The 56883-nt window shown below is 59.5% G+C and carries 57 protein-coding genes (1 of these 57 only partly in view); 10 read left to right on the forward strand and 47 right to left on the reverse strand.

All coding sequences use genetic code 11. The features are described 5' to 3' along the window. Window positions 1-123 precede the first annotated feature (123 nt). Genes I2E13_RS02265 through I2E13_RS02275 form a run of 3 tightly spaced genes read right to left on the reverse strand, consistent with a single transcriptional unit; the run spans window position 124 to window position 2434 of the window. The gene (locus tag I2E13_RS02265; RefSeq protein WP_195404073.1) at window positions 124-939 is read right to left on the reverse strand and encodes an ABC-2 family transporter permease; all 816 of its coding nucleotides are present in this window, start codon (window positions 937-939) and stop codon (window positions 124-126) included. Continuing rightward, window positions 939-1709 (reverse strand): ABC-2 family transporter permease, encoded by a 771-nt coding sequence (locus tag I2E13_RS02270; RefSeq protein WP_195404074.1) that lies wholly within the window; start codon window positions 1707-1709, stop codon window positions 939-941. Before I2E13_RS02270 ends, I2E13_RS02265 begins: the two co-directional genes overlap by 1 nt. Continuing rightward, window positions 1706-2434 (reverse strand): lantibiotic protection ABC transporter ATP-binding protein, encoded by a 729-nt coding sequence (locus I2E13_RS02275; protein WP_195404075.1) that lies wholly within the window; start codon window positions 2432-2434, stop codon window positions 1706-1708. The genes I2E13_RS02270 and I2E13_RS02275 overlap by 4 nt, the downstream gene beginning before the upstream one ends. 396 nt (window positions 2435-2830) lie before the next feature. Between I2E13_RS02275 and I2E13_RS02280 the strand changes: the two genes are divergently transcribed. From I2E13_RS02280 to I2E13_RS02305, 6 genes are all read left to right on the forward strand, one after another. Then, on the forward strand, window positions 2831-3535 hold the full coding sequence (locus I2E13_RS02280; RefSeq protein WP_195404076.1) for a CDP-alcohol phosphatidyltransferase family protein: 705 nt from the start codon (window positions 2831-2833) through the stop codon (window positions 3533-3535). 66 nt (window positions 3536-3601) lie between these two features. Continuing rightward, window positions 3602-4036, forward strand: coding sequence for an FHA domain-containing protein (locus tag I2E13_RS02285; RefSeq protein ID WP_006236002.1), 435 nt, complete (start codon window positions 3602-3604; stop codon window positions 4034-4036). Between the two features lie 3 nt (window positions 4037-4039). Then, window positions 4040-4918 carry a transcriptional regulator FtsR gene (ftsR, locus tag I2E13_RS02290; RefSeq protein ID WP_117736838.1) on the forward strand — a complete coding sequence of 293 codons (879 nt, stop codon included), beginning with the start codon at window positions 4040-4042 and terminating at the stop codon, window positions 4916-4918. Between the two features lie 40 nt (window positions 4919-4958). Beyond that, window positions 4959-5489 (forward strand): adenine phosphoribosyltransferase, encoded by a 531-nt coding sequence (locus tag I2E13_RS02295; protein ID WP_117790395.1) that lies wholly within the window; start codon window positions 4959-4961, stop codon window positions 5487-5489. A 32-nt stretch (window positions 5490-5521) separates the two neighbouring features. After that, a complete protein-coding gene (locus I2E13_RS11060; RefSeq protein ID WP_195404077.1) occupies window positions 5522-6646 on the forward strand; it encodes a coiled-coil domain-containing protein in 1125 nt (374 codons plus the stop codon). Between the two features lie 165 nt (window positions 6647-6811). Then, window positions 6812-7678, forward strand: coding sequence for a DegV family protein (locus I2E13_RS02305; protein WP_195404078.1), 867 nt, complete (start codon window positions 6812-6814; stop codon window positions 7676-7678). Window positions 7679-7751: 73 nt separating this feature from the next. Here the strand turns inward: I2E13_RS02305 and I2E13_RS02310 are convergent, their stop codons facing one another. Continuing rightward, window positions 7752-8363, reverse strand: coding sequence for a DUF1836 domain-containing protein (locus tag I2E13_RS02310; protein ID WP_195404079.1), 612 nt, complete (start codon window positions 8361-8363; stop codon window positions 7752-7754). Window positions 8364-8517: 154 nt separating this feature from the next. Next, window positions 8518-9498, reverse strand: a complete 981-nt coding sequence (locus tag I2E13_RS02315) for an NAD(P)/FAD-dependent oxidoreductase (RefSeq protein ID WP_229057789.1) — start codon at window positions 9496-9498, stop codon at window positions 8518-8520. A gap of 27 nt (window positions 9499-9525) precedes the next feature. Here I2E13_RS02315 and I2E13_RS02320 point away from each other — a divergent pair, with 27 nt between their 5' ends. Further along, window positions 9526-10875 carry an MGDG synthase family glycosyltransferase gene (locus I2E13_RS02320; protein ID WP_229057790.1) on the forward strand — a complete coding sequence of 450 codons (1350 nt, stop codon included), beginning with the start codon at window positions 9526-9528 and terminating at the stop codon, window positions 10873-10875. 394 nt (window positions 10876-11269) lie between these two features. On the opposite strand, the gene dut is transcribed toward I2E13_RS02320, so the two are convergent. The 3 genes from dut to I2E13_RS02335 are packed head-to-tail and all read right to left on the reverse strand — an operon-like array spanning window position 11270 to window position 12662. Next, window positions 11270-11713 (reverse strand): dUTP diphosphatase, encoded by a 444-nt coding sequence (gene dut / locus I2E13_RS02325; RefSeq protein ID WP_195404081.1) that lies wholly within the window; start codon window positions 11711-11713, stop codon window positions 11270-11272. A 4-nt stretch (window positions 11714-11717) separates the two neighbouring features. Beyond that, a complete protein-coding gene (gene nrdR / locus I2E13_RS02330) occupies window positions 11718-12161 on the reverse strand; it encodes a transcriptional regulator NrdR (protein ID WP_022093781.1) in 444 nt (147 codons plus the stop codon). A 51-nt stretch (window positions 12162-12212) separates the two neighbouring features. Then, window positions 12213-12662: a LysM peptidoglycan-binding domain-containing protein gene (locus I2E13_RS02335; RefSeq protein ID WP_195404082.1), complete on the reverse strand. Its 450-nt coding sequence runs from the start codon at window positions 12660-12662 to the stop codon at window positions 12213-12215. A gap of 163 nt (window positions 12663-12825) precedes the next feature. On the opposite strand from I2E13_RS02335, the gene lexA reads away from it, so the two are divergent. The 3 genes from lexA to I2E13_RS11070 are packed head-to-tail and all read left to right on the forward strand — an operon-like array spanning window position 12826 to window position 14173. Beyond that, a complete protein-coding gene (lexA, locus tag I2E13_RS02340) occupies window positions 12826-13470 on the forward strand; it encodes a transcriptional repressor LexA (RefSeq protein ID WP_040359862.1) in 645 nt (214 codons plus the stop codon). After that, a complete protein-coding gene (locus I2E13_RS11065; protein WP_267472459.1) occupies window positions 13470-13880 on the forward strand; it encodes a heparan-alpha-glucosaminide N-acetyltransferase domain-containing protein in 411 nt (136 codons plus the stop codon). Before lexA ends, I2E13_RS11065 begins: the two co-directional genes overlap by 1 nt. Then, complete coding sequence (locus tag I2E13_RS11070) at window positions 13799-14173, forward strand: heparan-alpha-glucosaminide N-acetyltransferase domain-containing protein (RefSeq protein ID WP_271817579.1); 375 nt, start codon at window positions 13799-13801, stop codon at window positions 14171-14173. The genes I2E13_RS11065 and I2E13_RS11070 overlap by 82 nt, the downstream gene beginning before the upstream one ends. On the opposite strand, the gene hflX is transcribed toward I2E13_RS11070, so the two are convergent. From hflX to I2E13_RS02540, 39 genes are all read right to left on the reverse strand, one after another. Beyond that, window positions 14158-15447, reverse strand: coding sequence for a GTPase HflX (hflX, locus tag I2E13_RS02350; RefSeq protein WP_195404083.1), 1290 nt, complete (start codon window positions 15445-15447; stop codon window positions 14158-14160). The genes I2E13_RS11070 and hflX overlap by 16 nt on opposite strands. After that, a complete protein-coding gene (gene miaA / locus I2E13_RS02355; RefSeq protein ID WP_195404084.1) occupies window positions 15447-16385 on the reverse strand; it encodes a tRNA (adenosine(37)-N6)-dimethylallyltransferase MiaA in 939 nt (312 codons plus the stop codon). Before miaA ends, hflX begins: the two co-directional genes overlap by 1 nt. After that, window positions 16385-17755: a tRNA (N6-isopentenyl adenosine(37)-C2)-methylthiotransferase MiaB gene (gene miaB, locus I2E13_RS02360; protein ID WP_022094691.1), complete on the reverse strand. Its 1371-nt coding sequence runs from the start codon at window positions 17753-17755 to the stop codon at window positions 16385-16387. Before miaB ends, miaA begins: the two co-directional genes overlap by 1 nt. Before the next feature lie 45 nt (window positions 17756-17800). Further along, window positions 17801-18118, reverse strand: a complete 318-nt coding sequence (locus I2E13_RS02365; RefSeq protein ID WP_006235982.1) for a stage V sporulation protein S — start codon at window positions 18116-18118, stop codon at window positions 17801-17803. 74 nt (window positions 18119-18192) lie between these two features. Beyond that, a complete protein-coding gene (locus I2E13_RS02370; protein WP_195404085.1) occupies window positions 18193-19278 on the reverse strand; it encodes an ATP-binding protein in 1086 nt (361 codons plus the stop codon). 1 nt (window position 19279) lies between these two features. Continuing rightward, a complete protein-coding gene (gene rny / locus I2E13_RS02375; RefSeq protein ID WP_089573375.1) occupies window positions 19280-20830 on the reverse strand; it encodes a ribonuclease Y in 1551 nt (516 codons plus the stop codon). 257 nt (window positions 20831-21087) lie between these two features. Further along, complete coding sequence (locus I2E13_RS02380) at window positions 21088-21780, reverse strand: regulatory protein RecX (protein ID WP_148331452.1); 693 nt, start codon at window positions 21778-21780, stop codon at window positions 21088-21090. An 11-nt stretch (window positions 21781-21791) separates the two neighbouring features. Then, entirely contained in the window at window positions 21792-22940 is a 1149-nt protein-coding gene (gene recA, locus I2E13_RS02385; RefSeq protein ID WP_022094695.1) for a recombinase RecA, read from the reverse strand. Between the two features lie 257 nt (window positions 22941-23197). After that, a complete protein-coding gene (locus I2E13_RS02390; protein WP_117639874.1) occupies window positions 23198-23728 on the reverse strand; it encodes a CinA family protein in 531 nt (176 codons plus the stop codon). Window positions 23729-23740: 12 nt separating this feature from the next. After that, window positions 23741-24289 (reverse strand): CDP-diacylglycerol--glycerol-3-phosphate 3-phosphatidyltransferase, encoded by a 549-nt coding sequence (gene pgsA / locus I2E13_RS02395; protein ID WP_229057795.1) that lies wholly within the window; start codon window positions 24287-24289, stop codon window positions 23741-23743. A gap of 99 nt (window positions 24290-24388) precedes the next feature. Then, on the reverse strand, window positions 24389-25738 hold the full coding sequence (gene rimO, locus I2E13_RS02400; protein ID WP_195404087.1) for a 30S ribosomal protein S12 methylthiotransferase RimO: 1350 nt from the start codon (window positions 25736-25738) through the stop codon (window positions 24389-24391). A gap of 27 nt (window positions 25739-25765) precedes the next feature. Continuing rightward, a complete protein-coding gene (locus tag I2E13_RS02405; protein ID WP_195404088.1) occupies window positions 25766-26263 on the reverse strand; it encodes a YajQ family cyclic di-GMP-binding protein in 498 nt (165 codons plus the stop codon). 26 nt (window positions 26264-26289) lie between these two features. Beyond that, window positions 26290-27801, reverse strand: a complete 1512-nt coding sequence (locus tag I2E13_RS02410) for a helix-turn-helix domain-containing protein (protein WP_195404089.1) — start codon at window positions 27799-27801, stop codon at window positions 26290-26292. After that, window positions 27801-30578 carry an FtsK/SpoIIIE family DNA translocase gene (locus I2E13_RS02415; protein ID WP_229057791.1) on the reverse strand — a complete coding sequence of 926 codons (2778 nt, stop codon included), beginning with the start codon at window positions 30576-30578 and terminating at the stop codon, window positions 27801-27803. The genes I2E13_RS02410 and I2E13_RS02415 overlap by 1 nt, the downstream gene beginning before the upstream one ends. Before the next feature lies 1 nt (window position 30579). Further along, window positions 30580-32250: a ribonuclease J gene (locus I2E13_RS02420; protein WP_195404090.1), complete on the reverse strand. Its 1671-nt coding sequence runs from the start codon at window positions 32248-32250 to the stop codon at window positions 30580-30582. A gap of 640 nt (window positions 32251-32890) precedes the next feature. After that, the gene (locus I2E13_RS02425; RefSeq protein WP_117816884.1) at window positions 32891-35137 is read right to left on the reverse strand and encodes a polyribonucleotide nucleotidyltransferase; all 2247 of its coding nucleotides are present in this window, start codon (window positions 35135-35137) and stop codon (window positions 32891-32893) included. A gap of 149 nt (window positions 35138-35286) precedes the next feature. Next, the gene (gene rpsO, locus I2E13_RS02430; protein WP_099431792.1) at window positions 35287-35565 is read right to left on the reverse strand and encodes a 30S ribosomal protein S15; all 279 of its coding nucleotides are present in this window, start codon (window positions 35563-35565) and stop codon (window positions 35287-35289) included. Between the two features lie 138 nt (window positions 35566-35703). After that, the gene (recO, locus tag I2E13_RS02435) at window positions 35704-36453 is read right to left on the reverse strand and encodes a DNA repair protein RecO (RefSeq protein WP_195404091.1); all 750 of its coding nucleotides are present in this window, start codon (window positions 36451-36453) and stop codon (window positions 35704-35706) included. A 15-nt stretch (window positions 36454-36468) separates the two neighbouring features. Further along, window positions 36469-37536, reverse strand: coding sequence for a GTPase Era (era, locus tag I2E13_RS02440; protein WP_195404092.1), 1068 nt, complete (start codon window positions 37534-37536; stop codon window positions 36469-36471). A 12-nt stretch (window positions 37537-37548) separates the two neighbouring features. Continuing rightward, a complete protein-coding gene (locus tag I2E13_RS02445) occupies window positions 37549-37926 on the reverse strand; it encodes a diacylglycerol kinase family protein (RefSeq protein ID WP_195404093.1) in 378 nt (125 codons plus the stop codon). Between the two features lie 9 nt (window positions 37927-37935). Beyond that, window positions 37936-38445 (reverse strand): rRNA maturation RNase YbeY, encoded by a 510-nt coding sequence (gene ybeY, locus I2E13_RS02450; RefSeq protein WP_117564282.1) that lies wholly within the window; start codon window positions 38443-38445, stop codon window positions 37936-37938. After that, complete coding sequence (locus I2E13_RS02455; RefSeq protein ID WP_099431796.1) at window positions 38442-39428, reverse strand: PhoH family protein; 987 nt, start codon at window positions 39426-39428, stop codon at window positions 38442-38444. Before I2E13_RS02455 ends, ybeY begins: the two co-directional genes overlap by 4 nt. Continuing rightward, the gene (locus tag I2E13_RS02460) at window positions 39409-40701 is read right to left on the reverse strand and encodes a MiaB/RimO family radical SAM methylthiotransferase (RefSeq protein ID WP_195404094.1); all 1293 of its coding nucleotides are present in this window, start codon (window positions 40699-40701) and stop codon (window positions 39409-39411) included. The genes I2E13_RS02455 and I2E13_RS02460 overlap by 20 nt, the downstream gene beginning before the upstream one ends. Window positions 40702-40710: 9 nt before the next feature. Then, window positions 40711-41859 (reverse strand): molecular chaperone DnaJ, encoded by a 1149-nt coding sequence (gene dnaJ / locus I2E13_RS02465; RefSeq protein ID WP_117635252.1) that lies wholly within the window; start codon window positions 41857-41859, stop codon window positions 40711-40713. An 81-nt stretch (window positions 41860-41940) separates the two neighbouring features. Beyond that, window positions 41941-43044 carry a DnaJ domain-containing protein gene (locus I2E13_RS02470; RefSeq protein WP_195404095.1) on the reverse strand — a complete coding sequence of 368 codons (1104 nt, stop codon included), beginning with the start codon at window positions 43042-43044 and terminating at the stop codon, window positions 41941-41943. Window positions 43045-43102: 58 nt separating this feature from the next. Further along, window positions 43103-44335, reverse strand: a complete 1233-nt coding sequence (gene hemW / locus I2E13_RS02475; RefSeq protein ID WP_195404096.1) for a radical SAM family heme chaperone HemW — start codon at window positions 44333-44335, stop codon at window positions 43103-43105. A 2-nt stretch (window positions 44336-44337) separates the two neighbouring features. Then, window positions 44338-45381: a tRNA dihydrouridine synthase DusB gene (gene dusB / locus I2E13_RS02480; protein ID WP_195404097.1), complete on the reverse strand. Its 1044-nt coding sequence runs from the start codon at window positions 45379-45381 to the stop codon at window positions 44338-44340. A gap of 4 nt (window positions 45382-45385) precedes the next feature. Further along, window positions 45386-47197 carry a translation elongation factor 4 gene (lepA, locus tag I2E13_RS02485; RefSeq protein ID WP_118385105.1) on the reverse strand — a complete coding sequence of 604 codons (1812 nt, stop codon included), beginning with the start codon at window positions 47195-47197 and terminating at the stop codon, window positions 45386-45388. Window positions 47198-47293: 96 nt separating this feature from the next. Then, window positions 47294-47560 (reverse strand): 30S ribosomal protein S20, encoded by a 267-nt coding sequence (rpsT, locus tag I2E13_RS02490; RefSeq protein WP_022094714.1) that lies wholly within the window; start codon window positions 47558-47560, stop codon window positions 47294-47296. 133 nt (window positions 47561-47693) lie between these two features. Then, complete coding sequence (gene holA, locus I2E13_RS02495) at window positions 47694-48656, reverse strand: DNA polymerase III subunit delta (RefSeq protein WP_195404098.1); 963 nt, start codon at window positions 48654-48656, stop codon at window positions 47694-47696. Window positions 48657-48734: 78 nt separating this feature from the next. Further along, window positions 48735-50933, reverse strand: coding sequence for a DNA internalization-related competence protein ComEC/Rec2 (locus I2E13_RS02500; protein ID WP_195404099.1), 2199 nt, complete (start codon window positions 50931-50933; stop codon window positions 48735-48737). Window positions 50934-51034: 101 nt separating this feature from the next. Continuing rightward, window positions 51035-51748, reverse strand: coding sequence for a helix-hairpin-helix domain-containing protein (locus I2E13_RS02505; RefSeq protein WP_158550964.1), 714 nt, complete (start codon window positions 51746-51748; stop codon window positions 51035-51037). A 213-nt stretch (window positions 51749-51961) separates the two neighbouring features. Then, a complete protein-coding gene (gene thiI, locus I2E13_RS02510) occupies window positions 51962-53206 on the reverse strand; it encodes a tRNA uracil 4-sulfurtransferase ThiI (protein ID WP_117635259.1) in 1245 nt (414 codons plus the stop codon). Beyond that, window positions 53207-53488, reverse strand: coding sequence for a DNA-directed RNA polymerase subunit omega (locus tag I2E13_RS02515; RefSeq protein ID WP_035138532.1), 282 nt, complete (start codon window positions 53486-53488; stop codon window positions 53207-53209). Window positions 53489-53493: 5 nt separating this feature from the next. Continuing rightward, complete coding sequence (gmk, locus tag I2E13_RS02520) at window positions 53494-54063, reverse strand: guanylate kinase (protein WP_099431806.1); 570 nt, start codon at window positions 54061-54063, stop codon at window positions 53494-53496. Continuing rightward, window positions 54064-54372 (reverse strand): integration host factor, actinobacterial type, encoded by a 309-nt coding sequence (gene mihF, locus I2E13_RS02525; protein ID WP_006236130.1) that lies wholly within the window; start codon window positions 54370-54372, stop codon window positions 54064-54066. A 239-nt stretch (window positions 54373-54611) separates the two neighbouring features. Then, a complete protein-coding gene (gene pyrF / locus I2E13_RS02530; protein ID WP_117564271.1) occupies window positions 54612-55328 on the reverse strand; it encodes an orotidine-5'-phosphate decarboxylase in 717 nt (238 codons plus the stop codon). Then, window positions 55322-56230 carry a dihydroorotate dehydrogenase gene (locus I2E13_RS02535; protein ID WP_195404123.1) on the reverse strand — a complete coding sequence of 303 codons (909 nt, stop codon included), beginning with the start codon at window positions 56228-56230 and terminating at the stop codon, window positions 55322-55324. The genes pyrF and I2E13_RS02535 overlap by 7 nt, the downstream gene beginning before the upstream one ends. A 14-nt stretch (window positions 56231-56244) precedes the next feature. Continuing rightward, window positions 56245-56883, reverse strand: partial view of a dihydroorotate dehydrogenase electron transfer subunit gene (locus I2E13_RS02540; RefSeq protein WP_117564270.1) — the 3' portion only. Its footprint extends 129 nt past the window's final position; the window shows 639 of its 768 coding nt (coding positions 130-768); its start codon lies off the right edge, out of view; it ends in the stop codon at window positions 56245-56247.

A 56883-nucleotide genomic window follows, 5' to 3' on the forward strand; every position in this document is an offset into this window, starting at 1 on the left:
GCAAATGGCGGGATTGCGTTGGCATGATTGGTTATTGAGCGTTGGTCAAAATGGTTGTTTTTACAGTAGCGCTAACAGACGAGCGCTGCGGAGAGGAGGACGAGCATGACGGCGAGCGGCTTCCTACGCATCTACCCTCCTGTCCTCGAAGCGGCAGAACCAGGCGAGAAGGACGGCGTCGGCTGCCAGGGTGAGCACGAGGCTAGCGAGCGCAGTCGCGAGGAGAGGGCCCGCCGCGCGTGCGGCGTCGATGAAGGCCTCCACCCCGAGCGACCCCAGGCGCGCTGGCCAGGCGAGCGGCACCCAGCTCAGGGGCGTCGCCAGGGCACCGGTGAGCTCGCCGGTCATGAGGCCGTGCGCAAGTCCGCCCACCGAGAAGAACGCGAGGAGCACTCCCGCCGCGCCGGCGCCGATGGCGGCGTTGCGGCCGTGGCGCAGGGCCACACCGAGCCACAGCGCGTAGAGGGGCAGGCTGCCCAGCACGATGCCCGCCCAGGCGGCCGCAAGCGGATCGGGCCCGAGCGGCAGGCGCCCGACGACGGCGAGCACGGCCCCGAACACGCCGAGCGCCACGGCCAGCGCGGCGGCACCGAGCGCCGCAAGGGCGAGCAGCTTCGCCGCGACGGCGCGCCCGCGCGAGGGGACCGCCGTGAGGTTGGCGAGGCGCCCGGCAGCGCGCTCGTCGTCCACGGCGAGCCCGCAGACGATGGCGGACATGAGCGGCATGAGGGCGCCGAGGAACTGGACGTAGGCGTCCGCGCCCAGCGCCGGGTCCCATCGGGCTACGGAGAAGTACTCGCCGCAGGCAAGACCGGCTGCCAGGCCGCAGACGAGGTGCACCGCCGTGAGCGGGGAGCGCGCCAGGCGCAGGGCCTCGGAGAGCAGGGCCCGCGAGAGAGTCATGTGCGGCGTCGGGTCGGAGAGTCGTGTCATGGACATCACCTCTCCTCGGAGCGCGCGAACCAGGCCGCGCCCGCCGCCGTGAGCGCGGCGAACGCGAGCGCGCAGACCGCAAGGCCCGCCAGCGTGAGCATGCCATTCGCCGCGAGCGCCCCGCCGAGCGCCATGTCCGCCGCGAGTGGCTCGCCGCTCGGCAGCACGGGGATAAAGCTCGTGGGAATGACCATGCTCGCCGACGGCGGAAAGAGCTGCGGCAGCGGCACCAACGACCAGGCGAACCCACCCACGAGCTGCGCGGCGAGCGGGCAGAAGATGCCCGCGAGCATGCCGAGCCGCGCCGTGAGGAAGAGCCCTGCGGGGATCATCCACGCCGCGGTCACCGTGTTGACGAGCGCGCAGAGGAGCATCGTGAGCGTGCCCGCGGCCGTGAGGCCCTGCGAGGAGAACGCCGATCCCGCGAGGTAGATGCCAAAGACCACGAGGTTCGAGAGCGTGCAGAGCGCGAGGCACCAGAGCGCCTTGGCCCACCAGGCGCGCCCGAGCGGGAAGCCCAGGCCCAGAAGCCCCCGCATCCGCGTGCGAGCGTCCGCCCGCGCGACGCACGCCACCACGAGCGAGAGAGACACGGGCAGGAAGAGCGCGTACCAGTAGTTCCACGCGCTGAAGATCTGCACGCCCCGGTAGGGCATCGCGCCGAGCAGCGGCATCGGCAGCGCCATGAGCACGGCCAGGCGAAGCGGTGCCGCGTGGCGCGACTTCAGGGCCTCAGCGCGCAGGGCCGCGAGCAGGCCGCCTTTCTCGCCCGTCATGCCGCCACCTCCCCGCGCGCTCGTCGCCCTTCCCGGCAGAAGCTCATGAAGAGTTCCTCGAGGTCCTGTCCGGGACGAAGCGCATCCTCGTAGGCGAGGCGCCCCCCGCAGATGATGCCGATGGTGTCCGCCATCTGCTGCACCTCGGAGAGGATGTGGCTCGAGACGATCACCGTCGTACCCGCCGCCGCGAAGCCGCGGATCTGGTCGCGCAGCTCCTCGATGCCGATGGGGTCGAGGCCGTTGGTGGGCTCGTCGAGCACGAGCAGGCGTGGCCGGGCGATCAGCGCCAGCGCGAGCCCCAGGCGCTGCCGCATGCCCATCGAGAAGCGCCCGGCGCGCTTCTTCCCGGTGTCCGCGAGGTCCACGGCGGCGAGCACTTCATCTATGCGGCTCTCGGGAAGGCCCAGCAGCGTGGTGCGCACGCGCAGGTTCTCGCGCGCGGTGAGGTTGGGGTAGAACGGCGCCTCCTCGATGAGGCTGCCGATTGCGTAGAGGTCCTCGCGGCGCCAGGCGCGCCCGGCAAAGAGAATCTCCCCGGCCGTCGGCCGCAGCATCCCGCAGATCATCTTGAGCGTTGTCGACTTACCGGCGCCGTTGGGACCGAGCAGCCCGTACACCTCGCCCTCGCGAATATGAAGGGACACGTCGGCCACGGCGTCCTGCGCCTGGTCGCCGCGGCCGAAGCGCTTGGTGAGCCCGCGCGTCTCGAGCATGTAACCCATGGGTTTATCCTTTCTCTTCCGGGCGCGCGGGCCGAGTCGCCGTGCCCGCGCGCCTTACCTTTCGGGTTCACCATCCATGGTGGGGCGCGTTTCTAACGAAGCCATAACGGCCGTTGGGTTCTTTTGGCGCCAACCCTTCTCGACCCGCACATCATGATTAATTTGCTTAAAGCAACAACTTTCCCGATCGATGTAATCACCGAATCAAAACGTGTACATCAGCCATCAAAGATGCCGAAAAATGTCATATTTGGAGGCTGATGTACACAAATGCAGAATCCCGCACAACCCAGTAGCATCCTCCATATGTCTGGACTCTCTATGCTTACGCTGGATAGACATCGCCGGAACGGGTATAGTAGCGAAAGTTTTGTCGTTAACCAGCGGGGGAGTCCTGTGGGCATCAAAAAGAAGATCAAAAAGGAGCTTATCGGCACTTCCGATTACCCGTCGAATAAGATCTTTACGATCTCCAATTTCATCACCTTTACGCGCCTGATCCTCACCCTGGTATTTCTGTACCTGTTTGTGACGGATAACAACCGCGTCATCGCCATCGTTATCTACGCCGTTGCCGCCTCTACCGACTGGATGGACGGTCAGATCGCCCGCATGACCAAGACGGTCTCGTGGCTCGGCAAGGTCATGGATCCCATCTGCGACCGTGCGCTGCTGTTCACCGGCGTACTTGGGCTGGTGGTCCGCGGAGAGCTGCCCATCTGGGTCTGCGTGCTCATTATTGGCCGCGACATCTATCTGGGCATCGGCACGCTTATCGTGCGTCATTATCACCGTCGCCCCATCGATGTCGTCTTTCCCGGAAAGATTGCCACTGCACTGCTCATGACCGGCTTCTCGCTCATGCTGCTCGGGCTCCCCGTTATTGACGGCCTGCATCTTTTACCTTCAACCCTTACGGCCTTCCCGGGCCTCAACGGAAGCTCGGTGCCCCTCGGCATCTTCTTTGTGTACGGCGGCGTGATCTTCTCCATGCTCACGGCTGTCATCTATTCCATTAAGGGCGGAGTGGCCATTAAACAGGCTCTCGCGCATCCCGAGGACGAGGACATCGACTTTCTGAACCCTGAAATCGAAGACTGATTCGTTGGGGTATGATTACGTACGGTTCATTATTTGCGGCACGTCCGCGATAAGTTAGGGGTTGTCATGGACAACATGGTTAACAATATGCCTCAGAATGATAAGACTGCTGACGCTACCTGCGTATTCCGCGTGCCTTCAAGCGACGTCACCGTTCCCGACCTCATGGCCAACGTGCGCATCACCGCCCCCGTTCTGTCCATCGTCAAGGGTCCGCAGACTGGTGCCGCCTTTGAGCTCGAGGACGACGTGACCACCATCGGCCGCGATCCTGCGAACGGCATCTTCCTCAATGACATGACCGTATCGCGCAGCCACGCGCGCATTATCCGCGAAGGCCTCGGCGCTCGCATCGAGGACTTGGGCTCGCTCAATGGCACCTGGGTCGACGGTGCCATCGTCAATGCAGCCCCGCTGCACGACGGTTCTTCCGTCCAGATCGGTACGTTTACGCTCATCTACCACGAGAGCACGCCGGAGCGCATCGAAACCGGTGAGTAGGGCATGGCCGAACGCAACTATCTGAGTATCGGCCAAGTCGTCAACCTACTTCGAGGCGCATACCCCGATCTTTCGAACTCAAAAATTAGATTTCTAGAAGATGAGGGGCTCATTACCCCTCATCGTACGCCTAAGGGATACCGTCAGTACTCTAAGGAGGACGTTGATCGCCTGGAGGTCATCCTGCATTTGCAGAAGACCCGCTACATGCCTCTCAACGTGATTAAGCAGCGCTTGGAAAACGCCACGGACCTGTCAACGCTCGCTTACGAGGTGGGCTTGCTGTCCGATGTTCCGCTCAAGACGGAGCCCAAGGAGACTAAGCAAAAGCTGCATCCCATTGAGACCATTCCCGATATGCTGGGCGTCGAGATTTCGTTTATCCGCTCGCTCGCCGAGAACGACCTCATTCGCATCATCAAGAGTCCGCAGAATCGTGAGCTCGTCGATGGTCGCGATTTTCCAATCATCCGCTACTGCTCCGAGCTGTCACGCTTCCATATCGAGCCCCGCAACCTGCGTCAGTACGTGTCTTCCGCCAACCGCGAGTCCTCGATGTTTGAGCAGGTGCTCGTGAGCATGCTCGGAATGGATACCTCCGATGACGAGCGCGACGCCAAGCTCGAGCGTGCGTTTAAGAAGCTTCACGACCTGACCGAGGGTGTGCACACTGCGCTGCTCAAGAACCGCGTTTTTGAGTCGCTCAATGCCGTGGTCGAGGACGCCGACATCGATGCACTCGATGAGGAAATCACTCGCTCCGAGTCCACCAAAGCCAAAAACGAAGAGATAGCCACGCCGGCTTCGCACGAGGATTCTCTCGTAAAGCCGCTCAAGGTCGTCGCCCCTTCGCACTCCGGCACCGCCACGGCGGGCAAATAACCGCTGCCGCTTATCCGGCAACCCATTGAAAGGTCATGCAATGTACGACTTCGAATCTCAAATCGTCGACATCCCCGACTATCCCGAGCCCGGAGTCATCTTTAAAGACATCACGCCGCTCTTTGGCAATCCCGAGGCGCTCAAAGCCATGACCGATACCCTCGCCGAGCACTTTGCCGGCATGGGAATCACCAAGGTCGTGGGTCCCGAGGCTCGCGGCTTTATGGTTGGCGTACCGGTGGCTGTAGCCCTTGGCGCCGGCTTTGTTCCCGCACGTAAACCGGGCAAGCTGCCGCGCGAGACCGTAAGCCAGAGCTACGAGCTCGAGTACGGCACCGATTCAATTGAGATCCATGCCGACGCCATCAGCTCTAAAGATACCGTGTTGATTCTGGACGACTTGGTCGCGACGGGCGGAACCGTCGAGGCAACAGGTAAACTGGTGCGAGATATGGGCGCAAAGCTTATCGGTTACGGTTGTATACTTGAGCTTGCGTTTCTCAACCCGCGCGAGAAGCTCACGCCGTCTGATGACGATGTGGAGCTCTTTAGCCTGGTGACGGTAGGCTAGCCGTTACCCTTAGTTACTGGAAAGGAAGCTACATGCGCACAGCAAACACGCACAAAAACATGGCACGCTGCGCTGCTACGGCAACCCTCGCTTGTGTTTTGGGCTTGGGCCTCGCGGCTCCTGCCTACGCCGATACCGCATCCGACCTTGCCGCTGCTCGTACGAAACTCGAGCAGATCGGCACCCAAACCCAGCAGATTTACGATGAGCTTGCCACGCAGACGCAGGCGCTCGATCAAACTGCCGGCGAGATCACGCAAAAGCAGCAGGAGATCGCCGATGGTCAGGCCAAGCTCTCGACCTATGTCGCCGGCGAGTACAAAACCGGCGGTCTGAGCCTGCTTCAGGTTTTGACGGGTGTCGATGATCTGAGCGATATGCTCAACCGTCTGTTCTACTACGGCAAAGTTTCCGATAAGCAAGCTCAGACCATTCAAGAGGTCAAGGAGCTTAAGCAGCAGCTCACCGATAAGCAGGCCGAGCAGGAGAAGAACGTCGCCACCACGCAAAAGAAGGTCGACGAGCTTAACGCCCAGCAGGCTGAAGCCCAGAACGTCGTAAACTCCCTGGATTCGCAGCTGCAGGCCGAGCTTGCCGCCGAGGCTGAGGCGAACGCCGCGCTGCAGGCCGGCATCAACGCCAGTACTGCCGAGAAGGCCACGGTGAGCAACGAGACTGCCGGTACGACCGAGAACACCAACAACGGTGGTCAGACCAGCAATAACAACCAGGGCGGCAACACTCCGGCTCCTACGCCGACACCCGCTCCGACGCCGCAGCCCTCCACGCCTGCTCCGGCTCCGACGCCTTCTGCTCCGAGCCAGTCCGTCGATGGCGGTTCCGTTGTTTCGCGCGCCTACAGCAAGCTTGGTTGCGCTTATTCCTGGGGCGGAATTGGCCCGAACAGCTTCGACTGCTCTGGTTTTGTTAGCTATTGCCTCACTGGTCGCTATTGCCGCCTCGGCACCACGGGTACCTTTATGGGCTGGACGCGTGTGTCCGATCCGCAGCCCGGTGACGTTGTGGTCAACTCGTACCACACCGGCATTTACATCGGTGGTGGTCAGATGATTCATGCTTCCGACTACAACACAGGTGTTATCATCAGCTCCGTTGCCGCCGGCATGAACAACAACTATATCTTCGTGCGCTACTAAGTCATCTTACACAGCGTGTGAATGTGGACCTCGTGGCTTAAAGTCGCGAGGTCTATTCTTTTGTCTCTAATCTTGTACGGCTATCTAGTATTCAAAACTAGATAGCCGTACATTCGGTTTGCAAGATGGCTATAATTGTTGAGGAACAATTAGAAAGGACCCTCTATGAGCTGGGCACTTATCTCCGATTCAAGCTGTAACCTCCGCGATTGGCAACCGACCGCGCCCCATACCACATTTGCATTTGCGCCCCTCAAAATTCGAGTGGGGGAGCGTGAATTCGTCGATGACCTTTCGCTCGATGTACATGAGCTCAACTGCGCTGTTCAGGCGGAGACGAACGCTTCTTCGAGCGCTTGTCCCAGCGTAGGGGAGTGGGCCGAGCTCTTCAAATTGGCAGACAAGACCATCTGCATGCCGATCTCTGAGGGCGTGTCGGGCAGCTACAACGCGGCAGCCACGGCTCGCGATATGGTTCTTGCCGAGGAGCCCGACCGGCAGATTCATCTAGTCAATTCGCGCGCAGCTGGCGGCAAAATGGACCTCATTTTCTTGCTGTTCGACCGCTATCTTGCAAGCAATCCGGATGTCTCATTCGAGGACGCTTGCGCATACTTCGATAGCCTCGAGCAAAACAGCAAGATCCTCTTTAGCCTGTGTAATTACGAGAACCTCGCCAAAGCCGGACGTATCCCTAAGGCAGCCGGCGTCATTGCCAACAAGCTCAATATTCGCATTTTGGGCACGGCGAGCGAGGCCGGTAAAATCGAGCTCGTCGGGCACACGCGTGGCGAAAAGAAGATGCTCAACAAGATCATCGACACCATGGAAGCCGAAGGTTTTACGGGCGGCGAGGTCGTTATCGACCATGTCGAGAATGAGGCAGGCGCCCAAGCACTTGCCAGCCGAATTGTGGAGCGCTGGCCAGGCTCCAAGACTATCATCATGCCCTGTAACGGGCTAGATTCATACTATGCCGAAATGCATGGGCTCATTATCGGCTACGGCATGGGCGTGGCTTCGGGCCAATAACGTCCAACCAAGCAAAAATACGGGCGGGACAAAGTGGCAGATAGCCCTTTGTTCCGCCCGTTTTATACGTCGGCTAGCTATTAAACCCATTAAACTTTAGATAGCTCATCAGGTACGCTTTCGAAACGAAGGATGAAACCGCACTGCGCACAAGCAGCGACTCACGCGTTACCTGATGCGCCGTATCGGGAACCGGCGTCTGCTCGACGGAAAACGCCGAACGAATCGATGCCTCGAGCTGATCGACCACATAATCGAAGGCCGTCGGGGCATCGTAGCTCAAACGCTGAATGTTAAAGAGTGCCTGCACCGCAGCAATAGGTAAGACCTGCTTAAAGAGGCAGATAGCGATCAGGCGGGCAATCTGCTCGCGGCCATATTGCTTTTTGACCGGAGCAGGCACCAGGCCGACCTTCACGTAGTTATTGATCATCGATGGCGTAATGACAGGGTGCTCAACGCAAATGGACAGCGGCTCCATCCACAGCGCAACATACTCAATAACCTGGTCGCGGTAGAGCGTCACATTGGGCAACTGGTCATAGCGCGGCAGACTCAACGTATTGAGTTTGCGCACGATTTCGGACTGAATAAATGCATCGGGCAGCACAGTGGGCTGAATATCCTCAGGCTTAATGCTGACCGACGAATCGGACATCGGAATAACGTGTTTAACGTGGTTCATAAAGGTCCTCCGTTCATTTTCTATATTGTATTCTAGGTTATCTAGTTTTACATACCACATAGCCGGCAAGTAAAAGTGGTTGGACAACACATTGATGCATCGTCCAACCACTTTGTTTAAAGATAGCAACCTTACATAAGATATATTATCGTACTTATCCACGGAGAAACGCGTATGCGCTCGTTGCCGCTATGGCTCCGTCCGAAACAGCGGTCACAACCTGGCGTAAGCGCTTGGAACGGATGTCGCCAGCGGCAAATAGACCTGGCGTGCGGGTCGCCATGGATTCATCAGTCAGAATGCCGCCATCAGGCGCCAGATCGACTAGATGCTCAACAAGCTCGGTATGGGGTTGCGTCCCGGTAAAGACAAAGATACCAAACGAGCCGGGCTCAAATGAATCGGTATGAGTCTCACCGGATGCATTGTCCTTAAAGGTAATCGTCGTTGGCATGGCTTCGCCCGAGAGCTCCACAATACTAGTTTGGTACCTAACTGAAATATTATCTTTTGCAAGAACTTTTTGAACCACACCATCGGGGGCACGGAACTGATCGCGGCGCAAAACGATGGTCACGCTGCTGGCGATTTCTGACAAGAACAGAGCTTCCTCGCATGCCGAATTGCCACCACCGATTACAAAGACCTGTTTGCCACGGAAGAACATGCCGTCACACGTCGCGCAATACGAAACGCCACGACCGCGATACGTATCCTCGCCAGCGAAACCTGCCGGACGCGGCGTGGCACCCATGCAAGCGATAACACTCCTAGCCGTCGTATCACCAACATCGTGATGAACGGTAAACAATTTGGAGCCGGCATCGTAATCGACACCCGTCACCATGCTCCATTCAACCTGAGCCCCTAGGCCTTCTGCATGTTGTTGGAATCGCTCACCGAGTTCAGCGCCGCTCAGTAGCGGAATGCCCGGATAGTTCTCGACCTCATTGGTTGTGGCGATCTGTCCTCCCGACATGCCCTGCTCAATCACGGTCGTCGTTAGGTTGGCGCGCGCCGCGTAAATGGCTGCAGCATAGCCCGCAGGGCCGCCGCCGATAATAGCAACATCGATCGGCTGATGGGTAGTCATGAAGAGACCTCCTGTCGAAAGATTGGCGTTCTTTGCGCTCATACCCAAATTTACGTGAACATGACACTCATGCACTACAATGATAAATCGCGTAACAAAGCTGAAGGGGAGTTATCGATGGATCAAATGCAGACGAGCAATAGCGCTCCCCTGCCCATGCAAGCTACTCCCCAACCGGAGCAAATGACCGTTTCACCTGCACAAAAACCCCTAGTAACCATCGTGCACGCATCGGTTGGATCGGGCCACAAAGCCGCCGCCAACGCGATTGCACAAGCATTTGACCTTATCAGCGGCACCAAGGGAATCCCTGAGGATGTTGAGATCGAAGTCCTGGATATCCTCGATTTTGGACGTATTAGGTTCGATGGTAATAAAACAGCAGCTTCGTTTACCGGCGCCACGCGTCCCATATATGACTTAACCTGGCGATACACGTTTACGGGACATCTGCTCTGGGGCGGAGGCACGGCATGGTCACGTATTATGTTCCCTGCCTTCAACGAATATGTCCGCACCCGCAGGCCCATAGCCGTGGTCGCAACACACATCACGGCGGCCAACGTCGCTGTGGGTGCCCGCGTCATCACGGGTATCGATTATCCCGTCATCTGCGTACCAACAGACTATGAAGTCGAAGGCTTTTGGCCCCACAAGGACACCGATCTGTTCTGCGTAGCCAACGAATTTATGGCCGAGACACTTCGCCCCCGTAAAGTTCCCGAGACCAAAATCCGCATTACAGGCATCCCCATTCGCGCCGGGTTTGATACGGACTACAATCGCGAGGAAGAACTCGAGAAGTTCAATCTCCCCGCTGACAAGACCGTTGTGTTGGTGATGGCCGGTGCCAGTTTGCCTCAACCGTACGTTCGCTTTCGCGCGGAGATGGACCGCACACTCCCCTTCCTGCGCAGCTTCGAGGACATGCACTTTGTCTTTTTGCCGGGCAAGGATGAGGAATACGCCACCCGCCTCAAGACGCTCTTCGACGCCATGAAGCTCGAAAACGTCACGGTTCTGGACTACGTGGACGATATGGCAGCCCTCATGCACGGCTGCGACCTGGCAATCCTCAAATCGGGCGGACTCACCGTCACCGAATGCCTATGCGCGCATCTGCCGATGATCCTGCTGGGCAAATCATATGGTCAAGAAAAGGCCAACACCACCATGCTCACCGGAATGGGCGCCAGCATGCATGTCACCACCGCACGAGAACTCATCGTAACCCTGCGCCATCTGCACGATCATCCCGAATCACTCAAAGCCCTACTCATCAACGGCGAAGTACTACGCCGCCCCCACGCAGCCGAAGATATAGCCATCGCAACCATGGAGCTCGTAGGCAAACGCCAAAAGCGCAAACGAGCCTTCTGCCGCTTCTACTGGGGCGGAAAACCCGCGCATATCCGCTAGCATTGGACTGTCCGCTTACCTGTGGGAGGCCCCTATATATCATCCCATGCTCAAACATTCTCGCTGCGCTGCGAAACTGCGCGTGGGACGATATATAGGGGCCTCCCACAGGTAAGCTGCGTTAACGTACTAGCGGCTATACCAGATTCCCCACCAGTAGAATCTGAAAAGGGGAACCAGAAAATATAAATACAGTAAGTCGATGCGACAAAGGAGGCGTCCCTTTATCGCATCGACTTACTAGAAAAGTAAATATTGTTTCAAGCGAGTAGCCGCCCGCCCGGGGCTTACCTATATCGTTCCACGCGCAGTTTCGCAGCGAGCGAAGCGACGCGAGAATGTTTGAGCATGGAATGATATAGGTAAGCCCCGGGCGGGAGGGATACGAGTACCCCTAGGCGACGCCGCTGGAGCCGAAGCCTCCGTTGCCTCGGTCGGTTTTGTCTAGTTCGTCTACCTCTATGAGGTTGACCGTGGGGACTTCTTGGATGACGAGTTGGGCTATGCGGTCGCCTTTGTTGATTTGGATGTTGTTGGAGGGGTCCAGGTTGATGAGGATAACCTTGAGTTCTCCTCGGTAGTGGGCGTCGATGAGGCCCGGCGTGTTAACTATAGACAGGCCCTGCTTGATGGCCAAGCCGCTGCGGGGCTGGACGAAGCCGGCGTAGCCATCGGGCAAGGCGATGGCCAGCCCAGTAGAGACCAGACGACGTTCGAAGGGCTTCAGGACGCAGTCCTCGTTGGAGCGCAAATCCAAGCCGGCATCGGTGGGATGGGCGTATTTGGGAAGCTCGACGGTGGGGTCGAGACGCTTTATGTTGACGGTAATGTTGGACATGGAATCACCTTAGCTTGTCGAGCTCTTGCAGAAACTCATCGACGTCTTTGAAATCGCGGTAGACCGAGGCAAAGCGGATGTAGGCCACCTTGTCGATCTTGGCCAAGCGCTTGAGCACCATGTCACCCAACTCATGGGACGTGACGGCCGTCAGCGTGCGAGAGCGCAGCTCGACCTCGATGTCGTCGATAATCTCATTGAGCTTCTTAGTATCGATATCACGCTTGATGGTGGCGCGCATCAAGCCGACGAGCAGCTTATTGCGATCGAACCGCTGCTTGGTTCCGTCTGACTTAATGACCTCGATTGGGTCTTCGCATCGCTCAAACGTTGTAAAGCGATAGTTACACGAACAACATTCGCGACGGCGCTTAATGGTGTTATTTGACTCCTGCATACGGGAATCAACGACGCGGGTATGTGCCTTGCCACATTTGGGACAGCGCATGGTACCTCCTCTTAAACGATAACAAGGGTACCATGCGCAGCGCGATAATGATTACGAACGAGCAGGAACCTTAAGATGCGCACCGGCGGCGAGCGAACCATGCTCCAGATGATTGACGTTACGGATCATGTCGGAAGTCTCTTGCGTGGAAAGGCCTTCGATAGGATATTCCTCGGCAAGCGACCAAAGAGAATCACCAGGCTGAACGCGAATAGTCTCGTAGGTAACGTTGGAAACGGACTCGGCATACGCGGCGTGACGAGCGCTAAAGACCGACGTAGCGAGGACAACGAAGAGCGTAAGCGCAACGGCAACGGCGACAATCGTCGGAACCTTCAGGGCAACGCGGGCCGGCGCAACTACAGCCTGCTGATTGCGAGCAGACTTTACGGTCAAAGGCTGAAAGCCGGAGCGGCCACCCTGAACAACCGTAAAAGTGGGTTCTGCAGGCGTCTCGAGTTTAAGGGCAAGGTTTCCCTGGACCATATTCGTTGCGTTCATCATGTTCTCCTCTCGCGTGTTTTGCTGAGAACAGTTTTATCAAGCCGCGCGGACAAAAATGTCTAGCGCGAGAACGAATGTTCGGTTATTATTATCTTCGAACAGTTGTTCCTGTCAAGCAAAATTCGAACATTTGTTTGACATGGGTAGAGAGGATGCCCTGATGGCTCGCAAAATTACCAAGCGTCAGCAGCAAATTTACGACTTCATCAAGGAATATCAGCAGGAGAAGGGTTATCCGCCCAGTGTGCGCGAGATGGCATCTGCCGTGGGCCTTTCCTCCCCCAGCACCGTGCACGCCCACTTATCTGCCTTGGAGGCGCGCGGGCTGCTCAAGCGCGATGCCACCAAACCGCGCGCCCTGGAACTCTTTAACGAGGACGGCTCCTCTGTCTCAATTTCTAAATCTGACGAGCCCACCGCACCTCGCGGAACGGTCTCGCTACCGCTCGTTGGTCGCGTCGCGGCTGGGATTCCCATTCTGGCCGAGCAGAATATCGAAGACACTTTTACTATCCCGACCGAAATCGCCACTGATCAGGGTTCCTTTATCCTTGAGGTGCATGGGAGCTCAATGATCAATGTCGGCATCTTCAATGGCGATTACATCATCGTCCGTGAACAAAAGAGTGCCATGAACGGCGAAATCGTCGTGGCCATGATTGATGGTTCAGCGACCGTCAAGACGTTCTACAAGGAGCAGGGACGCGTACGCCTACAGCCTGAGAATGACACCATGGAGCCTATCTATGCAACAAATCCCGTTATTTTGGGCAAAGTCGTCGGCTTGATGCGCCGGTTCTCGTAATGCAAAAACGCATCACCATCTTTGATACCGTCCGCGGGTTTACGATGATTTCAATGGCAGGTTTTCACGCTTGCTACGATCTCGCCTACCTGTACGGTTGGGATATGCCCTGGTTTACCCAGACTGTCTTTCAAGACATCTGGCGCGCCAGCATCAGCTGGGTATTTTTGTTCATCGCGGGTTGGATGTGCACGCTCTCACGCAACAATGCCAAACGAGCGGCTAAGTACGCTGCCGCAGCTTTGGTCGTCTGGATCGCAACAACTCTCGTATCGGTCGACGATTCAGTGAACTTTGGCATCATTTATTGCATGGGGTGTGCACCGTGGTGGTTGCGTTCACCCGTCCGTTACTCCAAAAATTACCGGGCTCATGGGGCATCGCAGCGTGCCTTGTTCTTTTTGCCCTAACCTGGGGCATTCCAAAGGCGGTCTACCCACTCCCCTACCTGGCATGGCTTGGATTCCCAGGCCCGGGTTTTGTTTCGGGAGATTACTATCCGCTCATACCGTTTGTCTTTATGTACCTTACCGGCTTTTTTGCTGCCCAGGCAGCACAAGCATCAAGTCTCGAAGCGCCAGCATGGGCATACGCCAATCCTATCCCGGCGCTCGCAGTCCTGGGTCGGCATGCCTTACCGTTCTACCTGCTCCATCAGCCAGTCATTCTAGGCGTGCTAGAAATCGTTTATTCCGTACGATAGCGCTCGAGCCGCGGTGCAATACGAGCCGGCAACTTCGCCACAATGCGAACGCCGTCCTCGAGATATTCCTCATGCAGAAGGGTTCCCTGCTCATGCACCAGCGTGATGAGAGCGCCCTCGCGATACGGGATATCAGCGGAGAGCAACACATCGGTGGCAGCTGCCTCGCGAGCAATCCGGTCGACGAGATCGTCGAGCCCCTCGCCCGTTTGGGCCGAGAACAGAACGGCCTCCGGATAGCGACGACGGAAACTCAATCGATCGACGATATCGAGAAGATCGATTTTATTGAATACGGTCAGCGTTAAACGCTCTCCGGCGCCGATCTCATCAAGCACGCGGTCGACAGCCTCCAGCTGCCGCTCATAGTCCTCGTCAGACGCATCTACGACTTTGAGAATTAGATCGGCACCCAAAACCTCGGACAGCGTCGATTTAAAGGCATCGACCAGACCATGGGGCAGCTTTTGAATAAAGCCGACGGTATCGGTAATCGTCATGCCGCGACCGCCGGGCAGACGATACGAACGCGTCGTCGGGTCGAGCGTAGCAAACAGCTTGTCCTGCGAAAGTACCGTAGAGCCGGTCAGACGATTGAGTAACGTCGATTTACCGGCATTGGTATAACCGGCTAACGCGACGCGAAACGCCGGGGACTCAATGCGACTCTTGGATTGAACATCGCGACGCTGTTCAACCTGCTTGAGCTCACGACGAAGCGCAGCGATCTTATTACGAATGAGGCGACGGTCGACCTCGAGCTGACTTTCGCCCTGACCAAAACGTGAGCCGATGCCGCCGCGCGTCTGCTCCTTAGCGAGATGGCTCCACATGCCACGCAGGCGAGGCAACAAATATTGAAGCTGTGCCAGCTGTACCTGCAGGCGTCCCTCACGCGTCTGAGCATGCAGGCCAAAGATATCCAGGATCAGTGCAGTACGATCGATAATCTTTACCGGCTCGCCCACGGCTTTCTCCAAATAGGATTGCTGCGAGGGGGTCAGGTCGTCGTCAAAAATAACGACATCGGCATCCATGCGATGCACCAGGCCGCACAGCTCTTCAACCTTACCGGAACCGATAAACGATTTAGGATACGGCTTTACCAAACGCTGCGACAAGCGTGCCACGCACTGGGCACCAGCTGTGTGGGCAAGACGCTCCAGCTCATCAAGCGAGCGATCGAGCGGCCATGCATTGTCGCGCCACTCAACACCAACTAAAATGGCACGCTCGGGCTCGGGTGCCGTGGGAACAAGGGGGAAACGGGGCATTAGGCAGCCTCAATACGATGCAGGATATCCTCAACGACCTCATCGATCGTACATTCATCCATATCAAACCACACGATACGGTCATCGCGCTTAAACCACGAAAGCTGACGCTTGGCATAACGACGCGAACGCATCTTAATGAGTTCGCGAGCCTCATCCATGCTCATCACGCCATTGAAAGCATCAATGATCTCTTTATAGCCAATTGCCTGCATCGACGTCAGGGCATCTCCCAGCCCCTGGCCCATAAGACCGCGGACCTCATCGACAAGACCCTGCTCAAACATCAGATCGACGCGCTGGTTAATGCGCTCGTAGAGCACCTCGCGATTACGCGTCAGACCAAACCATAGGGCATGATAATGCTCGCGCGGAACACTAAACTGACTTTTTTGCTGTGCATAGGAGATACCATCATCATGCATCTCGAGCGCACGAATCACACGGCGGACGTTATGGGGATGAATAACAGCAGCCGATTCTGGATCGCGCTCGGCAAGCAGGGCATGAAGTTCTTCCTCGCCAATACGCTCGGCAAGCTCCTGATAGCCCACACGGCGATCGTCCTCAAGTTCACCCGAGGGAAAGTCCATCTCATCGAGGGCTGCCTTGAGATATAGCCCCGTACCTCCGCAAAAAACCGGCAGGCAACCCGAACCAAGGAGACGTTCAACATGCGCGCGAGCGTCAGCCTGATAAAGCGCAGCAGAATATGCCACACCCGGCTCTACAATGTCGACGAGACGCAGCGGCGCCGTGCACTCATCGGGCGCCATCTTTGCGGTACCGATGTCCATGCCGCGATAGATTTGCATCGCATCGCACGACAGCACTTCGGACGAAAGACGAGCTGCCAAACGGTCGGCAACATCACTCTTACCAACCGCCGTCGGACCGACGATCGCAACGGCGGAAAGACCTGCCCCGGGAGAAACCATTAGCGCGGCTCGCCCACAACGGAGCCGGACAAATACCAGGTCTTGGCAACGTCAACGTCAACATCAACGATCTTACCAACAAGCTGATCGATGCTGTAACCCTCGGGGATAGGCGCATGCACGGTCTGATTCTTGGGACTCTTGCCCAGCAGGACCGCGTCGTTCTTTTTACTCGTTCCCTCAATGAGCGCCGGAACCACAGTATGAAGCTCACCCTGGTTATACTCGTGTGCCGTGGTCTCGATAACCTTAACCAGACGGTTGAAACGCTCGAGAATAACCTCATGCGGCGTAGGATCGTCAATCTCGGCGGCCGGGGTACCGGCGCGCTTGGAATAGATGAAGGTATAGGCCTGAGCATAGCGGACCGTCTCGGCAAGTGAGAGCGTCTGCTCAAAGTCTTCTTCAGTCTCACCCGGGAAGCCAACGATAATGTCGGTCGAGAGCGCGATATCGGGCATGCGGTTGCGAATGCGATCGACAAGGCCCAGATAGTCCTCGCGTGTATAACGGCGATTCATCTCTTTGAGGATCCGCGTCGAACCTGACTGGACGGCCAAGTGCAGCTGCGGCATAACGGCAGGCGTCTCGGCCATGGCGTCGATGGTCTCGGGCAACAGGTCCTTGGGATGCGAAGACGTAAAGAAGATGCGCTCCACGCCCGTATCGCCCACGGCACGCAGCAGATCGGCAAAACGCGGCTTGCCAAACAGATCGCGACCATATGAGTTAACGTTTTGGCCCAGCAGCGTAATCTCACGCACGCCCTGGCGCACCAAACCGGTCACCTCGTCGACAATCTCCTCGAAGGGGCGGCTCTTTTCGCGACCGCGCACGTACGGCACGATGCAATAGGTGCAGAAATTATTGCAGCCCGTCATGATGGGCACCCAGGCGTGATACTGAGTCTCGCGATGCCACGGCATGCTCATGGCGTCCGTATCCTCATGCTCATTGGTGCGGATATGACGCTTACCATCAAGGAACGCCTCGGCAATGAGCTCGGCCACATGTGCAATGGAATGCGTGCCAAAGATGACATTGACGTTATCGACGTTGGTGAGCAGGCCCTCGCCATCGCGCTGCGCGATGCAACCGCCAACGGCAACCACGCGCTTGCCCGAAGGCGAAGGCGGCAGGCTTTTGCAGGAATTGCACTGACCGTACAGGCGAGTATCGGCGGCCTCGCGCACGCAGCACGTCATGAAGACAACGATATCGGCATGCGCGGGATCGAGCGCCATGAGGCAGCCATACGAATCAAGCAGACCGCTCACACGCTCGGAGTCGTGCTGATTCATCTGGCAGCCAAAGGTGCGGATAAAGTAGGTTTTACCGGCAAGAATATCGCGTACGGAACGCTGGTCCATGTGCATAAGTCCTAACGATGGGGAGCGAAACAAGGCAAGCAGAAGCTATGCCACAGGCTTAACATCATCCATGACGACGTTATCCATAGCAGCTCGATTGATCTGGTGAACGTAGATAGAAAGGCGGATGGCCGTGCGCGACTCCCCGTTAATGAGGATGTCGGAGAACACGGGCGCGCAGGAAATATCAAAACCGGTTGGAATCAAAAAACCGCGCGCGATAGCAACGGCCTTAATGGCCTGGTTGACGGCACCGGCGCCGACACACTGGATGTTGACGGGCACACCATCCTTGACCATGCCGGCGATGGCGCCGGCAACGGACGCGGGCGATGATTTGCTTGATACCTTCAGGCAATCCATGAAGAAACTCCTGCATTTAAAAGTACGTTTTAACTGCAATAACTGTATCGTACCGAGTGGACTCGGTAAAGGCACTATTCCTCTTTGGCAAGATCAAAGGTCACGGTGATTCGATCACGCGAAACACGGATCTTTGGGTCGCCGCAAAGGTTGAGATAGTACCGGGCGGCAAGGTCATTAAAGTCGCGTTCCACAGCGCGCGAAAACTGTGCCATGTCATCCTTGGCAATACGTAGCCCGCGACGATCCTTCGCGAGATCGACAGGAGCCGGCGCATGCGAGGACGAATCACGCTCGCGCAGCAGACGCGCGGTCACACCGCGAACGGGCTTAATCTGCCCTGCCAAAATACGATGGGCCGTGCGCTCGGACATCTCAAGACCCAAATCCGAACAAATACGAATAAAGTCCTCGGCATCAGAAGCAAGGCCTAAACGATCGACAACCGGAAGCTCGCTCTCATCATCAATGAACAGGAGACGAGACGTATCGAGCCGACTTGACGCCTGAGCATAAAGGGTCGCGGCAATCTCAGACGGAGAACCAAGATAGACATCGCAACCACGCAACTCCTCGAGCGCAAACTCACAAGCAGCGCGAATAATATTATGCGGACCGCGAGCACAGACATAACGTCCGTCCTCATCCTTGACGGCCTGGGGCCAGCTGGACTGATCGGCACGCTCACTGAGGCGGTCGGCCGCGACGCTCACCTTAAAGGCTGAACCAAGATCGACACCGGACGTGACCACACGGGCCTCATCGGTGTTCTGCTTGATCGAAAACAATGCCATGCCACGACCGTGAACGCCCCAACGGTCCATCTTCATGCTCTCAAGCTTGGAGGTAACGCGGGCATCGAAGATTCGCTCTTGCATATCCTGCGGAACGCCCGAACCGTTATCCAGAAAGACAAGGGTGCGGACGCCGTCTTCCTTGGTCGTGGCGAGATAGACCTTGTCGGCGCCGGCATCGCGAGCATTACGGAGCATTTCGATGACAATATCCTCGACATGCTGAATGTCGTGCTTTGCCTGGCGCCGCTCGGCCTCCGAAACGCGGAGGCGGACATACCCCTCGCCAAGGTTCTCCTCGACGCGAAGGTTGCCCTCCCCCGACATCGACGCGATAAATGAGATGAGCTCGTTCGCGTCGCTCATGTTATTTAGCGATATCGACAGCGCGGCTCTCGCGAATCACGACGACGCGCACCTGACCGGGATACTCCATCTCTTCCTCGATCTGATGGGCGATATCGTGAGCCAGGACCGTGGACTGGGCATCGGAGATCTTGTCCGGCTGAACCATGACGTGGACCTCGCGACCAGCCTGCATGGCATAGGTACGCTCGACGCCGTCATGGGAGTTGGCGATCTCCTCGAGCTTCTCAAGACGCTTGATGTAGTTCTCGGCAGACTCGCGACGGGCACCGGGGCGAGAGGCAGAGACAGCATCGGCGGCCTGTACCAGGACATCGAGCACCGTGTTGGGGTCGACATCGGCATGGTGAGCCTCGATAGCGTGGACGATAACGGGCTTCTCGCCATAGCGGCGGGCCAGCTCGGCGCCGATGACGGCATGCGGGCCCTCGACGTCGTGGTCGATTGCCTTGCCCAGGTCATGAAGTAGGCCGGCGCGCTTGGCGGTCACAACGTCCAGGCCAAGCTCGGAAGCCATCACGCCGCACAGATCAGAGACCTCGAGGGAATGCTGAAGCACGTTCTGACCAAACGAGGTACGGTAGCGCAGGGCACCAAGGGTCTTGACGATCTCGGGGTGCAGATCGTGGATGCCGGTATCGAAGGCAGCCTGCTCGCCAGCCTCGCGCACGCGCTGCTGAACCAGGTCGGCGGCCTTGTGATACATCTCCTCGATACGGGCAGGGTGAATGCGGCCGTCGGCGATGAGGTTCTCGAGGGCGACACGGGCGGTCTCACGACGGACCGGGTCGAAGCTCGAAAGAACGACGGTCTCGGGCGTGTCGTCGATCACGAGGTTGACGCCGGAAACCTGCTCGAAGGTCCGGATGTTGCGACCCTCGCGACCGATGATACGGCCCTTGAGGTCATCAGAGGGAATGTGCACGGAGGTAACGGTGACCTCGGCAGTGTGGTCGGCAGCGCAGCGCTGAATCGCCAGAGACAGAATCTCCTGGGCGGTCTTGTGGCACTCGGCGCGAACCTGCTGCTCGGACTCGCGAATGATCGTGGCGGCCTCGTGGGTGACCTCGCCGCGAACCTTATCGAGGAGCTCCTTGTGGGCGTCCTCGCGGGTAAGGTCGGCGATACGCTCGAGCTCGGAGGTCTGCTTTGCGCAGAGCTCCTCGAGCTCACGGGAGCGCTTCTCGACCTGACCGGCCTGGCTGGACAGCTGATGCTCGCGCTTGTCGAGAGCGTCGTTGCGGCGATCAAGGGATTCCTCGCGCTGCATCACGCGGTTCTCGAGCGTACGAATCTCGTTCTTACGCTGCTTGTCCTCGGCCTCGGCGGCCTGCTTGTTCTTGATGATCTCCTCTTTAGCCTCGAGCAGAGCCTCTTTTTTGAGGGTCTCGGCCTGACGCTTGGCATCACCGATCAGAGACTCAGCCTGTGCGTGTGCCGACTGGATTTTTTCGTCGGCCTCGTGAAGACTACCCTGCTTGGCGGTGCGCATGTAGGCAATGGCGGCGATGGCACCCAAAACGATGCCAACGAGCGCTGCGATGATAGGCATGCTCACTCCTTTTTATGGATTCGTTACACAACAAAGCGAACCGTCCTTACGAACGGCTCGCGACATTTGAGTAATATGGGCGCAGCTTATGCGGGTCGGATACAGATAAACATATAAACAAACTCATCACAGATGAGCACATATCACAAAGCAAATGACAGTGTTTATCGTACGTTGAACCACAACAACTGTCAAATAAATGGCCCCAGCACGGCGGCTAAAACGCGGTGAACGGCAGGGCCACAAAACGCATACGCCTAAACCGCACATTCCTCACGTTCGGCATCGAGACGTGCCTTAACGGCATCGGCGGCGATGTGATACGAGAAGCCCTTGCCCATCAAAAACCGAACCAGTTTTTCGAATCCGCGCGTCTCTGGAACACGCCGCTTGGCGAGCAGGGCTGACGCACGCGCCAAATCGTCTTCGACGGCAAAATAATCCTCGGGATAACCGGGAATGTCATCGAGCACGACATGACGGCGCTTGAGCTCAGTCTCGATTTTACGCTGTCCCCAACCGCGCCGCTTGCGTTCCTCGATAAAGTACGAGCAAAAGCGGTTCTCGTCTAAAAAGCGATACTCGGTGGCGCGCTCGACGGCGAAATCGATCGCGGACTGGTGAAAGCCGTAGCGAGCCAGCTTGTCACGGACCTCTCCCGTCGCATGGTCGCGGCGCGATAACATCTCGGTCACCATGGTAAGCGCACATTTACGCTCAATGAGCTGCACCGCATCACGAAAGTTATCCCAATCACAGGGAAGATCGGGGCGGTTTTTGACATACAGCCGCGCGACCCGCACGGGGATCCAAATGGACCGCTCAAAACCGCCCTCAAGCTCACAATCGATATGTGCGCAAGGCTTTTTGGACGCATAGCCACTCGAGAACGAGGAGGCCGCCTTCTTATCGGGAAAGACGACCGTGGCCTCGGTCACCGTATACGACATGAGCGTAACCGCTACTCGTCGTCATCATCGAGCATGGCGGAACCATCGATGGCGTAAAGCTCGTCAAACTCCTCAGGCGCAGGCTGATCGGTCAGCTCGACCTCGGACGGAGCATCGTCATCAAACTCAAGCCCGCAAGCAAGGCGGACCTTATGTTCAATCTCGTCGGCGCAATCGGGGTGTTCGCGCAGGAACGCCTTGGCGGCCTCGCGACCGTTACCGAGCTTGTCCTCGCCATAGGCAAACCAGGAGCCCATCTTCTTGCAGATGCCGCACTCGACAGCCATGTCCAAGATCGAGCCCTCCTTAGAGATGCCCGTACCATACATGATGTCAAACTCAGCAGAACGGAACGGAGCTGCCACCTTGTTCTTAACGACCTTGGCGCGCACGCGGTTACCGATAACCTCGTCCTTAAGCTTAATGCTGTCGATGCGGCGAATGTCGATACGCACCGAAGAGAAGAACTTAAGGGCACGGCCGCCCGTCGTAGTCTCGGGGTTGCCGAACATGACGCCGATCTTCTCACGCAGCTGGTTAATAAAGATGCACGTCGTGTTGGACTTGGACAGCGAGCCGGCGAGCTTGCGGAGCGCTTGGCTCATCAGGCGAGCCTGAAGACCGACCGTAGTGTCGCCGATTTCTCCCTCGATCTCGGCACGCGGGGTCAGCGCGGCGACGGAGTCAACAACGATGGCATCGATGGCGCCGGAACGCACGAGCATGTCAACAATCTCGAGCGCCTGCTCGCCCGTATCGGGCTGAGAAATGAGCACCTCGTCGATATCCACGCCGATACGCGCGGCATAAGTGGGATCGAGCGCATGCTCGGCATCGATAAATGCCACAACGCCACCCATTGCCTGGGCCTCGGCCAGGATCTCGAGCGAAAGCGTCGTCTTACCGGAGGACTCAGGACCGTAAATCTCGACGATACGGCCACGCGGCACGCCGCCGATACCCAGCGCGGCATCGAGTGCCAGAGCGCCCGTAGGGATGGCCTCGACCTCGAGCTCGGGGCCACCGTCGCCGTACCTCATGATGGAACCCTGGCCGAATTTCTTCTCGATCTCAGCCTTGGTGGTGGCGATCATCTCATCGCGCTCTTTACCCGTCGTGCGAGCATGAACGGTACGTACGGGACCTGAATTCTTGGCCATGAATAGCCCTCCTCTTAACAACCTGCATCGATAATAAACGAACGGCTGTTCGTGGTCAACCGTTCAGATAAATCATATGCAGCCGACCTTTCCAAAACCCAACCAAAAGCCGACCAAACACTGACCAAATGCTTGACCACAAAGGGCCGAATAAGAACAAGGAAGTCTAGAATACACCTATAACCAGCGCAAACGCTAAATTCGTCAGGGGTCCCTATCTCCACAATTAAGGGGCCCTAAGGCCCCTTAAAACACGTCTATTCCATAGAGTTGAGCACAAGGGCAATGCGTCCCAATGCCTCCGCGACCGCATGGGCGCGAACACACGAACGGTCGCCCTCATAGTGGCAGCGCACAGAGTCCACGACCGGCACTTCCCCATCAGCCGCGCGATACGCCCAGCCAATATAGAAAGTGCCAGCCGGATCGTCCTCAGTGCCGCCGCCGGGGCCGGCATAACCCGTTGCGCTCACTGCAATATCGCTCTGGTACAGCTCCAGCGAACCCGCCGCCATCTCGCGCGCGGTCTGATGCGACACCGCGGTATAGCGGTCGAGCGTCTCCTGATCAACGCCCAAAACGCGATGCTTGATCTCATCGCAGTAGGTCACCGCACCGCCACGCAGCACCGCCGAGGCGCCCGGGATATCGGCAATCGTCGAGGCGATCATACCTGCCGTCAGCGACTCAGCCGTCGAAACCGTCACGCCCCGAGCGCTCGCGCGCTCGACAATATGACGCGCCAGCTCCTCGTTATGTGCGGAAATCTGCTCAAAAGAGTCCGTCATACCCACCAGGACCTAGACCGAAAAGACGATCTTACGGCAGTTCCAGAAGTACTGAGCGCCCGAGATAACGGTCAGGACAACGGCAACGGCGTACAGGAAGCGCGACACCGAGTAGATGCCGAGCGTCAGCGCCAGTGGGCCAAGGTGCAAGCCGGCCATCGCAAAGACGCACAGGTAACCGCAGATGGAGACCATCGTGGTCGCCGTCTTGTACTTGCCAAGCTTATCGGCGGCAACGACCACGCCGGCGGCACTCGCGACCATGCGAAGGGCGCTCACCAGAAGCTCACGGAACAGGATAATGAACACGGACCACACGGTCACAGCGCCAAAATCCAAGAACAGCAACAGAGCCGAGAACACCAGCAGCTTATCGGCAATGGGGTCCAAGAATTTACCGAAGTCGGTAATCTCATTGCGCGAACGCGCCAGATAACCGTCGACCTTATCGGTGCACGACAGGATGACGTACAGAATGAAGGCGGCGCCGGCGAGCGGACCGTCGAAGGTGCTCCAATCCGTACCGGCAACACTCGTGTGAGACAGGGCCGAGACGATCATGAACACCGGAATAAAGACGATGCGCACACACGTCACGATGTTGGCGGGCGTCCAAACACTCGTCAGTTCCTTATTGCTCTCGTTAGCCACGACGCTCTCCTACTCCACAACATGACCGATAAGCTCGTAGCAAAAGCTATCGGTAAACTCGACCGTCAGAATATCGCCCACAGATGCCTCGCTGGCATCCAGGTGAACCGCACCATCGGAATCGGGAGCCTGGAACCAGGCATGTCCGATGAGCTCGGCGCCGTCCTCAGTCTCCTCGATACCGTCGACAATCACCTGGGCGCGCTCGCCCACATGTGCGGCGGTGGCGGCAAAACCGAGCGACTCGGCCAGGTCCATGGCCTCCTGGGCGCGCTCGAGCTTGACCTCTTCGTCGACCTGACCCTCCATCTTAGCGGCCAGGCTGCCCTCCTCCTGCGAGTAGGCAAAGACGCTCGTGTAGTCAAAGCCGACGGTGTCCATAAAGTCGATAAGGTCGCGGAACTCATCGTCGGTCTCGGTCGGGAAGCCGACCATGGCCGTGGAACGAATCACGATGCCGGGGATGCGCTCACGCAGATCGCGGAACAGGTCCTCGAGCTCCTGGCGCGAACCAGAACGGCGCATAGCCTTGAGTATGCGCGCGTCGCAGTGCTGCACGGGGATATCGATATAGGGCAGCACCTCGGGCGTATCACGAATGGTCTCAATGAGCTCGTCGGTCATGCCCTCGGGCTGCAGATAGAGCACACGGACCCAGACGTTCTGCGGGCGCACGGCCTCGGCGACGGCACGCAGCAGCTGCGCCAGATTGCGCGGCGAGTCCTCGGCGACGTCCTCGTCAGCAAAGTCGGTACCCCAAATACCCGTGTCCTGGCCGATCAGCACGATCTCGCGCACGCCGCCGGCAACCAAGTCGCGCACCTCGGAAATAATGCTCTCGGCATTGCGCGAGTGATAGCGACCGCGGATATAAGGGATCATGCAGAAGCTACAGAAGCGGTTGCAGCCATCGGAAATCTTGACGTAGGCGACAGCGCCCTCGACGGTGCGCTTGACCTGCGGAATATAGGCGGCAATCTCGCGCTCGACACCCAGCACGCCATCGATGACCGCCACGATGCCATCCTCCTCGTCGGCCTTCACAAAGGCAGCGACCTCGGGCAGCTCATCGGGCAGGTCGTCGCCATAGCGCGACGGCACGCAGCCGCACATAACGATGGGGCAAGAACGAACGCCGTCCTGAACCTCGTTGGCGAGCTCGAGCGTGGTCTCGATGCTCTCGGACGTTGCGGAGGCGAGGAACGAGCATGTATTGACGATGGCGATATCGGCATCCTGCGGGTCAAAAGCCTCCTCGTAGCCTGCGGCAGTCAAAAGAGAACGCATGCGGTCGGTGTCAACCTCGTTCTTAGCGCACCCGAGGGTGATGTAGAGCACGGAGCCCAACGGTGTATCCATGTTGGAGAGTGATCCTTTCGAATGATATTAGCGGTAGTTGGTGAACTGCAGCGGCTGGCCGTAGTCCTGGTCGCGCAGGAACTGGATCACGGTCTGCAACGCGTCCTTCGATGCAGAGGAAACACGCAGCTTGTCGGCCTCGATGGTCACCTTGACCTTGAGCTTTTGGTCCTTGATGTCCTTGTTGATCTTTTTGGCGGTTGCCTGGTCGATACCCTCGACGATATGGCCGAACACGCGCACGGTACTGCCCGATGCCGCCTGCGGAGCATCCCACGAGACAGCCTTGAGGTCGATGCCGCGCTTGATGAGCTTGGAGCTCAGGACATCGATGATCTGCTTGGAGACAAAGTCGGCCGGGGCGTTGATCGTAAAGAGCTTGTCGCCCTTCGAAAGCTCGATCGTGGCGCCGGAATCCTTAAGGTCATAGCGCTGGGAAATCTCGCGCGTGGTCTGCTGGAAGGCGTTATCGACCTCTTGCATGTTGACCTCGGACACGACGTCGAAGCTGGAATCTTTAGCCATGATGTTTCCTTTCGCGTACGAGCGACTTAATAGCTATCGTACGAATAGTCGGTAGAATCGGTGGGCATCTGACCGTCAGTTGCGGTATCGGCGCCATCCGTGGACTGGGCATCGGTGCCGTCGGTGGTGTCGGTGCCATCGGCGGTGTCGGCACCATCAGAACTTTCACCATTCTCAGAATCAGTCGTCTCCTTCTTGGGAACGGTGATCGTCACACGCGCCACGCCCGAGGTCTTGGTATCGTAACGGACCTTTTCGCCGTTCTTGGTAACGGTGACATCGGAAGGCTTGGACGTAGTGATCTCGATCGAGGACTCGGGCGTGTACTCCTGCTCAAAGGGGCCAGTCGCCTGGGCACCATAGACCGACTTGCCGTCAACCTTGACCTCAATCCAGGCGGTCTTTCCCTTGGCAACGGAGACCTTGACCTTCGTTACCTCGTTCTCTTCCTTTTTAGCCATCGTCTTGGTGGCGTCCGAATCGGTCGACTCATCCGTCGCCTCATCGGCGTCTTCGTCCTCGTCGACCGTTTCGGTCTTCTTAGATGACTTCTTGGTCGTCGTCTTGGTAACAGCGGGCGTCTCGGGCATGGTCTCGGGCGTCGAGGATGCGCAGCCGCGCAGAAGTACCACGATAAGCACGATCAGCAGCAACGCCACGGCACCGATACCTGCGTAGACGATACGCGGATCGAGCCCGTTGTTTTGAGGAGCACGGGAACCGCCGCGTCCACGACTGGAACTGCTGCGGCCGCCTCCCTGAGGCATACGACCACGATTGATATCGGAACGGCCGCGATAGCCGCCCTGGCCCTGAAGGCTGCGCTGACCCGAGCGGGGCGCAAGTTCACCGCGGCCTTGATAGCCACGCTGGCCCGCACGCGGAGCCGAAGAGCGCTGGCCATACGGCTGTGGTTGAGAGCGAAGACGCGGCGTCACCTGCGTGGTATCGGCGTCCGCATAGCCACTGCGAGAGCGTCCGGTGGAGATACCACGGTGACCGCGATCGGAATAGCCGCCGTCGCCGTAGCCGGCACGAGGGTCACGCGCCACGCCGCGGGCAGCGGGAAGCGCACGGTCCTCGGGCATCGGCGTACTGCGGAACCGGTCACGCTGCGAGCGAATCTCCTCGCCCGAACCCGTCTCGGTAATATAACCGGCCTGCTGAGGACGCTGTCCATAGCGGGTCGAACGACCGCCCTGAACCATCAGGAAGCGCCCGTTATCGACAGAGGAACGCGAATTGACATAGCCGGCGGCGTCCTGAAAACGACCACCCTGCTGCGACGTCTCGCGTTCGTATGCCATCAGGTCGTCAAAGTAGGCATTGACGACCTCGCGCGGATTGAGGCCCAAAAAACGAGCATAGCTCGAAATCATGCCCTGCGCATAGCCGCGCGGCGGCATCGAAGCAAAGTTACCGGTCTCGAAAAACTCGATGATCTGCGGCCTGATTTTGATGGTGTTGGCGACCTGCTGAATGGAAAGGCCCATTCGGCGACGCTGCTCGAGCAGCATGTCACCAAAGCGTGCAGCCATCAGAATCCTCCAAACTCACGATCTTCACGTGCCATCTCGGCGTCGACAGATTCCAGCGCGGCAAGCCCCTCCTCGTCCAACAGGACCTCGCGCGGCTTGGAACCGTCGGGCGGGCCGACGACACCCTTTTCTTCCAGCATGTCCATAATACGCCCGGCACGCGCATAGCCAACCTTCAGACGACGTTGCAGGCCAGATGTGGAGCCAAGCTGCGATTCCACCACAATATGGGCGGCTTCCCAAATGAGTGGATCATCGTCTTGCGGCTCGGCTACTCCGGTGCGGACAATGCCTCCGGCACCCGCCATGGACATGGAAGCGGGCGCCACGGCGGACAGAATCTCCTCGTGGTAGTCGGGCTCGCTCTGCGACTTGACGAACTCGACAATCTCGTTGATTTCGTCGTCCGAGACAAAGCAGCCCTGGATACGGCGGGGCTTGCCCCAGTCGACCTTGGAGAACAGCATGTCGCCCAAACCGGTGAGCTTCTCGGCACCCATCTGGTCGATGATGACGCGCGAGTCGATGCCCGTGGCGACGTTAAAGGCGATGCGGTTGGTGATGTTGGCCTTGATGAGGCCCGTCACCACGTTGGAGCTGGGGCGCTGCGTGGCAACGATAAGATGAATACCGGCGGCACGGCCCAGCTGTGCAATACGAACGATCGAGGCCTCGACATCCTTACCGGCGACCATCATCAGGTCAGAGAGCTCGTCAATGATAATGACCAGATAGGGCATCTTTTGCGGCGGGTTATCGTAATGCTCAAACTCGCCGGCGGCCTGCTTTTCGTTGTAGGTCGAGATCTTACGAACGTTGAGACGCTCGAAGACCTTCAGGCGACGCTCCATCTCGGACACGGCCCATTGCAGAGCGCTCGCGGCCTGCTTGGGCTCGGTCACCACGGGCACATAGAGATGCGGCAGACCGTTATAGCCCGCAAGCTCGACGCGCTTGGGGTCGACCATGATCAGGCGAACGTCCTCGGGAAGGGCGCGCATGAGCAAGGTCGTGATAATGGAATTGATCATCACCGACTTACCAGAACCGGTCGTACCGGCAATCAACAGGTGAGGCATCTTGGCGAGGTCGGCGACAACCGGCGTGCCCTCGGCGTCGCGGCCGATGGCGAGCTCGAGCGGACCGCCCTTCACATAGGGCAGCACGTCGCCCAGATTGACGTTCTGGCGCTTGCGGTTGGGAATCTCGATGCCCACGAGCGAGGTGCCGGGGATCGGGGCAAAGATACGCACCGACTGGGCAGCGAGCGAAAGCGCGATATCGTCCTCGAGGCTCGAGATTTTGCTCACACGCTCGCCCTCACCGGGCTGCAGCTTAAAGGTCGTCACCGTGGGGCCGGCGATCCAGCCGACCACGCGGGCACTGCGGCCAAACTCAAGCAAGGTGGATTGCAGTGACTCAGCGGTCTGCTCCAGCTCCTTGTCCGAAGACGCGGCGGAAGCCGACTGCGGGTTGGCATGCAGGATTTCGAGCGGCGGAAGCTTGAGGCCGTCCTCCTCTTCGCCCTCGTTATCTGCGGCGCCGTCGTCCACTCCCCCATCACGAGCCGCAGCCGATTCGATAGCACTCGTGGCAGGCGCATCAGCAACCTTGGGATGCTTCAGGAAGTCGGGAATCTGAGGTGCGGCCGAGACGGGATTCACGGCAAACGGCGGCTCGGACTCGTCGATCTTATCGGGGTCGTCTTCCATCGAAAGCTGGCCGGTTACCTGGCCGCGCTTTGCATGGCGACGCGGCAGCAAAGTTGTCTTTGCGGTCTCAATCGGAGCCTCGTCGTCCTCGTCATCGCCCTCGGTGAGCTCAATCTCGCTATCGGACCAAGACGGGTCGGGCTCACTCGTATTGAGCTTAGGCGCAGACTTGCCCTTCTTGGCATGGCGGCGCGGCAACAGCGTGGTCTTGGCTCGCTCGGCTTCAACCGACTCGGATACGTCGACAAACGGGTCATCGTCCTCGTCGTCATCCAAAACCGGGTCGACATCGCCACCCATGACCGTGGTCACCGCGGCGTCAGTCCCCTTCTGGCGCAGAATGCTCAGGTGCGGACGAGCAACGCCGGGAACAGACAGGGCCTCTTCATCGCCCCACGGGCTCGCATTGACATCGGCACGTCGACGCTCGGCAAAATCGGCAGCGCGATCGCGTGCGGAGCGCAAAACGCCACCCACCGAAAAGCCGATAATGACCAAACCAACGACGACAAGCCCCAGCAAGACAACCATGGCGATAGGTTTACCCAGGGCATTTTGCAAGGCACTTGCGATAAAGGCACCAATGTAGCCGCCCGACACGGAAAGGTTCTGCGGCGTAAACATAAGGTCGCACGAATCGCTCGTGCCCGGCACCATCAGCGAAAGAATGGAGACGACAGCGATAAAGACCAAGGCGCCGCCCGCAACAGAGCGCACGTTGAGCGGCGAATCCTCACCCAAAAAGAGCGTGGCGGCAAACAGCAAGATGACGATCGGCAGCACGTAGGCGCCCAGACCAAAGCCCAGGTGGTAGAAACCGGCAACCGCAGCCGTCACGGGCGCTGTTGCCGGAGAGATCACGGCAATGAAGGACGCGATCGCCAAAACGGCGATGACCACACCGGCGATATCGCGATTGGCCGAAGGCTCGACCAAGGGCTCAAACTCATCGAACTCGGACTCGTGGCCCTTATTGGCACGCAGATGGGAACCGGCACCCTTAGCAGATGCCGGTTGGTTATTGGCCTTATTGCCTTTGGCGTTTTGTGCAGATCCGCGCGCCAAACTAAACCTCCATGACGACCGGGATGATCATCGGACGGGTGCGCGTACGGCTCCAGATAAAGTTAGAGAGCGAATCGCGCACGGCCTTGCGAATGGCATCGGAACCGCTGCTGGTAAAGCTAAACTTACCCTTCTCGATCGTCTTCATAATGGACGCGGAGGCATCCTCGGAGAACTGGTCGTCGATGGCAAACGAGACGCCGCGGCCCGAGAACTCGAAGGCCTCGATCTTCTTGTGTTTGAGGGAGACGATGGCAACGGCCGTGACCATACCGTCGTTGGCGAGCTTCTGGCGATCGCGCAGGACGATGGGGTCGGTATCGCCGATACGCAGGCCGTCGACGTAAACGACACCGGACTCGACGGGCGTACCGCGCTTGACGATACCACCGCGCATCTCGAGCGTGTCGCCGTTATCGAGGATAAAGATATGATCGTCCTTGAGACCCATCTTGCGGGCCAGCTGGGCATGGGCGCGCAGATGCACGGCCTCGCCGTGGACCGGCATAAAGTACGTAGGCTTGGCCATGGCCATCAGAAGCTTGAGCTCCTCCTGGCTACCGTGACCCGAGACGTGGACGAGAGCGCGGTTCTTATCCCACACGTCGCAGCCGAGCTTGGCCAGGCTGTTGACGACCTGCTGGACGGCCTTCTCGTTGCCGGGAACGGGAGTTGCCGAGAGGATAACGGTATCGCCCTCGTGGATGGAGAGCGTCTTGTGCTCGCCATTGGCCATGCGGGACAGGGCCGACAGCGGCTCGCCCTGCGAACCAGTGCACATGACGACGATCTTGTCGTCAGGCAGGTTATCAATATCGAAGGCATCGATGATATCGGCATCATCGATGTTGAGATAACCGAGCTCGCGCGCCACGCGGGTGTTCGTGAGCATGGAGCGACCGGTCACAACGACCTTACGGCCGCACTTGCGGGCGGCATCGCAGATCTGCTGCAAACGATGGATGTGGCTCGAGAACGATGCGACGAACACGCGACCCGGGGCGTTCTTGATGGCGTGCAGCAGGTTGGTACCAACCTCGGCCTCGGACTTGGTAAAGCCGGGAACCGTGGCATTAGTGGAGTCGGAAAGCAGCAGGTCGATGCCCTGCTTGGCAAAGCGGCTGATAGCGGCATAGTCGGGCGTAACGCCATCGATGGGCGTCTGGTCGAGCTTAAAGTCGCCGGTGTGCATAACGGTGCCCTGATTGGTGCGGATGAACACGCCCAGAGCGCCGGGGATGGAGTGCGTCATCGAGAAGAAGTCGAGCGAGATGCCGCCGAGGTTGACATGGCTGCCGCCCTTGACCTCGCGGAACTTGGGTGCGCGGATGCGGAACTCAGAAAGCTTGCCCTCGATAAAGCCAAGCGTCAGCTTGCTCGAGAAGATGGGCACCTTATTGTTGAGGTCCTGCAGCAGATACGGAAGCGAACCGGTGTGGTCCTCGTGGCCGTGAGTGACGACGATACCGCGGAGCTTCTCCTCGTTCTCCAGAACATAGGTGTAGTCGGGAAGCACCAGGTCGATACCAGGCTGGGAGTCATCCGGGAACATGAGGCCGGCGTCGACGAGCACCATGTCGTCGCCGCACTCGAAGACCGTCATATTCTTGCCGATGCCGTCAAGGCCGCCGAGCGGGATGATCTTCAAGGGAGATGATTTTTTAGCTGCCATAGGTTAGTGTGGTTTCCTTTCTTCGAAACGGGTCTGGAACAACCGACGGGGCGCTTCTGGCAAACCGACCGCCGGGAACGTACAAACATGCATCACCGAGTCGATGCAGTAACCACAGTATGATACCCATTTGCACAACAACAGACCACCCATGCATCAAAGCCCCATCTGAACCGGTCTATCCCGCCGGTTTCCCGTGGGGTGGGCACTGATGAAGTTTCCTGCTCTACAGTCCTGCTCACGACGGAGGCCACATTAAGTGGCCTCCTGTTCGTGCGGAACTCGCGATAAACTTCATCAGTGCCCGCCCCACGGGAAACCTGCCAAAAAGGGACAGGTTTGTTTTGGTCGGTTTTATCTGGGAAGATGCTGCTGCGGCTATCTACAGATCTGAAATCTGACTACTGAATAGACTGTCTAACTAAATAGCGAGCGGCACTAACCAGTCCTTTTGCTTGCGCCCGGGAGGGCCGCATATGAAGTTTATCGCGAGTTCCGCACGCAAAGGAAAGCACTTAATGTGCTTTCCGTCTTGCGCAGGACTGTAGAGCAGGAAACTTCATATGCGGCCCTTCCGGGCGCAAGCAAAAGGGCGACCCCTGTCCGGAGTCGCCCTTGTTGAGCTGCTTATGTGCAGTTGTTACTCGGCGTCGTGGTGACGGCGGGGCTTGCGGCCTCCGTTGTCGCCGGGACGGCGCGGACGGTCACTGCGCTCGGAGCGCTCGCGACGCGGGCGCTCACGACGCTGGAAGTGCTCGCCGTCGCCCTCGGAAGAACCCTCGGCGCGAGCCGGGGCCTCGGGCTTGTCAAGACGATCGAGCGAGATCTTGCCACGATCGTCGACCTCGATGACGACGACCTTGACCTCGTCGCCGACGTTGAGGACGTCCTCGACCTTCTCCACGCGGCCCTTGGCGACGCGGGAGATGTGCAGCAGGCCGTCCTTGCCGGGCAGCAGGTTGACGAAGGCGCCGAAGGGCTGGATGGAGACAACGCGACCGGTGTACTCCTCGCCCGGCTCGGGAACCTTGATGATGAGCTTGATACGCTCGACGGCCTGGTCGACGGACTCGCCGGTGCCGCCGACAAAGACGGTGCCGTCCTCCTGGATGTCGACCGAAGCGCCGGTCTCGTCCTGAATGCCGCGGATGACCTTACCGCCAGAACCGATGACGTCGCGGATCTTGTCGGTCGGAACCTGGATGGAGACGATACGCGGGGCGGTGCTGCGCGTGGTGTGGCGCGGCTCGGGGATTACATCGAGCATCTTCTGAAGGATGAAGGCGCGACCCTCCTTGGCCTGCTGCAGGGCGCGGGCCAGGATGTCAAAGGTAAGACCGGTGGCCTTGTTGTCCATCTGCAGAGCGGTGATGCCCTCGGTGGTGCCGGTGACCTTAAAGTCCATGTCGCCCAGGAAGTCCTCTAGACCCTGGATATCGGACAGGACCACGGTCTTGCCCTCCTCCTGGATCAGGCCCATGGCGATACCGGAGACCGGGCGCTTAATGGGCACGCCGCCGTCCATAAGGGCGAGCGTGGAGCCGCAGGTCGAAGCCATCGAAGAGGAGCCGTTGGACTCCATGACCTCGGAGACCACGCGGATAGCGTAGGGGAACTCGTTCTCGTCGGGGAGCACCGGAAGCAGGGCGCGCTCGGCCAGGTTGCCGTGACCGATCTCGCGGCGCTTGGGGCTGCCCATGCGGCCGGTCTCGCCGGTGCAGAACGGCGGGAAGTTGTAATGGTGCATGTAGCGCTTGCCCTCGGTGGGCTCGATGGTGTCCAGGCGCTGGCCCTCGTTGAGCATGCCGAGCGACAGGACGGAGAGCACCTGGGTCTGGCCGCGCTGGAACAGGCCGGAGCCGTGAACGAGCGGCAGATAGTTGTCCTTCACCATGATGGGACGGATCTCATCGGCGGCACGGCCGTCGACGCGCTCGCCGGTCTCGACGACCATGGTGCGCATAGCCTTCTTCTCGAGCTTCTTGAGCGCCACGGGAATCTCGCGCTCCCAAGCGGCCTGCTCCTCGTCGGTGAACTCGGCGCGGATGGACTCCTTCAGAGCCTCGACCTTGCCGATACGGGAGAGCTTGTCGGCGTCGCGAAGGGCGGCTGCCATCTCGTCGTAGTGGGCGAAGATGCGCTCCTGGACCTCCTCGACGGGCTGGTCGAGCGGGTACTCCTTCTTGACGATGGCGCCGTTGACCTGCTCCCACTCGGCAACAAACTCGTCCTGGGCCTGGCAGAAGGCGGCAAGGGCCTCCTGGCCAAACTTCATGGCGGCGAGCATGTCGTCCTCGGAGATCTCCTCGGCGCCGGCCTCGACCATCGAGATGAAGTCGGCAGAGCCGCCCAGCTCCAGGTCCAGGTCGGAGTTCTCGCGCTCCTCATAGGTGGGGTTGACGATAAACTCGCCGGTCTCCACGTTACGGCCGATGCGCACGCAGGCAAGCGGGCCCTCAAAGGGCACGCCGCCGAGCGTCATGGCCAGGGAAGCACCCATGACGTTGATGACGTCGAAGGGGTTGACCTGGTCGGCGACGAGCGAGGTAGCGACGATGTGCACCTCGTTGCGGAAGCCGTCCGGGAAGCTCGGGCGAATCGGACGGTCGATCATGCGCGCGGTGAGCGTGGCCTTCTCGCTGGGACGGCCCTCACGCTTGAGGTAACCACCCGGGATACGGCCGGCGGCGTACATCTTCTCGTTGAAGTCAACGGTCAGCGGGAAAAAGTCGTAGTTCTTGCGCTCCTTGGAGACGACCACGGTGTCGAGCATCGTGGTGTCGCCCTGCTTGACCAGGCAGGCGCCGGTGGCCTGCTTGGCAAGCTCGCCCGACTCAAAGGTGTAGGTCTTGCCGTACAGCTCAAAGGTCTTAGATACGAGTGTCATTGTTCTCCTTTACCCCACAGGCCCCTTGCCTGCAGGCTTCTCATGTGACGCGGGCCCCCTGCCCCCGCCACGCTTCAGAGCGTGATTGTTCGCGCCCTTACACAAAAAGAGCGCCCCGCTGCGCAGGACGCTCTTAGCATGTACAAATCCTACTGGATGTTGTCGCGGATGCCCAGAGCCTTGATGAGCTCACGATACTCGACGATGTCGTTCTTCTTGATGTAGGAGAGAAGACGACGACGACGGCCGACGAGCATGAGCAGGCCACGACGGGTGTGGAAGTCCTTCTGGTGGGACTTCATGTGCTCGGTCAGCTCCTTGATGCGCTCGGTCAGGATGGCGACCTGAACCTTGGGGTTGCCGGTGTCGACCGGGGTGTTACCGAACTGAGCAGTCAGCTCTGCCTTGCGCTCTTTGGAAACAGTCATTGTTTCACCTTTCGTTTCTTGTCGCCCGCGGGCGACGCTATTCGCCTCGGACTGGGAAGCCGCCGGTGGAGCGAGCATCCAAGGTCGAGGTACCAACAGGTCGGTATGTTACCACAAGCAGTCCGCGCCTGCGCATCATCACCGACCCAACATGAATTCCATCGCACGGAGACGTTGATCGGTGTGCGTCGCAGCCCACACGTGCGAAAGCCCCAGCAAAAAGGCAGCGGTATGGGGGTCGACCCTCTCGGCCATAAGCGCATCGAAGGTCATGGACATGAGGGCGCGCAGCCATGCGACCTCACCGGTCGACACCAGCTCGGCACCGGGCACGCTCGACGCGCACGACCCGCACATGAGGCCGCCCGCCTGGGGCGAAAAAAACGACAGCATCGGGTCTCCGCACAGCACGCATGCCGAAAAATCGGGTCGGTAACCAACGTGCGACAGCAATTTAAAGACAAAGGCCGCCACGAGCAGGTCCATATGTGCCGCGTCGAGCCCGCTGCCGACAAGTGTGAGCGCCCGCTGCGTGATGGCAAAGGTAAACGGGTCCTCGGCGTCCTCGAACGAGCACACGCGCGCGACCTCGGCGATCGCGCTTGCGGCGCATGTCATCTCGTAATCGGGAGCAGCGCCGAGCGGCGCCTCCATAAGCTCGGCCTGGGAAACCACGTCGAGCGACCGTCCATGCGCAAGCAGCAGATCAACGGTACAGAACATCTCGCAGCGCGCAGCCAGGCGTCCGCCGGGTTTGCGGGCGCCTTTTGCCACGGCACGAACCTGCCGACCCCGCTCGTCAAGCATCGTCAGGATCAGGTCCGTCTCTTTGAGCTTCGTCTTATCGAGCACGAGCACTTTCGTGCGATATGTACGAGAACCTGCCATTCGCGCCGCGTGTCCCTAATCCTCGGCGTTATAGCCAAAGCGGCGAATCTGGGCCTCGTCGTCACGCCAGCCGGCCTTGACCTTCACGTCCAGCTCCAAAAAGACCTGGGTGCCAAAGATGCGCTCAAGGTCGCGACGGGCGTCGATGCCGATATGTTTGATCATCTCGCCGCCCTTGCCGATGATGATGCCCTTTTGGCCCTCGCGCTCGACGTAAATGGTGGCGTGCACGCGCAGCACCTTCTTGGTCTGCTCAAGCGCATCGCAAATCACGCCCACGGAGTGCGGGATCTCATCACGGGTGCGGCGCAAGACCTTCTCGCGCACAAACTCGGCAACGAGCGTCTCATCGGAAGCGTCGGTACCCATGTCCTCGGGGAACCAACGCGGACCCTCGGGCAAAAAGTGCGCAACGGTCTCGATGAAGGCATCGACGTTAAAGTTCTTGACCGACGACGTCACGATCTCGTCGTCATATTCCATAAGCTCGTGGGCGGCCTTAAGCTGCTCCATGACCTGTGCGGGGTCGGCTTCATCGGCCTTGGTGAGCACCAGGACCTTCTTGGAACGGGCATTCTTGACACGCTCGGCAACCCAGGCGTCTCCCCTGCCGATCGGTTTAGTGGCATCAATCAAAAACGCGACAACATCGACATCGTTCAGCTCGAACAGCGCGCTCTTGTTGAGCTCGGACCCTAGACCGTCCTTGGGCTTGTGGATACCCGGGGTATCGACAAAGACCAGCTGGTAGCCGGGGCGGTTGACGACGGCGCGCATGCGACGGCGGGTCGTCTGGGCCACCGGCGAGGTGATGGCGACCTTTTTGCCATAGCAGGCGTTGAGCAGCGTTGACTTACCGGCGTTGGGGCGGCCAACCAAGGCCACGAAGCCACTGCGGAAACCGGGCTCAACGTCGCCAAAGCCCGCGAGGCTGTCGTCCTCGTCGCACAGGGCGTCGAGTTCCTCGTCGCTCATGCCCTCAAACGGGTCGAACTCCTCGACTTCCTCATAGGCCTCGGTCGCCTTAGCATCCGGGGACTCGTCGTCCAAAATCTCATCGGTAGGCTGCATATTGTCAGACATGGGAATCCCTTTCTAAATAAAGCCGAGCGAGTGGGCAAATACCAGCAAGCCCACAATCGCGGCGGTGATGGAAAGAACGTATACAGAGGCGGCGGCGATGTCCTTGGCGCGTTTTGCCAACGGATGGAGCTCCTGGGTCGCCAGATCGACAATGGCCTCCATGGCGGTATTGCACAGCTCGCCGTGAATCACCAGGCCGCAGCAGATGATAATCGTGGCCCACTCGGCAATGTCGAGCCCCACGATGCAGCCGGCAATGATGGTGCACACGCCCGCTACGAGCATAACCTTAATGTTGCGCTCGGTCTTGACGGCGGTGACGAAGCCCTCCATGGCGTAGGAGAACGACTTTAAAAAGGACGGATGGTCCTTGTTCGATCCGGGAATCATAAGCGGCTCCTAGTCGTGGGCATGATTGGTGATGGGGCCGACGTGAACGAGTTTGGGGTCCTCGCCGCGCTCGAGCGCCAGATCGCGCAGGATAGCGTCCTCGCGGGCCTCCATGACCTCGGCCTCGTCGTCCTCGATATGGTCATACCCCAGCAGGTGCAGCATGCCGTGTACGAGCATCAGGCGGCACTCGTCGGCAGGGCTATTGCCAAAGCCGGGGGCCTGACGGGCAATGACCTGCGGGGCCAAGATGATATCGCCGAGCTCGAGCGTCTCGTCGGCGGGAATATCCTCGTCAAAGGCCGAGTCGCATTCAAACGAGAGCACATCGGTGGTGCGGTCGATGCCACGCCACTCGTGGTTGAGCTCGTGCATCTCGTCCTCGTCGACATACGAAAGGGAAATCTCGACTTCACGTTCAACGCCCTCGGCGGCAAGCACAACCTCGCAGATGTGCTCCACCTCCTGCGCGTCGAGCAGCGTATCGAGCTCGGCATCGTTGCTGATCAATACACTCAACGGGACTCCTTTCGGTCGCGCGAGCGCTGCTCGCGCACGTCATCATAAGCATCATATGCCTCAACGATACGACCCACTAGGGCATGGCGCACCACGTCGGCGCGCTCCAGGTGTGCAAACGCCACATCGTCGACACGGCCCAAAATCTTCTCGACATCCGCCAAGCCACCACGACGACCCACCAGGTCGCGCTGGCTGAGGTCGCCGGTAATCACGAACTTGGAGTTGAATCCAAGGCGTGTCAGGAACATCTTCATCTGCTCGGGCGTGGTATTTTGCGCCTCGTCGAGCACCACGAAAGCATCGCTCAGCGTACGACCGCGCATGTAGGCGAGCGGGGCGATCTCGATCACGCCGCGCTCCATAAGCTCATCGGTGCGCTCACGATCCATCATGTCAAAAAGGGCATCGTAGAGCGGGCGCATGTACGGATCGATCTTTTCCTCGAGGGTGCCGGGCAAAAAGCCCAGGTTCTCCCCTGCTTCGACAACCGGACGCGTCAAGATCAAACGGCCCACCTCATGGCGCTTGAGCGCGGCAACGGCGAGCGCCATGGCCAGATAGGTCTTACCGGTACCGGCAGGACCCAAGCCAAAGGTGATGGTATGCGAGCGAATGGCATCCACATAGCGCTTTTGCCCAAGCGTCTTGGGACGAATGACACGACCGCGGTATGAAAGCAGCACGTCATCGCGAAGCGATGTGGCCTCATGCTCGCCGTCGCGCAAGACGGCCAGGCAGCGAGAGACATCGTCGGCAGACAGCGTGCGCCCGGCGGCCGCCTCGCGGAAAGCATGTTCGAAAAAACGCGCCACGAGTTCGACCTCGTCCGGGTCACCGCTCACGGCGATGCTATCGCCACGGGCGACCACGTGAGCGCGAACCAAACTCTCGAGCGCACGAAGGACGCCGTCGCCGGCGCCCAAAACGCGCGAGGGATCAATTCCCTCGGGAACGGTAAGTCTAATCTTCGAGGCTTCCATGGACCTCCCTGCGCGCATGGACCAAGCCGGAATCATCGACTCCGATGATAGCAACATCGAGCAGGCACGGGGCTGTAAGTCCACAGGTATCGTCAAGACGGGCATGATGGAACGAACCGAGCGTTAGGTTGTCACCATACTCGAGCACGGCACGCTCGACAGTGCCCACGCGACGACGAGCATCGGCAATAGCGAGCTCCTGCGCCGTGTCTCGCATACGACGGCTGCGCTCGGCCATAACCTCGGGCGGCACCTGGTCGGGCATGTCGGCAGCAAGGGTACCGGGACGCTTGCTGTAGCGGAACACGTGCATACGCGAGAAACCCACACGGCGGCACAGCGCCAGCGACTCCTCGAACTCCTCGTCCGTCTCACCAGGAAAACCGACGATGACATCGCACGAAAGAGACGCCTGGGGCAAGTTGGCGCGAATCATACGCACCGTGTCCTCAAAGGCCTCCGCACTATAGGGACGACCCATGCGATGCAGCGTCGCCGTACAGCCGGACTGCACGGGCAGGTGCAAAAACGGGGCGATACGCTGCGGATAGCGCGCCATAACCTTAAGCAGGCGCTCAGAGATATCCATGGGTTCGACCGAGGAAATGCGCACATGCGCAATAGTCGTGCGCTCCATGATGGCCTCGAGCAGCTCATCGATTTCGACATGCTCGTCGGTCGCGCTCTTGCCATCGTAGGCACCCAGGTTCACACCGGTCAGCACCACCTCGGGCACGCCGGCCTCCTGGGCCTCGCGAACTCGCTCAAGCACGGACTCGACGGGCACGGAGCGCTCGGGGCCGCGCGCCTTCCACACAATGCAATAGGTGCAGCGATGGTTGCAGCCGTCCTGGATCTTCACGCCCAGGCGAGAGCGACCGAGCGCATCGACCACCTCGTCATCGCTGCAGGCGGGAACGCTATCGGACTCAACGCCCAGCACCTCGCAGACACGTTCGGCGACATCGATCTTGGACGGCTCGGCGATCACGCGATCCGAAAGCTCCAACAGCTCCTCGGGATGCAAATTGACCACGCATCCGGTCACGACCACATAGGGCTCGTTTGGATGGGCCAGCGCATGACGGACGGCCTTACGGGTCTTCGCCTCGGCCTCGCCCGTAACGGCACAGGTGTTAATGACGATCAGATCGGCATCGTGGGGCTCCACCATAGCAAAGCCCAGGCGCATAAGATCAGCAGTGATACGGTATGACTCAACCCGGTTGACACGGCAGCCGAGGTTGACGACGGAAATATGGGGTGCGAGCACGCGGGCTCCTTAATCGAGGATATCGTCGAGGGCACTCTTGATACGGTCGGTCACCGACTTCTTACCGGAAGCGACGTCATCGCCCATCTCATCGGCAAAAGCACGGAGCAGCTCGCGTTGCTTATTGGAAAGATTGGTGGGAACGACCACGCGCAGTTGCACGATCAGGCGGCCACGCGAACCGCCACCGCCAATGCGCGGCATGCCGTAATTATTGACGCTCACGGTGTCGCCGTACTGGGCGCCGGCGGGAACCGTCACCTTAACGACCTCGTCGGGCATAATGCCCTCGACCTCGATCTCGCAGCCGAGCGCAGCCTGCGCAATCGAGATATCGCTCACCAGGTACAGGTCATCACCGTTGCGCTTAAAGCGCTCATGGTCGGCGACGCGCACGTTGACAATCAGGTCGCCCGAAGGCTCGCCGCGAAGGCCGGCCTCGCCAAAGCCGCTCACGCGCAGCTGGCGACCGGTCGAAACGCCGGCGGGAATATCGATGTCGATCTTTTCGTGCGAAGGCGTGCGGCCCTGACCGTCGCAGGTCTCGCAGGGATGGTCGATAACCGTGCCCTCGCCATGGCAGTCGGGGCAAGGCGAGGAAGACTGAACCTGACCCAAAAACGATCGCTGAACCGTCGTGACGTAGCCCGTACCGTGGCAGCGACTGCACTGCTTTTCCTGTGCACCCTCGGCCCTACCGGTACCGTTGCAGTCCTCGCAAGGAGCAAGGCGATCATAGCTGATCGTCTTTTTGCAGCCGAGCGCCGCCTCCTCGAGCGTCACCGAAAGCGAGATGGCCATGTCACGTCCGCGACGACGCTCACGACGGCTGCGGGCGCCACCACCGGCGCCACCGCCAAAGAACGACGAGAAGAGGTCGTCCATACCCATGCCGCCAAAGATATCGTTGATGTCGACATAACCAGAGCCACCGGGGCCGTCCGCGGTGCCGTAACGGTCGTAGTTAGCACGCTTCTGCTCATCGGAAAGAACGGAATAGGCCTCGTTGAGCTCCTTGAACTTGGCCTCGGCCTCGGGATCGTCCGAAACATCCGGATGTACGGTACGGGCCTTCTTTAGAAACGCACGCTTAATCGTCCGCGCGTCGGCATCCCTGTCGACGCCAAGCACCTCGTAGTAATCCCTATTTTCCGACACGACCGAATCCTTCCGACTTTCATTATTGTCACAGTGCGTCCTATACCCAAGCTGGGCCGACCGCAAACAAAGGGTTTGATGTTATTGCATTTGATACGGCGAAAGCATGGCCCGTTGCGAGCAGCTCGCGAACCAAACCGACACGAGCGCGAACATGAAGCCGTTGGCAAAACCGTTGGCAAACTGCATCGCACCGCGCTTCCACCACAGCAGGCTGCGATGAAGCACACCGTCCGAAAGCACCATGAACAGGCCCATGGTAAAGGGGATAAAGCACATCACGGCAAAGGCCGAGAACACGCCCGAGATGGCCGACAGCACCAAAAACGGCGCCACGATGCCCATCAGGTAAAAGCCAGTACGGGCCTTGCCTTCCAAGCGCTCGGCCTCAACATGGGCGCGGCCGACCAAGTCGCCGCCCGCGGCACCGTTAGTGCCAGCATGGCCCATGCCGCTAATGCGGACCTCGTCGCCATCGTGCGTGCCGGCAGGAAACTCAATCGTCTGCTCGGAGGTTACGCGAGTACGACCGCTGCCACCGCAATCAGGGCAGGGATCGGCCACGACTTTACCGGAACCGCCGCACTCGGGGCAGACCGACTGGAACGTGCCCGCACCAAACAGGAAGGACAGGTCGACGTCGATGTGGCCGCGGCCACCGCAGCTCGGGCAGGCATGTGCATGCTCGGACGAAACAGAGCCCGAGCCGCCGCAGTGACCACAGGTATCGAAGCGCGTGTAGCGGACGGTCTTGCGGGCACCGCCCTTGGCCTCCTTGGCGTCGAGTTTGATATCGACGACCACGTTGGCGCCGTTCTCGGGATTGTAGGCAGCCTGGCCGCGACGCTGCTGGCCCCAGGCGCCACCAAAGGGAAAGCCGCCCTCAAAGGGATTGCCATAGCCCGTGCTGCCGGCGTAGCCGCCACCATAGGGCGAAGCCGTAGGAGCACCGGCAAAGGGATTGCCAGAACGCATGGCGTCGTAGCGCGCACGTTTTTGCTCATCCGAAAGCACGGCGTAGGCCTCGGAAACCTCTTTAAACTTTTCCTCGGCATCCGGCTCTTTATTGACGTCCGGATGGAGCTTACGGGCCTTTTGCTGGAAGGCCTTTTGAATATCACGCGAGGTGGCGTCCTTGGAGACACCCAGAATCTCGTAGTAATCTTTTTCGTTCATCGTCGCCATGCGCGGCAACCTCCTGCTCACAGCAGCGTATATATTCCGGTAATTCTACCCGAGCGGCCTAAGCTAGATCCCAAAACAGCTCGAACAGAACATTTCCATCGAGCCAGCCCAGATGGGTCGGCGCCAGACGAGCTCGAACATGGCCCGCGACGACATCTGCCGAAGTGAAGGGTCCCTCATGACCCCAGAGCGTCTCGGGCACCCAAGTGGCAAGACCCAATTCGAGCGCACGATCGCAGGCAGCTGCCAGCTCGCCCGTTGGGATGACGCAAGCTGCACGAGCCAACAGGTCGGACGCAACACCGCGCGTCATGCGACAAGCGAGCATCAAGTCTTCGGCGACAGCCTCGCGCTGCGACAGATATTCGGCCTCGAACGCCGTCGCGTCATCGTCACGTTGCACCAGACGCACGCGGTACGCATCGCCTCGAGAAGACACGCCGGGGAACAAACCTGCAAGACGGTCGAAATCCTCGTCGTCGAGCATGCCCGCGGCAGAACGACCCAGGCCCAGGTAGCCCTGTCCGGTCCAGTAGGCAATGTTATGGGCGCACTCATGGCCATCGAGCGCGTAGCTTGCCACCTCATACGGATGATAGCCGGCCGCACCCAGGCGCTCACGCGCCGCGTCCATGCACGAAGCCTGAAAATCCTCGTCGGGCTCGAGCGACTCGTCACGGCACGCCATGCGATAGAGTGGCGTGCCCTCCTCGAGCGTGAGCGGGTAGACCGACACATGATGAGGCGCCGCCGCCAACACGACATCGAGCGTGCTCCGCCAGCTTGCGGCCGTCTGCCCGGGAAGGCCGCACATCAGGTCGCACGACACATCGAGGCCAGCATCCTTCACCGTCGCGATAGCCGCAAGTGCCCGATTAGCATCGTGAATGCGGCCAATAGCGGCCAGCTCGGTATTGTCGAGGGTTTGCACGCCCAGAGAGATGCGCGTGACACCCGCCTCGGCAAGCGCGGTGGCGAGCTCAGCGGTCAGGGACTCAGGATTGGCTTCGCAAGTAAATTCAACGGGTTTGCACCACATGGAGATACGCCGGGCAAGTTCCACCAGGCGCTCCCCTGCCAGCGACGGCGTGCCGCCGCCTACGTAGACTGTGCGGACCTGCCCGAGTGCCCCAGCGTTGCCAAAGGCATCGAGCCGCGCATACAGCTGCTCAAAATAGGCATCGAGCGCAGCATCCAGGTCGCACGGAGCAAAGCTGCGCGAGTCAAAGTCGCAGTACCGGCACTTTTGGGCGCAAAACGGCACGTGCACGTACAGCGCGGTAACGGCCACCGTTAGGCCTCCAGCGGATGAGCAGGCACCGACTCGCCGGCGGCAAGCGCGGCCTCGCAGACCACCACGTCGCGCTCGATATCATCGACCAGCGCCATAAACTCCTCGTACGTAGAGCAACGCACCACCTGAGCGCGCCAGGCGGCGGCATGGGGCATGCCCTTTAAGTACCAGCTTGCGTACGTGCGAGCACGCGACATGAGCGGCAGAAGCTCATGCGTCAACGTCAGGTGCTCGCGCAGAGCCTCCAGGCGCTCGACCGAGGAGCGAGAAGGAACCGGCATGCCATCGAGTGCAAGGGCTCGGGCATCGCCGAACACCCACGGATTGCCGTAGATGCCGCGCGCGATAAACACCGCGCTGGCACCCGAGCCGTGCAGATGCTCAGCAGCGTCCTCGGCCGAGAACACATCGCCCGAACCAATCACGGGAATCTCGACAGCGTCGGCAACCTCATCGACGACCGACCAATCGGCCTGGCCCGTATAGAGCTGCGTGGCACAACGACCGTGCACGGCAACTGCGGAGGCGCCCACCCCTTCGAGCATCTGGGCAAACGTTGCGGCGTTGCGATCCTCGGCATAAAAACCCTTGCGGATCTTCACGGTCACGGGAACATGCGCCGCGCCCACCGCTGCCTCGACGATTCTTTCGGCCAGGTCGGGCGTGCGCATAAGCGCCGAGCCCTCGCCCTTGGTAACGACCTTGCGAGCCGGACAGGCCATGTTGATATCAATCAATGACAGGCGATCGCCAACGCGCTCCTCGACGGCGGCAACGGCGCTCGCAAACTGCTCGGGCTTGGAGCCAAAGAGCTGCACGCAAATCTGCTGCTCCTCGTCGGCCGGTAGCACCAGGCGCCAGGTCTTGTTGCTGGCATAGGCAAGGCCCGCCACGCTCACCATCTCGCTGTAGGCAAGGTTGGCACCGCGGCGGCGGCACATGATGCGATAGGCAGGGTCGGTCACGCCCGCCATGGGAGCCATAAGGAACGGCTGCTCGGCATAGGCGCCCAGCAGCCGCAGACTATATTCGGAAAGAGCCATAGTCCTACTCGTCCACCTTGAGGATCGCCATAAAGGCCTCCTGCGGGACCTCGACCGATCCGATGGCCTTCATACGCTTCTTGCCCTCTTTCTGCTTCTCGAGCAGCTTGCGCTTACGCGAGATATCGCCGCCGTAGCACTTGGCAAGAACGTCCTTGCGACGCGCCTTGACGGTGGAACGGGCGATGATCTTGTTGCCGATAGCACCCTGGATGGGCACCTCGAACAGCTGACGCGGGATGATCTCCTTGAGCTTGTCGCACAGGCCACGGGCCAGGCCATATGCCTTGTCCTTATGGACGATAAACGACAGCGCGTCCACCTCGTCGCCCGAAAGCAGGATGTCGAGCTTGACGAGCTCGGAGGGACGATACTCGTTGAACTCGTAATCGAGCGAAGCATAGCCCTTGGTACGGCTCTTGAGCTGGTCAAAGAAGTCCAAGATGAGCTCGGCGAGCGGCATATCGAAGCGCATCTCGACCGATTTGCTCGTCAGGTGGATCATGTCGGTTGTGACGCCGCGGTGCTCGATGGCGAGTTGCATGACAGCGCCCGTGTACTCAGGCGGGCAGATGATCTTTGCCTTGAGGTAGGGTTCCTCGATACGATCGATGCGTGTGGCCTCGGGAAGGTCCTGCGGACTGCGGACATCGATCATTTCGCCGTCGGTCTTGTAGACGTGATAGTCAACCGAGGGACTCGTGGCAATGAGGTCCAGGTTGAACTCGCGCTCCAGGCGTTCCTTGACGACTTCCATGTGCAGCAGGCCCAGGAAGCCCACGCGGAAGCCAAAGCCGAGCGCCACCGAGGTCTCGGGCTCCCACACCAACGACGGGTCGTTGACGTGCAGTTTATCGAGCGCGTCACGCAGGTTCTCGTAGTCCTTGTTGTCGATCGGGAACAGGCCCGTGTAGACCATGGGCTTGGCCTCGCGGTAGCCCGGCAGAGGCTCGGGACAGGGGTTCGAAGCCCACGTAAGGGTATCGCCCACGCGCACAGCCTCGGGGTCCTTCAGACCCGTGACCACATATCCGACCTCGCCGACCGTCAGCGCGTCGACCGGGGTCTCGGCGGGACGCTTGACGCCCACACCGTCGACCAAAAAGTCGCCCTTGACCTGCATCATAAGCAGGGTATCGCCCTTTTTGATAGAGCCGTCAAAGACGCGCACCGTGGCGACGACACCACGATACTCGTCGAAGTACGAATCCAGGATGAGTGCCTTGAGCGGCGCGTTCGCATCGCCCTTGGGCGGAGAGATCAAAAAGACAATGGACTCCAGCAGATCGTGGATGCCCTCGCCGGTCTTGCCCGAGACGCACACGGCATCATCGGCAGGGATTGCCAGGTCATCCTCGATCTCGGTCTTAACCTCATCGGGATGGGCCGAGGGAAGGTCGATCTTGTTGATGGCCGGAACAATGTCCAAGTTGGCGTTCATGGCGAGCGTCGCGTTGGAGACGGTCTGCGCCTCGACACCCTGAGTGGCGTCGACGACGAGCACCGCGCCCTCACAGGCTGCCAGCGAACGCGAGACCTCGTAGGTAAAGTCCACATGGCCCGGCGTATCGATCAGATTGAACTGATACGTCTCGCCATCGTCGGCGTCATAGGACACGCGGACGGCGTTGGACTTGATCGTGATGCCGCGCTCGCGCTCGATATCCATGGTGTCGAGCAGCTGCGACTCCATGTCGCGCTCGTCGACGGTATGGGTGAGCTCGAGGATGCGGTCGCTGATCGTGGACTTGCCATGGTCAATGTGCGCAACGATTGAGAAGTTGCGGATGTGGGAAATGTCAATTGAAGTATTCATGCGGACTATCTTACCCGAGCGGTACAAAAAATGGAGCCTGTTCCATAAAACAGGCTCCATTTATGCGCGTAATCTGTGTGGTGTGAAATTTACAACTTAGGCGTTGATGCTGTTCACGAGCTTGGCAAGACCGGACTTGCGGTTGGAAGCCTGGTTCTTGTGGATAACATGCTTGGCGGCAGCCATGTCAAGACGCTTGGTAACGGTCTTGAGGGCAGCCTGGGCCTTCTCGGCGTCGCCCTCGGCAACGGCGGACTGGACGTGCTTGGTCAGCGTCTTGAGCTCGGACTTGACAGCCTTGTTACGCATGCGAGCTGCCTCATTGGTGCGGATACGCTTCTTCTGAGACTTGATGTTTGCCACTTCTGGAGTTCCTTTCGAGTTCCTTGCAAAAAATGTATGACACCTCTGAGACACGGTGAGGTCATGCAAGCGCCTACTATAGCACGCTCCCCCTCAAAGGGATAGAACGAATTTGTCAAATAGGCAGGTATCATCACGATTTTCTCAAGATGTTCGTAATCCAGAGCAAAAGCGCCGTCTGAGAATCGGCCGAACCCTTGAGCGCGAGCTCCACATCGACCGCACCCTCGAGCGCTGCGATGAGCTCTGCCATCGAAAAGCGACGTGCCCAGGTCAGGTGATTCTTGACCTGCCAGGACTGGAGCTTGAGCGTTGCGGCCAGCTCACGACCCTGTCCGCGCGCATCGAGCGCCTTGGCAACGATCAGCTCACGGATGCGACCGCATAGCAGCGTATAGGTCCACACGTAGCTCTTGGAGGGCAGAAGCTTAAAGAGCTCGAGCGAACGCCGCATATCGCGAGCCGAGACCGCATTGAGAAAGTCCCAGGGTTGAACCTCGGCCGTACGTACAATCCAGCGCTCAACGTCGGCAAGCTCAATCTGGGGCGCCTCGACCATCTGGGCAAGCTTAGCCAAGTCGTTATCGAGCATGCGCGTGTTTTCACCCGAACGCGAGACGAGTTCCTCGGCGGCCGCCATCGAGATCGACTTGCCGTGCTGCGTCGCCATCTGCTGCACGCGGCGCGGTAGCTCCCAGCGCTTGGTGCCGGAGCAATCGATCACGGCCTTCTTGTCGATCTTGGCGATCGCCTTATACAGGCGCGTATTCTTGGCAAGTGAGTCGGCGATGATGAGGCAGACCGTTGTTGGGCTGGGACTCGCCAGATACCCAACGAGCGGCTCCGAGACCGCCTTGGCGAGCTTTGAGCAGCCATCGAGGATTACCAGACGAAACTCGCTGCCCATCGGAAAGGTGTTGAGCGATCCGATAATGGACTCGATATCGGGGTCCTTGGTCATGTCTCGCTCGTCGAGGTTGAACTCGACCATACCCGATTTTTCCAGACGCGCTTTCATACGCGAGACGGCGTGGTCGCGCTTAACTCCGTCGGTACCGACGATCAGATATGCCGGTAGCAAACCGGTTTCGGACATTGCGCTCCCCTCCCGCAGGCCTTCGTATTCGTTCCGTGCCATTCTAGCCCAGGGGCCCACCACACGCCAACGACGTCGTCACGGTCGCTGGCATCGCATCGCAAAGCCATTCGCAGTCGGTGTGACGGTAATGTCGCCGTGTTCGATGGTACACGCGAACACACCACCCGCTTCCTTAACGGCATCGATGCAGGCATCGGACGGATGGCCGTATCGATTCCCCTCACCGGCGCTTGCGAGGGAAAGCTCGGGCTTCAGGACGTCCAGCAACTCGCCATCGACTGAAACCTTGGAGCCGTGATGCCCAAGTTTAAGGACATCGATATCCCCCACCTCCTGCATGAATTCCCGTTCTTGGTCGAGCTCGGCATCACCGGTGAGGAGTATGCGCAGGCCCTTGCCTTCCTGAACATAAGAGAGCAGAAGGACAAGCGAGTCCTCATTTCCCTCGCCATCCACGGACTCGAATGGCCACATCACGCGGGCGCAAAATGAGCCGATGTCGACCATATCCCCACGGCGCACCTGCCGATACTCCACGCCAGGTCGGTTCAATACCTCGGCAGGAGCATCCTCCAGCGCATCCGCGGCCACGGCAATCGTTCCGACCGAAAACTGTTCGAGCACGGCAGGCAGACCACCCCAGTGGTCCTCATCCCAATGCGTCACAAAGACGGCGTCGATATGGTGCACGTTATTGCGAACCAACGCCGCCACCACGCGCTCGTCGAGTCCGCAGTCGACAAGTGCAACTGCGCCGCCCTGGCGGATAAGAATCGCATCGGCCTGGCCCACATCGAGCACCGTCACCGAAGGCGGAGCGAATCGATCCCAATAGACGTACGGAATCGCAGCCAAGAGCATCAGGCATGCAAGCCCCACCGCCATAGGACGTGCACGGGGACGCGGCCACCAGACCAGCAGAACCGCCAGAAAACACGGCACTAGGTAAATCCACATGCTATCGGGCGGCACGCTCACGTATGCACCCGGCACGGCGGCAAACAGTTGCTCGAAGAACAGCGCGCAACGGGCGGCAATCATGGGCACAACGAGCGCCCAAGTCCGCAACGGTGCCACGAACGAAAAGGGAACCAGCACGATCGACACAGCGAGCAGAACGCTCACCACCGGACCGATGACCGCATTTGCCAACGGAGCAATGAGCGAGAATGTACCGAAGGCAGGAATGGTAATGGGAAGTGTCGCCAGTTGCGAGCACAGCGTGACGGAAAGCACGCTGGCAACGCCCGATGGCACACCTAGCTCACCCAAAGCGTAGGTCGCATAGGGACAAAAGCACAGAATGGCTAAGACGCTGGCGCATGAAAGCTGAAAGCCCATCTCGAACAGCACCGTCGGCCGCAGTAGCACAAAGATGGACATGGTTACGAAGAGTGCCGAAAGGCCGTGCCGACGACGCCCCGCGCCGTTTACGACAAGCGTCACGAACACCATGCAGCACGCGCGCACGGCCGAGGGAGACGCGCCCGTAAAGGCAGCGTAGCCCACAAGCGTTATCGCCAATATCGCCCGCTGAAGACCACGTGAGCACCGAGTCTTTTGCAATACACCCTCGATTACAAACCCCACGATAGCCAAATGGCTGCCCGAGACGGCGATAAGATGCGCCGTTCCCGTCACCGAAAACCAGTCGCCCGCCGGCTGGGCGCGCAGCTCGGCCGAACGACCGCAGACGACACCGGCTATGAGCGCACGCGCCGGGTCGGTCGCAGGCGCGATGGACGCAAGCAGCCCATTTCGCAGCCGAAGCAGCGGCCTCGGAGAACCCTCATCGACCGACACAATCCGAACGGCTTTAACCTTGCGTACCTCGCCTCGAAGCACGCGCGATCGTCCATACGCATCGTTCTCAAAACGTGACACGCGACCGATAACACGCACGTGCGCCCCGACCTTGAACTCACGGTCACACGATAGGCGAACCGTTGCCAAGTTCTTACCGTCCGAGCGCGCCTCGCAGGTATAGGAATACACGTCGTCATTTATGGATGGGTCACCCTGCACGACAAACTCGAGACTGCTTGCCGCTCGACCGTCGAGCGTCTTCGAGGCGTTGAGCGCACCCACGGCCCACCACGCCGAAACGACCGCACCCGCTATGAGACCGACGGACGCGGCATACAGCCACCGCTTCAAAGGGGCAAGCCGCGCACAAGATTGAGCCAGCACAACGAATACCGCAGCCGCAATGGGAATGGCTATAAGCAATGTGACGGGCGCTGGCTGCTCTCCCAGCAGCAAATCGGCTGCCATGTTAAGCACCAATCCGCAGCTCGCACACAAGCCGGCACAAATGGCCATCGTCCACGGAATCAGGGGCCGCGGAGGCATCACGTGCTCTCGCTCGGTCGCACTCATACGCAGATGCAATCTTTGATTTTGGCAAGCTTCTTCTCGCCGATTCCCGACACGCGCATCAGATCGTCAACCGAAGCAAAAGCACCGTTCTTTGTCCGCTCATCGATAATCGACTGTGCCATTGAGGGACCGATTCCCGAGAGCGTCTGCAGCTCTGCCGAGCTTGCCGTATTAATGTTTACTAGGCCTGTTGCGCCACCGACGCCTGATGATGCGGAAGTCCCACCATCAACACCGGCTTCCGCAATGGACACCTGCTGCTCCCCTACCGTTGGAACGTGAATTTTTTGTCCATCAGTGACCTTGGATGCACGATTAAGCCCCGTAACGTCTGCTTCGGGCGCCAGCCCGCCGGCGGCATCAATCGCCTGAGCCACCCGCGCCCCGTCTTTGAGGCGATATACACCGGGTGACACCACGGCGCCATCAACATCGACATAGACCTCTGCCGCGGCAGACGCCTTAGGCGAAGAGCCTTCAGATGTCTTTCCACTCGAAGCATCGCCGGATCCCGGCTCCACTAACGTGCCCGAACCATCAGTGCGCTCAAACGACACACCGCCGGCACCGCCGCCAAAGTTCGCCATTGCCAGTCCACTCGCCATCGCAATGACGACCAGTATCGCCATCACCACTGCCTTATGACCGAGCAGTTTGCCCGCCCAGCGGTCCATCTTTTTGACTCGTTCGTGTTGTTCGCGCTGCGCCATAGCAAAACCTCCCAACACCATCGTGTCAGGAAACGAACGCCGCAGCTTCCGCACGTCCACACCGGTTTTCGCGGTCAAACCAAAAGCTGACCAAAACCTTACGAAATAATGTCCATTTATTCAGGCACACGTCAGCAAATGAACACTTAGCCGCAAAATGCCCAGATAGCAAAAGACCGACGATGCAGGCGCATCGTCGGTCTATGCACATATTTACTCGTGATCTTGGTAAATCTCACGCGGAGCAAGCTCAGAATGTTTGCGTTTTAAGGTCTTAGGGGCCTTGTACGTGTTGCTCTCGAAGTCGATGTACTCGGTCTGCTTGAGCAGACGCTCAATCATCTCCTCGTGATCAAACAGTTCCCAGGCCTCATGCACGGCATCGAGTTTAGCGTGCGTCTCGGGACGGCGTGGCATAAACAGCGTGCAGCAGTCGGGAGCGGCCTCAGTCGAGATATCGAACGTACCGATCTCCTCGGCGCGTGCGATGATCTCCTGTTTGTCCGAACCGATGAGAGGACGGAACACGGGAATCTTCACGGCTTCGTTGACGGCCATGATGTTCTCAAGCGTTTGGGAGGCAACCTGCCCAAGCGATTCGCCCGTAACGATGGCCCTGGCACCCTCGATGTGTGCAATGCGCTCAGCAACCGAATACATAATGCGGCGATACATGATCACGCGCAGGTTGCTGGGACAGGTGACCGAAATCTCACGCTGGCAGTCGCCAAACGGCACCACGTACAGGCGGCCGATCTGGACACCCGGCTCAAGCGCACGGATGATGTCCTGCACCAGGTATTCACTCGTGTCGGGCGTCTGCGGACGACCGGAGAAATGCACCGGTACGCACACCGCGCCGCGACGCGCGAGCATCCAGGTCGCCACCGGAGAATCGATACCCGACGACAGAAGCGTCACGACCTTGCCGGCAGAACCCACCGGAAGGCCGCCAACGCCGCGCTCGGAGCGCGCATACACGTAGACACTACCCTGAACCACCAGAACGTGCACCATCGCGTCGGGGTCGTGCATCTGGACCTTTTTATCGGGAAACGCCTCACACAGCACCTCGCCAACCTGTCGATTGATATCGATCGAGGTGAGCTCATAGTCAGTATTGGAGCGCTTGGCGTGCACCTTAAACGAATCGAAGGAACCAAACTCGCGCAGCGCCTTCACAGCGGCGGCGCAGTACTCCTGCGGGTCGCGGTTGGTGTGATACGCCAAAGACACACGGGCAACGCCGGGGACGGTGCGGATGACACGCGCCGCCTCGTCGGCCTGATGCTCGTTAAAGGTCACGAGGATATAACCGGAAATTCGAGACACGGCGTTCACGGAAAAGGCGGCCAAGGCCGCCTTGATGTTATCCATGAGGATATGCTCAAAATGTGCGCGGTTCTTGCCCTTCAGCCCAACCTCGTGATAGTGGACTAGGCAGACGCGAGCCGCCATTTAGGCTTCAGCAACCTTGTGGCCGAGCGCCTTCTCGTAACGGGCCTCGTCGTAAGAGATGTCGCCGTCGACAATCTCGTCCATAGCCATCGAGATGGTATCGGCACCGGAAAGCCCGATGGTGATGTCATCGACATCCTGAACGGCAAGCACGCGGTTGTGCTGGCCACGCAGCATGCTATTGATGTCGCAGGCGCGCTTGGAGGCAAGCGAAGCGAGCAGGAAGCGGTTGTGATCGGTCTTCTCCAGAAGATCGTCAATGCAAGGCTTTACAACGGACACGGACCTCAGATCCTTTCATGCATATCGAGAACGCGAACGAGCTCATCGGTCGCGCGGTCGAGATCGTCATTCACCACGACGTCGTCGTAGCGGTCGGCAAGGGCAAGCTCATCGGCGGCGTTTGCCATACGCAGCTCAATCGTCTCGGGCGTCTCGGTACCGCGACCGACTAGACGCTCGCGGAGCACCTCAAGCGAAGGCGGCTTGATAAAGATCAGCACGGCCTCGGGGAAACGCTCCTTCACCTGCAGGGCGCCCTGGACATCGATCTCCAAAATCAGAGACGAGCCCGAGGCGAGCTTGGATGTGACCTCGCTCACCAACGTGCCGTAGCAGTTACCGTGGACCTCGGCCCACTCAACAAACTCACCGTTTGCCACGCGGCGGTCGAACTCCTCGCGCGTCAGAAAAAAGTAGTTGACGCCGTCGACCTCACCTTTGCGTGGTGCTCGCGTGGTAGCCGAAACCGTCAGACCCAGGTTCGAGCGGCGCTCGCGCACACGAGTGACGAGCGTACCCTTGCCTGCGCCTGACGGTCCAGAAATCACAAAGAGCTTGGAATCCTGAGCGCTCACTTATTTGGTCAGCTGCTCGAGGAGCTGCTCGCGCTGACGGACACCGAGGCCCTGGACGCGACGAGTAGCGGAGATACCGAGCTCCTCCATGATCTTGGCGGCCTTGGCCTTGCCATAACCGGGGAGAGACTCGATGAGGGTGGAAACCTTCATGCGGGAAGCGATGGGGTCATCGGAGTTGAGCACGGACTCGAGGGACTTCTCGCCCTTCTTGATCTGCTCGCGTAGCTCAGCGCGGGCGTGACGTGCGGCAGCAGCCTTCTCAAGAGCCTGCTTGCGCTGCTCGTCGGTAAGCTGAGGGAGTGCCATTCGTACCTCCAAATAGTTGGGTTATATCTGATTCAATAATTGGCATTTTAGCACGTAGAACGTACAAAATGCCTAATCGCGGCTCCATAGGTTAGACGATACCCGCAAAAAGTGCAATATACTGCGCCCAAAGTTAAGCCCCTGACCTGCGATTCCACACAAAGGATGGGAAAGTTTACGCAGGCACAGGGGCTATTTTGTGCTAATGAGACCCAAAAGTGGTGACTTAGGGGAATCTTTTACGCGACGTTTTCGACCAGCTCGGCGACGATGGCGTCAAAGGCGGCAACCGGATCGTCGGCACCGGTGATGGGACGGCCCACCACAATGTGGCTTGCGCCACGCTCGATAGCCTGGGAAGGCGTCGCCACGCGGGACTGGTCACCAAGGGCGGCACCCACCGGACGCACACCCGGAGTCACGATCAGGGCATCAGGACCCAGCAGCTCACGCATGTCGTGAGCCTCCATCGGCGAGCACACGATGCCATCGATGCCGTTGGCCTGAGCAAGCTTTGCCAAGCGGGCGGCCTCCTCGGCCACGGGAGACTCGACGCCGATCTCGCTCAAGGCATCCTGATTCATGCTCGTGAGCACGGTGATGGCGACGAGCTTGGCGCGGTCCTCACGCGCCTCCTCGGCACCCTCGCGGCAGGCAGCGAGCATAGCACCCGAGCCCAGGCCATGGACCGAAAGCAGGTCGGCACCGGCAAGCGAGGCCGAGCGGGCAGCGCCGCGCACCTGATGCGGAATGTCATGGAACTTAAGGTCGAGGAAGACCTTAAAGCCAAGGTCCTTAAAGGTCTTGACGATCTGGGGACCCTCAGCGTAATAGAGCGTCATGCCGACCTTGAGCCAGGCGGCATGGCCCGAAAGCTCGTGGGCGAGCTCGAGCGCGCGCTCACGGTCGCAGTCGAGGGCGACGATAACACGGTCGCGGGCATCATTCTCTAGCATTCGAAAGCACCCACCAGCTCGTTGATGTCCTTTACGCCCTGGGACTCGGCCCAGGCCTCGAGCTCATGCGCGATCTTAAGCGAAGCACACGGATCGACGAAGTTGGCCATGCCGACCGACACGCAGGTGGCGCCGGCCAGGATAAACTCAGCCGCATCCTCGCCAGTCATGACACCGCCGACACCGTTGATGGGGATATCGACGGCCTGGGCAACCTCCCAGACCATGCGCACGGCGATGTGGTGGCAAAGCGGGCCAGAAAGGCCGCCCTTGGGCTTGGCCACGCGGGACTTGCGGGTATGGACGTCGATGGCCATGCCCTGGATGGAGTTGATGACCGAAAGGCCGTCGGCGCCGGCAGCCTCGAGGGCCTTGGCAATCTCGGCGACGTTGACCGGCGCCATCTTCACGAACAGCGGCTTATCGGTCACCTTGCGGCAAGCAGCCATAACGGAAGAGGCGCCCTCGGGCGTGGAGCCCATGGCGGCACCGCCGGCGGCGATGTTGGGGCAGCTCACGTTGATCTCGTAGCCGGCAGCCCAGGGGCATAGCTCGACATACATCTCGAGCGCGCGCACAAACTCATCAACGGAGTGCCCGGCAACCTGGCAAATGACCTGGCAACCGTCCTTGGACAGCTGCTCGAGCCACTGGCCGGACTCACGGGCAAAGGCGGCGACACCGGGGTTCTGCAGGCCCACGGAGTTGATCATACCGCCAGGAATCTCGGCCATGCGGGGCGCAGGGTTGCCCGGCCAAGGCTCGGCGGCACAGCCCTTGGTGGTAATGGCGCCCAGCTGGGAAACATCAAAGAAGTTCTGGAACTGCCAACCGTAGCCAAAGGTACCGGCTGCGGTGTTAATGGGGTTCTGCATCTTGACGCCGCCGAAATCGACGGCCATGTTCACGGTACCCACTAGAAGACCACCACCTTGGAAGCATCGAACACGGGGCCGCACATACAAGCACCCTTCATACCGTCGACCGTCTCGACATTGCAGGTGTTGCAGGCGCCAAAGCCACAGCTCATCATACGCTCGAGCGACACCTCGCAGTACACACCGGCCTCGGCGGCAGCGGCGGCGACCTTCTTCATCATGACGGCGGGGCCGCAGCTGGCGACGTAGTCGTAGCCGCCCTCTCCAAGCAGCTCGGCTGCCGGATCGGTGCAAAAACCGTGCGTGCCGAGCGAACCGTCGTCGGTGCACACGTTAACCGTGGCGCCCAGCGCACGGAACTCATCGACACCCACGACTTTGGAAGCGGTGCCAAAGCCCAGGCACACGTCCACATCAACACCCTGCTCGGCAAGCATGCCGGCAAGACACAGCACAGGCGGAACGCCGATGCCACCGGCGACGAGCAGTGCCTTCCTGGTGCCCTCGGGTACCATCCAGCCACGGCCACCGGGGCCCAACAGGTTAGAGGTGGAGCCAGGGCCCATCTGGGACAAACGGCGGGTATCGTCGCCCACGACGGCGTACCACAGCTCGACGGTGCCGGCCTCGGCGTCGGCGCGGTAGAAACTCAAGGGCACACGAAGCAGAGAAGACGC

The organism is Collinsella aerofaciens, from assembly GCF_015554145.1.
GTDB lineage: Bacteria > Actinomycetota > Coriobacteriia > Coriobacteriales > Coriobacteriaceae > Collinsella > Collinsella aerofaciens_AA.

What these genes read in the sequence shown, in the direction of transcription:
- holA (WP_195404098.1), bottom strand. Translation starts at nt 48,656, where the DNA reads ATGTCCGAAACCGGTTTGCTACCGGCATATCTGATCGTCGGTACCGAC.
- rny (WP_089573375.1), bottom strand. Translation starts at nt 20,830, where the DNA reads ATGCCTATCATCGCAGCGCTCGTTGGCATCGTTTTGGGTGCCATCGCC.
- I2E13_RS02320 (WP_229057790.1), top strand. Translation starts at nt 9,526, where the DNA reads ATGCACTACAATGATAAATCGCGTAACAAAGCTGAAGGGGAGTTATCG.
- miaB (WP_022094691.1), bottom strand. Translation starts at nt 17,755, where the DNA reads ATGGACCAGCGTTCCGTACGCGATATTCTTGCCGGTAAAACCTACTTT.
- I2E13_RS02365 (WP_006235982.1), bottom strand. Translation starts at nt 18,118, where the DNA reads ATGGATTGCCTGAAGGTATCAAGCAAATCATCGCCCGCGTCCGTTGCC.
- I2E13_RS02270 (WP_195404074.1), bottom strand. Translation starts at nt 1,709, where the DNA reads ATGACGGGCGAGAAAGGCGGCCTGCTCGCGGCCCTGCGCGCTGAGGCC.
- era (WP_195404092.1), bottom strand. Translation starts at nt 37,536, where the DNA reads ATGTCTGACAATATGCAGCCTACCGATGAGATTTTGGACGACGAGTCC.
- I2E13_RS02275 (WP_195404075.1), bottom strand. Translation starts at nt 2,434, where the DNA reads ATGGGTTACATGCTCGAGACGCGCGGGCTCACCAAGCGCTTCGGCCGC.
- ftsR (WP_117736838.1), top strand. Translation starts at nt 4,040, where the DNA reads ATGGCCGAACGCAACTATCTGAGTATCGGCCAAGTCGTCAACCTACTT.
- hflX (WP_195404083.1), bottom strand. Translation starts at nt 15,447, where the DNA reads ATGCCCCGTTTCCCCCTTGTTCCCACGGCACCCGAGCCCGAGCGTGCC.
- I2E13_RS02295 (WP_117790395.1), top strand. Translation starts at nt 4,959, where the DNA reads ATGTACGACTTCGAATCTCAAATCGTCGACATCCCCGACTATCCCGAG.
- pyrF (WP_117564271.1), bottom strand. Translation starts at nt 55,328, where the DNA reads ATGCTAGAGAATGATGCCCGCGACCGTGTTATCGTCGCCCTCGACTGC.
- lexA (WP_040359862.1), top strand. Translation starts at nt 12,826, where the DNA reads ATGGCTCGCAAAATTACCAAGCGTCAGCAGCAAATTTACGACTTCATC.
- I2E13_RS02265 (WP_195404073.1), bottom strand. Translation starts at nt 939, where the DNA reads ATGTCCATGACACGACTCTCCGACCCGACGCCGCACATGACTCTCTCG.
- I2E13_RS02455 (WP_099431796.1), bottom strand. Translation starts at nt 39,428, where the DNA reads ATGGAAGCCTCGAAGATTAGACTTACCGTTCCCGAGGGAATTGATCCC.
- nrdR (WP_022093781.1), bottom strand. Translation starts at nt 12,161, where the DNA reads ATGCGCTGTCCCAAATGTGGCAAGGCACATACCCGCGTCGTTGATTCC.
- rpsO (WP_099431792.1), bottom strand. Translation starts at nt 35,565, where the DNA reads ATGACTGTTTCCAAAGAGCGCAAGGCAGAGCTGACTGCTCAGTTCGGT.
- I2E13_RS02420 (WP_195404090.1), bottom strand. Translation starts at nt 32,250, where the DNA reads ATGGCAGCTAAAAAATCATCTCCCTTGAAGATCATCCCGCTCGGCGGC.
- I2E13_RS02380 (WP_148331452.1), bottom strand. Translation starts at nt 21,780, where the DNA reads ATGTCGTATACGGTGACCGAGGCCACGGTCGTCTTTCCCGATAAGAAG.
- dusB (WP_195404097.1), bottom strand. Translation starts at nt 45,381, where the DNA reads ATGGCTCTTTCCGAATATAGTCTGCGGCTGCTGGGCGCCTATGCCGAG.
- thiI (WP_117635259.1), bottom strand. Translation starts at nt 53,206, where the DNA reads ATGGCGGCTCGCGTCTGCCTAGTCCACTATCACGAGGTTGGGCTGAAG.
- I2E13_RS02315 (WP_229057789.1), bottom strand. Translation starts at nt 9,498, where the DNA reads ATGAGCGCAAAGAACGCCAATCTTTCGACAGGAGGTCTCTTCATGACT.
- miaA (WP_195404084.1), bottom strand. Translation starts at nt 16,385, where the DNA reads ATGGTTTCTCCCGGGGCAGGTCTTTCCGCCGTTGCGATCGTCGGTCCG.
- recA (WP_022094695.1), bottom strand. Translation starts at nt 22,940, where the DNA reads ATGGCCAAGAATTCAGGTCCCGTACGTACCGTTCATGCTCGCACGACG.
- I2E13_RS02310 (WP_195404079.1), bottom strand. Translation starts at nt 8,363, where the DNA reads ATGAACCACGTTAAACACGTTATTCCGATGTCCGATTCGTCGGTCAGC.
- I2E13_RS02505 (WP_158550964.1), bottom strand. Translation starts at nt 51,748, where the DNA reads ATGGCGCAGCGCGAACAACACGAACGAGTCAAAAAGATGGACCGCTGG.
- I2E13_RS02425 (WP_117816884.1), bottom strand. Translation starts at nt 35,137, where the DNA reads ATGACACTCGTATCTAAGACCTTTGAGCTGTACGGCAAGACCTACACC.
- I2E13_RS02285 (WP_006236002.1), top strand. Translation starts at nt 3,602, where the DNA reads ATGGACAACATGGTTAACAATATGCCTCAGAATGATAAGACTGCTGAC.
- I2E13_RS02335 (WP_195404082.1), bottom strand. Translation starts at nt 12,662, where the DNA reads ATGAACGCAACGAATATGGTCCAGGGAAACCTTGCCCTTAAACTCGAG.
- rimO (WP_195404087.1), bottom strand. Translation starts at nt 25,738, where the DNA reads ATGGATACACCGTTGGGCTCCGTGCTCTACATCACCCTCGGGTGCGCT.
- I2E13_RS02305 (WP_195404078.1), top strand. Translation starts at nt 6,812, where the DNA reads ATGAGCTGGGCACTTATCTCCGATTCAAGCTGTAACCTCCGCGATTGG.
- lepA (WP_118385105.1), bottom strand. Translation starts at nt 47,197, where the DNA reads ATGAATACTTCAATTGACATTTCCCACATCCGCAACTTCTCAATCGTT.
- I2E13_RS02535 (WP_195404123.1), bottom strand. Translation starts at nt 56,230, where the DNA reads ATGGCCGTCGATTTCGGCGGCGTCAAGATGCAGAACCCCATTAACACC.
- I2E13_RS02390 (WP_117639874.1), bottom strand. Translation starts at nt 23,728, where the DNA reads ATGACGGACTCTTTTGAGCAGATTTCCGCACATAACGAGGAGCTGGCG.
- recO (WP_195404091.1), bottom strand. Translation starts at nt 36,453, where the DNA reads ATGGCAGGTTCTCGTACATATCGCACGAAAGTGCTCGTGCTCGATAAG.
- I2E13_RS02410 (WP_195404089.1), bottom strand. Translation starts at nt 27,801, where the DNA reads ATGGCTGCACGCTTTGGTGACATGCTGCTCGAGCAGCGTCGCCGAATG.
- I2E13_RS02470 (WP_195404095.1), bottom strand. Translation starts at nt 43,044, where the DNA reads ATGGCGACGATGAACGAAAAAGATTACTACGAGATTCTGGGTGTCTCC.
- I2E13_RS02500 (WP_195404099.1), bottom strand. Translation starts at nt 50,933, where the DNA reads ATGGCAGCCGATTTGCTGCTGGGAGAGCAGCCAGCGCCCGTCACATTG.
- mihF (WP_006236130.1), bottom strand. Translation starts at nt 54,372, where the DNA reads ATGGCACTCCCTCAGCTTACCGACGAGCAGCGCAAGCAGGCTCTTGAG.
- I2E13_RS02445 (WP_195404093.1), bottom strand. Translation starts at nt 37,926, where the DNA reads ATGATTCCCGGATCGAACAAGGACCATCCGTCCTTTTTAAAGTCGTTC.
- I2E13_RS02405 (WP_195404088.1), bottom strand. Translation starts at nt 26,263, where the DNA reads ATGGCTAAAGATTCCAGCTTCGACGTCGTGTCCGAGGTCAACATGCAA.
- pgsA (WP_229057795.1), bottom strand. Translation starts at nt 24,289, where the DNA reads ATGATCGTCTCGGCCCTGTCTCACACGAGTGTTGCCGGTACGGATTGG.
- I2E13_RS02370 (WP_195404085.1), bottom strand. Translation starts at nt 19,278, where the DNA reads ATGAGCGACGCGAACGAGCTCATCTCATTTATCGCGTCGATGTCGGGG.
- dut (WP_195404081.1), bottom strand. Translation starts at nt 11,713, where the DNA reads ATGTCCAACATTACCGTCAACATAAAGCGTCTCGACCCCACCGTCGAG.
- I2E13_RS11060 (WP_195404077.1), top strand. Translation starts at nt 5,522, where the DNA reads ATGCGCACAGCAAACACGCACAAAAACATGGCACGCTGCGCTGCTACG.
- I2E13_RS11065 (WP_267472459.1), top strand. Translation starts at nt 13,470, where the DNA reads ATGCAAAAACGCATCACCATCTTTGATACCGTCCGCGGGTTTACGATG.